The organism is Peribacillus sp. NPDC097295, from assembly GCF_044761665.1.
In the GTDB taxonomy this organism is placed as follows: Bacteria; Bacillota; Bacilli; order Bacillales; family DSM-1321; genus Peribacillus.
The window spans coordinates 1-57,171 of the sequence record NZ_JBIWCW010000007.1 but is presented as its reverse complement, the minus strand read 5'-3'; the positions used below and the strand labels follow the sequence as shown (position 1 = coordinate 57,171).

60 protein-coding genes and 1 pseudogene (1 of these 61 only partly in view) are annotated in these 57,171 nt (G+C 39.4%); 18 read left to right on the top strand and 43 right to left on the bottom strand.

Features of this window, described 5'->3' with window-relative positions; translation table 11 throughout:
* On the bottom strand, positions 1-257 hold the 5' portion of the coding sequence (locus tag ACIQXN_RS13685; RefSeq protein WP_402967272.1) for a hypothetical protein. 121 nt of this gene lie to the left of the window's left edge; only the first 257 of its 378 coding nucleotides appear in the window; the start codon lies at positions 255-257; its stop codon lies beyond the left edge, outside the window.
* Between the two features lie 272 nt (positions 258-529).
* On the opposite strand from ACIQXN_RS13685, the gene ACIQXN_RS13680 reads away from it, so the two are divergent.
* A complete protein-coding gene (locus ACIQXN_RS13680) occupies positions 530-1,303 on the top strand; it encodes a Cof-type HAD-IIB family hydrolase (RefSeq protein ID WP_402967269.1) in 774 nt (257 codons plus the stop codon).
* Positions 1,304-1,881: 578 nt separating this feature from the next.
* Here ACIQXN_RS13680 and ACIQXN_RS13675 read toward each other — a convergent pair.
* From ACIQXN_RS13675 to ACIQXN_RS13665, 3 genes are all read right to left on the bottom strand, one after another.
* On the bottom strand, positions 1,882-2,895 hold the full coding sequence (locus tag ACIQXN_RS13675) for an LLM class flavin-dependent oxidoreductase (protein ID WP_402967266.1): 1,014 nt from the start codon (positions 2,893-2,895) through the stop codon (positions 1,882-1,884).
* Positions 2,896-2,995: 100 nt separating this feature from the next.
* The gene (locus ACIQXN_RS13670) at positions 2,996-3,298 is read right to left on the bottom strand and encodes an ArsR/SmtB family transcription factor (protein ID WP_402967263.1); all 303 of its coding nucleotides are present in this window, start codon (positions 3,296-3,298) and stop codon (positions 2,996-2,998) included.
* Positions 3,299-3,328: 30 nt separating this feature from the next.
* On the bottom strand, positions 3,329-3,865 hold the full coding sequence (locus tag ACIQXN_RS13665) for a GrpB family protein (protein ID WP_402967260.1): 537 nt from the start codon (positions 3,863-3,865) through the stop codon (positions 3,329-3,331).
* 235 nt (positions 3,866-4,100) lie between these two features.
* Here ACIQXN_RS13665 and ACIQXN_RS13660 point away from each other — a divergent pair, with 235 nt between their 5' ends.
* Both ACIQXN_RS13660 and ACIQXN_RS13655 read left to right on the top strand, forming a co-directional pair.
* On the top strand, positions 4,101-4,802 hold the full coding sequence (locus ACIQXN_RS13660) for a hypothetical protein (protein WP_402967257.1): 702 nt from the start codon (positions 4,101-4,103) through the stop codon (positions 4,800-4,802).
* 152 nt (positions 4,803-4,954) lie between these two features.
* Positions 4,955-6,067 carry an MBL fold metallo-hydrolase gene (locus tag ACIQXN_RS13655; RefSeq protein ID WP_402967254.1) on the top strand — a complete coding sequence of 371 codons (1,113 nt, stop codon included), beginning with the start codon at positions 4,955-4,957 and terminating at the stop codon, positions 6,065-6,067.
* Between the two features lie 58 nt (positions 6,068-6,125).
* Here the strand turns inward: ACIQXN_RS13655 and ACIQXN_RS13650 are convergent, their stop codons facing one another.
* The 3 genes from ACIQXN_RS13650 to modA all read right to left on the bottom strand — a co-directional run bounded on the left by ACIQXN_RS13650 (position 6,126) and on the right by modA (position 8,055).
* Positions 6,126-6,617 carry a hypothetical protein gene (locus ACIQXN_RS13650; RefSeq protein WP_402967251.1) on the bottom strand — a complete coding sequence of 164 codons (492 nt, stop codon included), beginning with the start codon at positions 6,615-6,617 and terminating at the stop codon, positions 6,126-6,128.
* The gene (locus ACIQXN_RS13645) at positions 6,614-6,922 is read right to left on the bottom strand and encodes a hypothetical protein (protein ID WP_402967248.1); all 309 of its coding nucleotides are present in this window, start codon (positions 6,920-6,922) and stop codon (positions 6,614-6,616) included. The genes ACIQXN_RS13650 and ACIQXN_RS13645 overlap by 4 nt, the downstream gene beginning before the upstream one ends.
* 335 nt (positions 6,923-7,257) lie before the next feature.
* Positions 7,258-8,055: a molybdate ABC transporter substrate-binding protein gene (modA, locus tag ACIQXN_RS13640; protein WP_402967591.1), complete on the bottom strand. Its 798-nt coding sequence runs from the start codon at positions 8,053-8,055 to the stop codon at positions 7,258-7,260.
* A gap of 152 nt (positions 8,056-8,207) precedes the next feature.
* Here modA and ACIQXN_RS13635 point away from each other — a divergent pair, with 152 nt between their 5' ends.
* Positions 8,208-9,131 (top strand): substrate-binding domain-containing protein, encoded by a 924-nt coding sequence (locus ACIQXN_RS13635; RefSeq protein ID WP_402967245.1) that lies wholly within the window; start codon positions 8,208-8,210, stop codon positions 9,129-9,131.
* Between the two features lie 56 nt (positions 9,132-9,187).
* On the opposite strand, the gene bioB is transcribed toward ACIQXN_RS13635, so the two are convergent.
* The 6 genes from bioB to ACIQXN_RS13605 all read right to left on the bottom strand — a co-directional run bounded on the left by bioB (position 9,188) and on the right by ACIQXN_RS13605 (position 14,280).
* On the bottom strand, positions 9,188-10,210 hold the full coding sequence (bioB, locus tag ACIQXN_RS13630; protein WP_402967242.1) for a biotin synthase BioB: 1,023 nt from the start codon (positions 10,208-10,210) through the stop codon (positions 9,188-9,190).
* Between the two features lie 198 nt (positions 10,211-10,408).
* Entirely contained in the window at positions 10,409-10,759 is a 351-nt protein-coding gene (locus ACIQXN_RS13625) for a MaoC/PaaZ C-terminal domain-containing protein (protein WP_402967239.1), read from the bottom strand.
* Complete coding sequence (locus ACIQXN_RS13620; protein ID WP_402967236.1) at positions 10,746-11,153, bottom strand: FAS1-like dehydratase domain-containing protein; 408 nt, start codon at positions 11,151-11,153, stop codon at positions 10,746-10,748. The genes ACIQXN_RS13625 and ACIQXN_RS13620 overlap by 14 nt, the downstream gene beginning before the upstream one ends.
* On the bottom strand, positions 11,150-12,247 hold the full coding sequence (locus ACIQXN_RS13615) for an acetyl-CoA C-acyltransferase (RefSeq protein ID WP_402967233.1): 1,098 nt from the start codon (positions 12,245-12,247) through the stop codon (positions 11,150-11,152). Before ACIQXN_RS13615 ends, ACIQXN_RS13620 begins: the two co-directional genes overlap by 4 nt.
* Complete coding sequence (locus tag ACIQXN_RS13610) at positions 12,244-13,710, bottom strand: AMP-binding protein (protein WP_402967230.1); 1,467 nt, start codon at positions 13,708-13,710, stop codon at positions 12,244-12,246. The genes ACIQXN_RS13615 and ACIQXN_RS13610 overlap by 4 nt, the downstream gene beginning before the upstream one ends.
* 21 nt (positions 13,711-13,731) lie before the next feature.
* Entirely contained in the window at positions 13,732-14,280 is a 549-nt protein-coding gene (locus ACIQXN_RS13605; RefSeq protein WP_402967589.1) for a biotin transporter BioY, read from the bottom strand.
* 186 nt (positions 14,281-14,466) lie between these two features.
* On the opposite strand from ACIQXN_RS13605, the gene ACIQXN_RS13600 reads away from it, so the two are divergent.
* The gene (locus ACIQXN_RS13600) at positions 14,467-14,940 is read left to right on the top strand and encodes a hypothetical protein (protein ID WP_402967227.1); all 474 of its coding nucleotides are present in this window, start codon (positions 14,467-14,469) and stop codon (positions 14,938-14,940) included.
* Positions 14,941-16,583: 1,643 nt separating this feature from the next.
* Here ACIQXN_RS13600 and ACIQXN_RS13590 read toward each other — a convergent pair.
* The 3 genes from ACIQXN_RS13590 to ACIQXN_RS13580 form a co-directional block, all read right to left on the bottom strand.
* The gene (locus tag ACIQXN_RS13590) at positions 16,584-16,928 is read right to left on the bottom strand and encodes a DoxX family protein (RefSeq protein ID WP_402967224.1); all 345 of its coding nucleotides are present in this window, start codon (positions 16,926-16,928) and stop codon (positions 16,584-16,586) included.
* 14 nt (positions 16,929-16,942) lie between these two features.
* Positions 16,943-17,587 (bottom strand): NAD(P)-dependent oxidoreductase, encoded by a 645-nt coding sequence (locus ACIQXN_RS13585; protein WP_402967222.1) that lies wholly within the window; start codon positions 17,585-17,587, stop codon positions 16,943-16,945.
* Positions 17,588-17,791: 204 nt separating this feature from the next.
* Complete coding sequence (locus tag ACIQXN_RS13580; RefSeq protein ID WP_402967220.1) at positions 17,792-18,541, bottom strand: SDR family NAD(P)-dependent oxidoreductase; 750 nt, start codon at positions 18,539-18,541, stop codon at positions 17,792-17,794.
* A gap of 366 nt (positions 18,542-18,907) precedes the next feature.
* On the opposite strand from ACIQXN_RS13580, the gene ACIQXN_RS13575 reads away from it, so the two are divergent.
* Positions 18,908-19,261, top strand: coding sequence for a TetR-like C-terminal domain-containing protein (locus ACIQXN_RS13575; protein WP_402967218.1), 354 nt, complete (start codon positions 18,908-18,910; stop codon positions 19,259-19,261).
* Between the two features lie 476 nt (positions 19,262-19,737).
* Here ACIQXN_RS13575 and ACIQXN_RS13570 read toward each other — a convergent pair whose 3' ends face one another.
* The 4 genes and pseudogenes from ACIQXN_RS13570 to ACIQXN_RS13555 all read right to left on the bottom strand — a co-directional run.
* The gene (locus ACIQXN_RS13570; protein ID WP_402967216.1) at positions 19,738-20,556 is read right to left on the bottom strand and encodes a class I SAM-dependent methyltransferase; all 819 of its coding nucleotides are present in this window, start codon (positions 20,554-20,556) and stop codon (positions 19,738-19,740) included.
* Positions 20,557-20,807: 251 nt separating this feature from the next.
* The gene (locus ACIQXN_RS13565) at positions 20,808-21,278 is read right to left on the bottom strand and encodes a DinB family protein (RefSeq protein ID WP_402967214.1); all 471 of its coding nucleotides are present in this window, start codon (positions 21,276-21,278) and stop codon (positions 20,808-20,810) included.
* A 68-nt stretch (positions 21,279-21,346) separates the two neighbouring features.
* On the bottom strand, positions 21,347-21,859 hold the full coding sequence (locus ACIQXN_RS13560; RefSeq protein WP_402967212.1) for a phosphoribosylanthranilate isomerase: 513 nt from the start codon (positions 21,857-21,859) through the stop codon (positions 21,347-21,349).
* 159 nt (positions 21,860-22,018) lie between these two features.
* Positions 22,019-22,498, bottom strand: a pseudogene (locus ACIQXN_RS13555) (GyrI-like domain-containing protein); the annotation flags it as partial.
* Between the two features lie 365 nt (positions 22,499-22,863).
* On the opposite strand from ACIQXN_RS13555, the gene ACIQXN_RS13550 reads away from it, so the two are divergent.
* Positions 22,864-23,724, top strand: a complete 861-nt coding sequence (locus tag ACIQXN_RS13550; protein WP_402967210.1) for a GNAT family N-acetyltransferase — start codon at positions 22,864-22,866, stop codon at positions 23,722-23,724.
* Between the two features lie 142 nt (positions 23,725-23,866).
* On the opposite strand, the gene ACIQXN_RS13545 is transcribed toward ACIQXN_RS13550, so the two are convergent.
* The 4 genes from ACIQXN_RS13545 to ACIQXN_RS13530 form a co-directional block, all read right to left on the bottom strand.
* Entirely contained in the window at positions 23,867-24,532 is a 666-nt protein-coding gene (locus ACIQXN_RS13545; RefSeq protein WP_402967208.1) for an HAD family hydrolase, read from the bottom strand.
* On the bottom strand, positions 24,529-25,140 hold the full coding sequence (locus tag ACIQXN_RS13540; RefSeq protein WP_402967206.1) for a transglutaminase-like domain-containing protein: 612 nt from the start codon (positions 25,138-25,140) through the stop codon (positions 24,529-24,531). Before ACIQXN_RS13540 ends, ACIQXN_RS13545 begins: the two co-directional genes overlap by 4 nt.
* Before the next feature lie 210 nt (positions 25,141-25,350).
* Positions 25,351-25,518 (bottom strand): aspartyl-phosphate phosphatase Spo0E family protein, encoded by a 168-nt coding sequence (locus ACIQXN_RS13535; protein WP_402967204.1) that lies wholly within the window; start codon positions 25,516-25,518, stop codon positions 25,351-25,353.
* A gap of 409 nt (positions 25,519-25,927) precedes the next feature.
* Positions 25,928-26,824, bottom strand: coding sequence for an alpha/beta fold hydrolase (locus ACIQXN_RS13530; RefSeq protein WP_402967202.1), 897 nt, complete (start codon positions 26,822-26,824; stop codon positions 25,928-25,930).
* 145 nt (positions 26,825-26,969) lie between these two features.
* On the opposite strand from ACIQXN_RS13530, the gene ACIQXN_RS13525 reads away from it, so the two are divergent.
* On the top strand, positions 26,970-27,860 hold the full coding sequence (locus ACIQXN_RS13525; RefSeq protein ID WP_402967199.1) for a LysR family transcriptional regulator: 891 nt from the start codon (positions 26,970-26,972) through the stop codon (positions 27,858-27,860).
* A gap of 427 nt (positions 27,861-28,287) precedes the next feature.
* Here the strand turns inward: ACIQXN_RS13525 and ACIQXN_RS13520 are convergent, their stop codons facing one another.
* The 7 genes from ACIQXN_RS13520 to ACIQXN_RS13490 all read right to left on the bottom strand — a co-directional run bounded on the left by ACIQXN_RS13520 (position 28,288) and on the right by ACIQXN_RS13490 (position 32,419).
* Positions 28,288-28,692, bottom strand: a complete 405-nt coding sequence (locus tag ACIQXN_RS13520; protein WP_402967197.1) for a VOC family protein — start codon at positions 28,690-28,692, stop codon at positions 28,288-28,290.
* Between the two features lie 543 nt (positions 28,693-29,235).
* Positions 29,236-30,183: a helix-turn-helix transcriptional regulator gene (locus tag ACIQXN_RS13515; protein WP_402967195.1), complete on the bottom strand. Its 948-nt coding sequence runs from the start codon at positions 30,181-30,183 to the stop codon at positions 29,236-29,238.
* Positions 30,184-30,809: 626 nt separating this feature from the next.
* Positions 30,810-31,040 (bottom strand): DUF3953 domain-containing protein, encoded by a 231-nt coding sequence (locus ACIQXN_RS13510; protein ID WP_402967193.1) that lies wholly within the window; start codon positions 31,038-31,040, stop codon positions 30,810-30,812.
* A 123-nt stretch (positions 31,041-31,163) separates the two neighbouring features.
* Positions 31,164-31,589: a hypothetical protein gene (locus ACIQXN_RS13505; RefSeq protein ID WP_402967191.1), complete on the bottom strand. Its 426-nt coding sequence runs from the start codon at positions 31,587-31,589 to the stop codon at positions 31,164-31,166.
* 23 nt (positions 31,590-31,612) lie between these two features.
* Positions 31,613-31,801 carry a hypothetical protein gene (locus ACIQXN_RS13500; protein ID WP_402967189.1) on the bottom strand — a complete coding sequence of 63 codons (189 nt, stop codon included), beginning with the start codon at positions 31,799-31,801 and terminating at the stop codon, positions 31,613-31,615.
* Positions 31,802-31,818: 17 nt separating this feature from the next.
* Positions 31,819-32,130 carry a Type 1 glutamine amidotransferase-like domain-containing protein gene (locus ACIQXN_RS13495; protein ID WP_402967187.1) on the bottom strand — a complete coding sequence of 104 codons (312 nt, stop codon included), beginning with the start codon at positions 32,128-32,130 and terminating at the stop codon, positions 31,819-31,821.
* A 115-nt stretch (positions 32,131-32,245) separates the two neighbouring features.
* Entirely contained in the window at positions 32,246-32,419 is a 174-nt protein-coding gene (locus ACIQXN_RS13490) for a hypothetical protein (protein ID WP_402967185.1), read from the bottom strand.
* A gap of 275 nt (positions 32,420-32,694) precedes the next feature.
* Between ACIQXN_RS13490 and ACIQXN_RS13485 the strand changes: the two genes are divergently transcribed.
* Positions 32,695-32,919: a hypothetical protein gene (locus ACIQXN_RS13485; protein ID WP_402967183.1), complete on the top strand. Its 225-nt coding sequence runs from the start codon at positions 32,695-32,697 to the stop codon at positions 32,917-32,919.
* A gap of 242 nt (positions 32,920-33,161) precedes the next feature.
* The gene (locus tag ACIQXN_RS13480) at positions 33,162-34,574 is read left to right on the top strand and encodes a polysaccharide deacetylase family protein (protein ID WP_402967181.1); all 1,413 of its coding nucleotides are present in this window, start codon (positions 33,162-33,164) and stop codon (positions 34,572-34,574) included.
* Between the two features lie 768 nt (positions 34,575-35,342).
* Here ACIQXN_RS13480 and ACIQXN_RS13475 read toward each other — a convergent pair.
* The 3 genes from ACIQXN_RS13475 to ACIQXN_RS13465 form a co-directional block, all read right to left on the bottom strand.
* On the bottom strand, positions 35,343-35,915 hold the full coding sequence (locus ACIQXN_RS13475) for a hypothetical protein (RefSeq protein WP_402967179.1): 573 nt from the start codon (positions 35,913-35,915) through the stop codon (positions 35,343-35,345).
* A gap of 595 nt (positions 35,916-36,510) precedes the next feature.
* Positions 36,511-37,335 carry an MBL fold metallo-hydrolase gene (locus ACIQXN_RS13470; protein WP_402967177.1) on the bottom strand — a complete coding sequence of 275 codons (825 nt, stop codon included), beginning with the start codon at positions 37,333-37,335 and terminating at the stop codon, positions 36,511-36,513.
* Positions 37,336-37,828: 493 nt separating this feature from the next.
* Complete coding sequence (locus ACIQXN_RS13465; protein ID WP_402967175.1) at positions 37,829-38,545, bottom strand: YebC/PmpR family DNA-binding transcriptional regulator; 717 nt, start codon at positions 38,543-38,545, stop codon at positions 37,829-37,831.
* Between the two features lie 390 nt (positions 38,546-38,935).
* Between ACIQXN_RS13465 and ACIQXN_RS13460 the strand changes: the two genes are divergently transcribed.
* From ACIQXN_RS13460 to ACIQXN_RS13450, 3 genes are all read left to right on the top strand, one after another.
* The gene (locus ACIQXN_RS13460; RefSeq protein WP_402967173.1) at positions 38,936-39,649 is read left to right on the top strand and encodes an endopeptidase; all 714 of its coding nucleotides are present in this window, start codon (positions 38,936-38,938) and stop codon (positions 39,647-39,649) included.
* A gap of 883 nt (positions 39,650-40,532) precedes the next feature.
* The gene (locus ACIQXN_RS13455) at positions 40,533-41,342 is read left to right on the top strand and encodes an SDR family oxidoreductase (protein ID WP_402967171.1); all 810 of its coding nucleotides are present in this window, start codon (positions 40,533-40,535) and stop codon (positions 41,340-41,342) included.
* A gap of 427 nt (positions 41,343-41,769) precedes the next feature.
* The gene (locus tag ACIQXN_RS13450; protein WP_402967169.1) at positions 41,770-43,794 is read left to right on the top strand and encodes an acyltransferase family protein; all 2,025 of its coding nucleotides are present in this window, start codon (positions 41,770-41,772) and stop codon (positions 43,792-43,794) included.
* A gap of 139 nt (positions 43,795-43,933) precedes the next feature.
* Here ACIQXN_RS13450 and ACIQXN_RS13445 read toward each other — a convergent pair whose 3' ends face one another.
* Together ACIQXN_RS13445 and ACIQXN_RS13440 are read right to left on the bottom strand one after the other, a co-directional pair.
* Positions 43,934-44,497, bottom strand: coding sequence for a GNAT family N-acetyltransferase (locus ACIQXN_RS13445; protein ID WP_402967167.1), 564 nt, complete (start codon positions 44,495-44,497; stop codon positions 43,934-43,936).
* A 34-nt stretch (positions 44,498-44,531) separates the two neighbouring features.
* The gene (locus ACIQXN_RS13440) at positions 44,532-45,506 is read right to left on the bottom strand and encodes an alpha/beta fold hydrolase (RefSeq protein WP_402967165.1); all 975 of its coding nucleotides are present in this window, start codon (positions 45,504-45,506) and stop codon (positions 44,532-44,534) included.
* A 144-nt stretch (positions 45,507-45,650) separates the two neighbouring features.
* On the opposite strand from ACIQXN_RS13440, the gene ACIQXN_RS13435 reads away from it, so the two are divergent.
* A complete protein-coding gene (locus ACIQXN_RS13435; RefSeq protein WP_402967163.1) occupies positions 45,651-45,770 on the top strand; it encodes a DUF4023 family protein in 120 nt (39 codons plus the stop codon).
* Positions 45,771-45,836: 66 nt separating this feature from the next.
* On the opposite strand, the gene ACIQXN_RS13430 is transcribed toward ACIQXN_RS13435, so the two are convergent.
* The 4 genes from ACIQXN_RS13430 to ACIQXN_RS13415 all read right to left on the bottom strand — a co-directional run bounded on the left by ACIQXN_RS13430 (position 45,837) and on the right by ACIQXN_RS13415 (position 49,520).
* Entirely contained in the window at positions 45,837-46,136 is a 300-nt protein-coding gene (locus tag ACIQXN_RS13430; protein ID WP_402967161.1) for a spore coat protein, read from the bottom strand.
* A 73-nt stretch (positions 46,137-46,209) separates the two neighbouring features.
* A complete protein-coding gene (locus ACIQXN_RS13425) occupies positions 46,210-48,126 on the bottom strand; it encodes a vWA domain-containing protein (RefSeq protein ID WP_402967159.1) in 1,917 nt (638 codons plus the stop codon).
* A gap of 15 nt (positions 48,127-48,141) precedes the next feature.
* Positions 48,142-49,005 carry an ATP-binding protein gene (locus ACIQXN_RS13420; protein ID WP_402967583.1) on the bottom strand — a complete coding sequence of 288 codons (864 nt, stop codon included), beginning with the start codon at positions 49,003-49,005 and terminating at the stop codon, positions 48,142-48,144.
* A 101-nt stretch (positions 49,006-49,106) separates the two neighbouring features.
* Entirely contained in the window at positions 49,107-49,520 is a 414-nt protein-coding gene (locus tag ACIQXN_RS13415) for a MerR family transcriptional regulator (RefSeq protein ID WP_402967157.1), read from the bottom strand.
* 231 nt (positions 49,521-49,751) lie between these two features.
* On the opposite strand from ACIQXN_RS13415, the gene ACIQXN_RS13410 reads away from it, so the two are divergent.
* On the top strand, positions 49,752-50,792 hold the full coding sequence (locus tag ACIQXN_RS13410) for an NAD(P)-dependent alcohol dehydrogenase (RefSeq protein ID WP_402967580.1): 1,041 nt from the start codon (positions 49,752-49,754) through the stop codon (positions 50,790-50,792).
* A 216-nt stretch (positions 50,793-51,008) separates the two neighbouring features.
* Here ACIQXN_RS13410 and brnQ read toward each other — a convergent pair whose 3' ends face one another.
* A complete protein-coding gene (gene brnQ / locus ACIQXN_RS13405) occupies positions 51,009-52,340 on the bottom strand; it encodes a branched-chain amino acid transport system II carrier protein (protein ID WP_402967155.1) in 1,332 nt (443 codons plus the stop codon).
* 705 nt (positions 52,341-53,045) lie between these two features.
* Positions 53,046-53,690, bottom strand: coding sequence for an SDR family oxidoreductase (locus ACIQXN_RS13400; protein WP_402967153.1), 645 nt, complete (start codon positions 53,688-53,690; stop codon positions 53,046-53,048).
* Between the two features lie 347 nt (positions 53,691-54,037).
* Here ACIQXN_RS13400 and ACIQXN_RS13395 point away from each other — a divergent pair, with 347 nt between their 5' ends.
* Together ACIQXN_RS13395 and ACIQXN_RS13390 are read left to right on the top strand one after the other, a co-directional pair.
* On the top strand, positions 54,038-54,301 hold the full coding sequence (locus ACIQXN_RS13395; RefSeq protein ID WP_402967151.1) for a CD3324 family protein: 264 nt from the start codon (positions 54,038-54,040) through the stop codon (positions 54,299-54,301).
* Positions 54,302-54,441: 140 nt separating this feature from the next.
* Positions 54,442-55,077, top strand: a complete 636-nt coding sequence (locus ACIQXN_RS13390; protein ID WP_402967149.1) for a FusB/FusC family EF-G-binding protein — start codon at positions 54,442-54,444, stop codon at positions 55,075-55,077.
* Positions 55,078-55,120: 43 nt separating this feature from the next.
* Here ACIQXN_RS13390 and ACIQXN_RS13385 read toward each other — a convergent pair whose 3' ends face one another.
* Positions 55,121-55,546, bottom strand: a complete 426-nt coding sequence (locus tag ACIQXN_RS13385; protein WP_402967147.1) for a cytidine deaminase — start codon at positions 55,544-55,546, stop codon at positions 55,121-55,123.
* A gap of 147 nt (positions 55,547-55,693) precedes the next feature.
* Here ACIQXN_RS13385 and ACIQXN_RS13380 point away from each other — a divergent pair, with 147 nt between their 5' ends.
* On the top strand, positions 55,694-56,344 hold the full coding sequence (locus ACIQXN_RS13380) for a Type 1 glutamine amidotransferase-like domain-containing protein (protein ID WP_402967145.1): 651 nt from the start codon (positions 55,694-55,696) through the stop codon (positions 56,342-56,344).
* Positions 56,345-57,171: the final 827 nt, after the last annotated feature.

Here is a 57,171-nt window from a genome sequence, read left to right as displayed (position 1 = left end):
TTAATGGTTTTCATCCCGTTTTCCACTGATTCAGAAATAATTTGTATATCCTCATAGTTTATGTTCATATCGGTACCATTGGGTGAATTGGAAACATTTAAAGAAACTGATGTATTTGGTTCTTCATTGTAACTTATTTTCTTCTCGGTAGTAATTTTTGAATTGGAGTTGTTTTCACTTTTTAGCGTTTCATTGCTACATGCAGTAATTATTACCCCGACAACCAAAACAAGTAGAACTCTAAACGATTTTTTCATAAATCCCCCTATCCATTTAATTAGTATCTGTATAATTGATTATATAACAAAATGGAATATACTTACAATTAACATACGTATTTTTTCCAAGTATTTAATATAAGTTACTATTATTTTTGAGCTAATCTACTACGTAAGTTAAGTCACATTTTTTAAAAAATATGTCCCTGAGAGTTACCTAATATAGTATGATGTTTATATGGGTATTTTTGTATATAAAGGTATTTTATATAAAATCTTAAAATGTAAACTTCCTTACAGAGGAGATAGTTATGGACTATGAAATTGTATTTTTTGATATAGATGGAACGATTACTCATCATGAAGATGGTAGTATTTCAGCTACCACTAAAGAAGCCATACGAACTTTAAAAAACAAAGGAATAAAAGTCGTAGCAGCAACGGGAAGGCCGCTATCCATGTGCAAGGAAATAAGAGAATTGGGAATAGACACTTTCATAACAGCAAACGGTGCATATGCGAAGCATGGTCATGAAGTCATTCATAAAGTGCTACTAGATAAACATATCATCAAGGAAGTCTATGAATTCTCACACGTTGAGAACCACGCTCTCTCCTTCTTCACTGAAGATTTCAGCATGAACGGCGTGAAAGATAACAAGGTATTAAAGGCGTTGAAAGAAACTCTGTCCTTACATGATTATCCCCCAACAAGTCAGCTCATCTACGAACAGGAAGTATACCTAATGTGCCTGTATGCTTCTGACGAAAGTATCGAGAAATATATGCACAGATTCCCCCACCTCACATTTAAACGATGGCATCCATTCGTATTGAATATTTTACAAAAAGAGATATCTAAGTCTCTAGCTATACGAAAAGTTTTACAGTACTTCGCTATAGATAAATCTGCAGCTGTTGCGTTTGGTGATGGAGAGAACGATATCGATATGCTTGAATTGGTCGGACTTGGAATAGCGATGGGAAATGGACATGAAGAATTAAAAAAGGTAGCCGATTTTGTTACGAAGAAATCAAATGAAGATGGAATTGAATTTGCCTTGAAAAAGTTCGGCATATTATAAACGGCGCTTAAGGAGAACAGTCCTGCGCCATGATCCTATTTCACACTTTCTTCCGGAAAGTGGTCTTTGTGGAGCGGACAGTTTCATTCTACGCTATTGCCTTTTTTACTTCATTTTACGTTCTGTATTAGTCATGGTTATGAAACAAAAGAAACACCTCAGATGAAATCATGCATTTTTATGCATATTCATTTTTGGTTTTTGTTCTTAATAACGACCATTATTTTAAAGTGTTCGTTATTTTTACTATATTAATATAGTAAAATGCCTTTTTTAGTAATAATTACGCATTTAGGGTGGTTTTCTTGGAATATAGGACTCGTAAACAGAGATTATGTCTCATTGTTCACGGGTTTTTTTGTGATTTGGCGAGGTTATATCCTTTCATGTGTACGGTATTTATAAGCGTTGACGCTCATCGTGGCTTTTATCGGTCGATTTCGGTGTTATATCGGTCTGTTTGCTGATTATATCGGTCTACTTCAATGTTTTATCGGTCAAACCCTGCCATATATCGGTCCAACTCCACCAACAGCACATAGAAACCCCCGGTCGCTACCGCAACCGGGGTGAATTCCTTATTTGTTTTTAATGATTTCTGACATGATCTCGTATGAGCGTACACGTGCTTCGTGATCGTAAATATGTGAGCAAACCATGATTTCATCCACTTGCGTTTCGTCCAGGAACGTTTGTAGTTCATGGCTGATTTTAGTGGCATCCCCTATGAAGGTATACTCCAGCATCTGATCCACGGCGGCTTTTTCGTATGGGTTCCAGTACGCATTCATGTTATCGACAGGCGGTTTCAACAGTTCCTGCCCTCCCCTGATCACGTTTAGGAAGAATAATTTCAGCGACGTTGCCAAGCTTTCGGCATCTTCATTCGTATCGGCCGCCACCACGTTCACGCATGCAATCGAATAGGGTTCTTTTAACTGTTCAGAAGGTTGGAAAGACTCCTTATAGAGCTCTAACGCCCGCTTCAGATATGATGGAGCGAAGTGGCTCGCGAATGCATAAGGCAAGCCCATCATGCCGGCAAGTCTGGCACTAAATAGACTCGATCCAAGTATCCATATAGGGACATTCGTGCCTTCCCCAGGAAACGCGCGAACGGAACCAGATTCGTTCGTGCTTAAGTAATTTTGCAATTCCACGATATTGGAAGGGAAGTCTTCCCCGGATCCGCCAACATTCCGTCTAAGAGCCCTTGCTGTTACGGGGTCCGTTCCCGGTGCACGTCCCAAGCCTAAATCGATTCTGCCCGGATAGAGCGATTCCAGCGTCCCGAATTGTTCCGCCACCACTAGTGGTACATGGTTCGGTAGCATAATACCCCCAGAACCGACTCGGATCTTGGATGTGCCTCCCGCAATATAGCCGATTAATAGCGAAGTGGCCGAACTTGCGACGCCAGGGCTATTATGGTGTTCCGCAAGCCAATACCGCTCGTAGCCAAATTCCTCTACTTTTCTAGCTAAATCGAGGCCATTGTGAAACGAATCCGCAGGTATTTTCCCTTGTAAAACTGTCACTAGATCCAAAACGGATAAAGATAGATCTTGAAGTTGTTTAGTATCATTTTTCATGGGTGTATGATCCTTTCTTCCAAACGATTTCATTTCCTCATATCTGAATATGTAGATATGTTATAGTAAAAAAATAGGCAGAGTTTCCGTGAACGTCTACCTATAACTCTTTCTTGATGAACTCCCCTAATTCCTGAATGACTTGTTCATTACGGCGGTAGTATGTCCATTTACCAATTCGTTTGGACTCCAACAGACCCGCCTTTTGCATCATATCGAGGTAACTGGAGATGACAGATTGTGCGAGACCCGATTTTTCCTGGATACTCCCTACACAGACTCCATCATTGAACTGTCCATCATGTTGTTGATGGATAAAGTTTTCTTCAGGATTTTTTAACCACTGTAAGATTAACTGTCTTTTTTCATTAGATAATGCTTTAAAAATGAGTAAATGATCCATGCATTCATTATATCTATTTAATTAGATATGTCAATTAGACGGTCCCGCCCACTTTTTTGCCCGTTTATCTATCTCTTTTATATACTTATTCTTTCCTTCTATGTATTCAGCCATCCCATTGGGAAATACCTTCGCTAATCTTTTCTTAAGCTGATTATACTTATGAGCTTCTTTTGGATGGGCAATCATATAATCCCTGAATAGGACATGCCGGGTAATCTCCTCATTGCCTTTTTGAAAAACATGAACATGATGGGTCCTCAAGTCCCCACCTTTCACGAAAAAACGTCGCCTGGCAATTCCATAGGCTCCCATGGCTTCATATCCGATGTTCTTCATATCTTCATTCCGCTCATCCACACGATCTAGCCGCTTTACTTCCACCAACATATCAATGACCGGCTTAGCGTGGATCGTAGGAATGGCCGTACTCCCAATATGGTAGATGTTCAAAACCTCATTCTTAAATATCCCTAATAGCTTTTCACATTCATCCTGAAACATTTGCGCCCACTCTTCTTGATGAGAAACAACCTCCACTTTCCTCATACCAATCACCTTCTTCATTCCATAATGTCTCTTCAGCTTTATTTCTACCATCACCTCTTTCAATATGAAATCACTTTCCCAAATAGCCCTACATTGTATATTCTTGACCGAATGGCAAAAAACCTTTCAATATCCAATATTAGGAATTACCCGAATGAAAGTCATTCATTTCATACAGTTGGTTTATTTTACCATACGTATGATATAGTTTAATAATCAAAGACAGAAAAATAGTCTTATAGGAGGAATAATCGTGGGGAAAGAAACATCCGAGAAAGCAAAATGGTGGCGTTTTTTCTTATTGTACTTCCCTTTTTGCACCCTCTGGTTCTTTATATTCTATTGGGTCAACAGGCAGGTTCATCATACGGAAGGAATCCTTTTTTACGGAACCCCCGCTAGTTGCTATTGGGTCTATTCCATAAGTGCCGCTCTCTATGGAATTGCCACTTTTGGAATCTATTTTTCCATTAAACAAGGGATTCACAAAAAGTCTTTTCTAGAATTCAAAAAACATGCTCTAACGATTTGGAGTTTAGTAAGGTTTCCCATTCTTTTATCACTGCCCTTTCTTTATTTAGGCGTGACACATGCACTCGTGATAAGTGATGAGAAGATTCAGTTTGCACCGTTTTGGAGTTTGAAAGAGAAAGAGTATTCCTGGGAAGAGGATGTACAAGGCGTTGTCATCGACTATTCCATCACTTCTAGCACAAAGACTCCTCACCAACGCCATTTTAACAATAAGTACATCCTCCATTTTAAAGATGGAAAGAAAATCGATATGTGGGAAGGAGTTTTGGAAGGAAATCTTCCTACAATCAAGAAAATCGATGCCATCATTCAAAAGAAGCAGATCCCTTTTACGGTTCGACAAGTGCCGTCGGAAGAAAACGTGGAGGAGTTCTTTAACACAAAAGACGGTGAATTCATCCGTGACCTTTATTCCAGGTAATACCTCTCAAAAACGGCTGGATCGTAATCGATTCAGCCGTTTTTATATAGGACCATTCAGTTAGCACATTCATTAGTTTGCTAGGTCGATAGAACGGGAAATATTATTTATAGACGTTCAACAAATACATTCTACTCGGGAGGGTCATATATATGAGGTGGAAACTATCGTTGTTTATCATCCTTGGATTCTTTGCCTGGCAGCTAGGAAGTACAGCTTCAACCGTTGAGGCAAAACCCATGGATAGCGATAAGAAGCAAATGATTGAAGCACGTGAAAAGTTCTTTGGCAAGGAGCATGTAAACCACAAGACCGGGGCGATCCGTAAAGATAAGGTCATCCTCTCCTGGTTTGGCGTTTCCAACTTCGCCGCAGCGATAAACGGGCATGTTGTCCTGCTGGATTCCTGGGTTCCACGGGGTACGTATACGGGATATGTCCCTACCTCTCCAGATGAGCTGGCCCAGCTGAAACCGGAAGCCATTTTCATCGGCCACGCTCATTTTGATCATGCGGCAGATGCTGCCGAGATCATTTCAAAGTCTGGTGCCAAGCTTGTCGGAACGCCTGAACATTGTGCCTATATAAAAGGACAGGTAGAAGAGGATGTGGATGTATCCTGTATACATGCCGTTCCTGAAGATGCGGAAATCGGTACGACTTCAAAGCTTTCCTTTTTAAAAGGTGTAGAGATCAAGGCAGTCAAACATGTTCACTCCGATCTGTTGCCGAATGACCTAAGTGATCCTAGCAAGCCGCTCCTGACCGTCACTGATTTAAGCTATGCCGTGGAGCACCCAGCTAAACCAAAGGAATTCAGAAAGCTCCTAAGTAGTGCGCTGACAGACGAAGAAGGCGGCTCATTGCTTTATCAGTTTAAGGTCGGCAAATTCAACCTTACCTGGAACGATTCAGCAGGACCAATAAAAGAAGAAGCCCCGGAACTGACAAACGTACTCGGTGCCCTTTCCAAACCGGATGTACAGGTCGGAGCCATCATGGGATTCAACCAGTTCACCAACGGGTTACGGGACCCAAGGATGTATATCGAGGCTCTTCAACCAAAAGTGTTCGTGCCCACCCATCACGATAATTGGGCACCACCGATCACGACAAAAGGAACCAATTATCAAGAAGCCCTCGAGACTGAACTCGAAAGGCTGCCAAAATCAAAACGGCCTAAACTACGCTTCATCTCGGATCCAGAAGATTATGTAAAACCGGAAAAATTGACGTTTTCGATTAACGATCGCAAGTGGAAATAAGGGTACAGGAAAGGGGCTTCCGATTAAGGAAGTCCCTTCTTTACTTCGTGAACGATCGTCACTTATAATCACGTGACCAATTGATTAAAGGATCATGAACACTCGGTTCATAATAAGTTCCTGTGTACTCCTTCTCTTTCCCCGTGATTCTATTGGTTCGCGTCACCGTATATTCTCCTTTATCATAATGCTTCGTGCGATAAAATACTCGAATCTTAAACCCTTCGTCCGGTCCGGTCAGTGTACTTCTCCCTCCGTACTCCTGAGGCTCACTTAAGCTTTCGGCCACGACGCTTTCAATATGGCGAGGTGCACCTTCGATCTTTATATCCGTATGATACACATCTTTTACTTTCTTCACTTCCCCCAAAGGCACGGATGCCACTTCAACCGTTTCGTCCGATTTTTCCGTAAAGGACTTGGTGACGTTATATGTATATAGAACATTTAGGGGACTGTTCTTCACTTTATTCACTAATCCTGGCGTCACATATATCGTAATGCCGATGACTGCAAGCAGCGTCAGCACGATGCCCATTTTTCTTTTCATAGTTTCACCTTCTGCATACTCCATGATTTTTTAAAATAGGTCCCTAATAAAATGATAAGGAACAGATAACAGCTTATATTGCTCTGATTATCCGTAAGGAACGTTTGCGGGATAATATTCAAGACATAGGCCGATAAAAATCCTGCGTACGCGACGCAGCGTACATAGTGAACATATCGCACTCTTTTTTGTAACGGTTCGTTCTTTTTCCTCATGCGAAGTACTTGTTGAATTTGTAGAGCAAATCCAAATGTGAATCCGATAATTAAAATTCCGACGATAAGATAACCTATACTATCATCCATTATGCTCCTCCTTTACGTGCGCTCCTTGTCGAAGTTATTTTTCAAAAAACGAGTCACGCATGTGTACGATGTCACGTAAATCAACGATTTAATTAGATTATCGATCCAATGAGCTTCATGCTCTGCTCTATATTCTAAAAAAATAGTGCTAGAAAAGATGATGATGAAAAATAGGATGAACCTCACATAAGCATTTTCTCTAATAAACGCCATTCAATTTCCCTCTATTCCGACTAGCTACTTCCATCAGTATACATGATACACCCTTGTAAAAGTTCCTTAAATAGGAATTATAAGGAAAAATAAAAAGACTGCCAAATCGGCAGCCCCTTTCATTATTTCAAATCGGTAAATCCGTACTTTTTAAAAATCTTCATTGCTTCTTCTGTTTGGAGATAGTCATAAAATAACTGTGCTTCTTTTGGGTGTGAACTATCTTTGATCACACCTGCTGGATAGATAATTGGGTCGTGTAAATCATCCCCTGCGGTTGTCACAATATCCACTTTCGATGAAGTCAACGCATCCGTCTTATACACCATGCCTGCATCCACGTTCTCCGTTTCCACATATGTAAGTACTTGGCGAACATCTTTGGCATAGATTACGTTCTCTTCTACCTCTTTCCAAAGGCCACTGTTCTCCAACGTTTGTAACGCATACTGACCTGCCGGAACGGATTCAGGCGTGCCAATTGAAATCTTTTTAGCTTTCGTGATGTCATCCAACGTGTTGATTTTTTTATCCGATTCCTTTGAAACAACCAACACAAGGTCATTACCGACTAGATCCGTTCCTTGTTTTTCATCGATAAGGCCCTCATCGACTAATGTATCGAATTTATCTTCTGCCGCTGAGAAAAATAAATCGACAGGTGCTCCTTTGGAAATTTGTTGTTGCAAGGCTCCTGAAGCTCCAAAATTAAAGTTCACGTTCACATCTGGTGTTTCTTTTTCGAAACTTGTTTTTATGTCGTTCAAGGCATCCTGCAAGCTTGCGGCTGCCGAAATCGTTAAATCGACTTTCTCCGTTGCTTCCTGTTTTTTCGTGTCTGCATTTTTTTCATCTGATGAACAACCTGCCCCGATTACAACGAGTAACATAATCGAGATAATAAGATATAATTTCTTCAACATTCTTCTTCCCTTCTTTCTAGTTATATTTAGTTATAACTAGTTATATGTAATTATAATAAGAAAATACTAAAAAAGAAATACTTAATATTTTCCTCTGTGAATTTACTTTCGTTCGACCACTACGATACAATAAAGTTGGAGGGATGCACATGTCAAAAGAGCTATCCTATACAATTGAAGAAGTATCACAGCTATTGAAGGTATCCAAGCTAACGATTTATGATCTTGTGAAAAAGGGTGAACTCCCTGTATTCAGGGTCGGCAGGCAGATGAGAATGGATGCAAAAGACTTGGACAACTATATTCAAGGCCATAAATCCACTTCCTCCCCTGCACCGATTATCGAAAAGCAACAAGTTCAATCGAAGGAATCCCATCACCTTGTCATAAGTGGACAAGACATGGTCCTAGATATCCTTGGTCAATACATAGAAAGAGATTCATCCTATAAAACATTACGTTCCAACACAGGCAGTCTGAACGGGCTGATCTCGATGTATAACGGAGAAGCGGATATCGCCAGCGTCCATATGTTTGATGGAGATACAGGGGAATATAACCTTCCTTATATTAAGAAAATTTTAGTCGGGTATCCTTATATGTTAATCAACCTCGTTTCAAGGAAAGCAGGCTTTTACGTCCAAAAGGGAAACCCGCTCCATCTCGCCAATTGGTCTGATCTGAATCAGGATATGACAATCATTAATCGGGAAAGAGGATCGGGCGCACGTATCCTGCTTGATGAGCAGCTTAGGATTCATCAGATTTCAGCCCGGCACCTAAAGGGCTATGAAAAGGAAGAGACCAATCATTTGAGCGTGGCTTCAGCTGTTTCAGCGGGGTTAGCGGATGTAGGGGTAGGAATTGAAAAGGCGGCGAAAATCGTCGGGGTGGATTTCGTTCCACTAATAACCGAACGGTATGATTTAGTGATACTGAAAACTCCTAAAAACGAGCAACTGCTACAGATCATGAAGGGAATTTTAACATCCACTTCCTTTCAGTCCGAAATCAATAGCTTGGGTGACTACGACACGTCCAAGACCGGTTCGGTCATTTGTGAAACATTTTAAAAGGGAAGGCCTCTGATTAGAAGCCTTCCCTTTTACCTATAGAGCATTCATTTCTTCTAAAGAGCACATTCTTCAATTTCAAAACCAAGGTCTTCGATGATGCCCCAATCCGCAGTTGGTTCTTGTCCAGCTGTTGTTAAATAATCCCCGACAAAGATGGAGTTTGCTGCATAAAGCGCCATAGGCTGCATGGAACGAAGGTTTACTTCACGACCGCCGGCAAGTCGGATTTCCTTAGATGGATTAACAAAGCGCATCATCGAAATTAACTTCAAGCATTTAGTCGGAGTCAATTCGGCGGTTCCCTCAAGAGGTGTCCCGTCAATCGCATTCAAAAAATTGCATGGAATAGAATCCGCATCAAGGTTACGTAGGGATAGCGCAATTTCTACCGCTTCTACGTCAGTCTCATTCATGCCAAAAATGGCGCCTGAGCACGGAGACATTCCAGCTTCTTTTACAGTTTCGACCGTATCTACACGATCCTCGTATGTATGCGTGGTGGTAATGTTTGTATAATTATCTGCAGAAGTATTAAGGTTATGATTGTACCGATGAACACCAGCTTCAGCTAGTTTGCTGGCATGGTTTTCATTTAAGAATCCAAGACAGCAGCATATTTTCAAATCCGTTGTCTCACGGATCTCTTTGACGGCTTCGATAACATGATCAATTTCCCTATTCGTTGGGCGCCGGCCAGAAGCAACAATACAGTATGTACCCGCTTTACGACGAATCGATTCTTGTGCACCTTCGACGATTTTCTCTTTAGTCAGCCAAGCATATTTATCGATAGGCGCTTCTGATACGATGGACTGTGAGCAATATCCGCAATCCTCAGGACACAACCCCGACTTCGTATTAATGATCATGTTCAGCTTCACCTTCTTTCCGTAGTAATGCTGACGAATTAGGAAAGCAGCACTCAAAATTTCCAAAACCTCGTTATCAGGCGCTTGAATAATGTCTAGAGCTTCTTCCTCTGTTACTTTATATCCTTTGATCACGTTCTCCGCTAGCATTTTCCAATCTTTCTTCACCGATATTTCCAAAACTAACCCCTCGTTTCTTATAGTCATTTAAATTAAGAGAATTTCGTTGAATCTATTGCCATAACTAATAAACATGGAAACTATAATCTCGAATCTCCCATTCACTAGTCGTTAGATATCATCCACGATAAATGTTAACCATATTTAAAATAAGTTAACATTTAAGATGCGATTACACGTTTCCCATCAATCGTGATGCTATTTAGCATTACCTCAATTAATCAATTAAAGTGTCCCCACTATAATCGTTCCTCTCACCACTGTTTTATTTTCAGCTGAACCCGTAAAGCGGATTTTATTTTCTTGTTGAAGAATATGAAGCGTAACTTGATCTCCTGCATAAACAGGATGTAAGAATGAAAGGCTGTACTTCCTTAGTATTGATTGTGGTTTCAGTAATTCGGTTGAAATAATGCCCCAGATTTTGGTCATAGTTAACATGCCATGAACGACTTTCTTTGAAAAGCCTTGTTGTTGTGCATATTTTGGATTGAAGTGTATGGGATTGAAGTCACCAGAAACGTTCGCATATTCTACGACATCATTTTCCGTTACTCGAAAGTTAACCGTTATCACTACCATTTCCCCCCATTAACTGAGATGTTCCTGTAAAACAAAGGGTCCCTTTCTCGTCATAGATTTGAAGGACTTGATCGACAAACGTATAGCCACGGTGCTGGGATTGATCTGTTAATGAAAGGATACAGTCATATGGCTGATCGATATACATGACTTGGTGGTACTCGCATCGCTGTTTCCTATGGATGATGGGATCCCCCAACATCCAAGGATTATCGTCGAAGAGCTTATAGGCAATCATAGGCATGGTAGGCGGTATTGGAATCGTTTTGTAGCCAAAGGATTTTGCTACCCTTTCAATCCGGTAAATGGAATCCATCATTCCTGCTAGTTGAATAAATTGCCGAACTTCTGCATCTTTAATTAGAAGAGTTTGATTCTCTATTCTCATTGTGCCACCTCAAATAACAAAGCTACCCCTATTCCACCTGCGCTACCGATCGCAGCCAAAACAAACTTCACATGCTTTCTTCGTTGAGTCTCATAGAACAATCTTGTAACCAAGATACTCCCGGATGCTCCATATGGATGTCCAATGGTTAGAGCTCCTCCATGCACATTCAGTTTCTCGTATGAAATCCCTAGTTCTTGTGCACATGCAACGATTTTAGAGGAAAAAGCTTCGTTTATTTCAATTAAATCAATATCATCAATTTCCAAATCATTTCTTTGTAATAATTCCCTGATAGCTTTAACGGGGGCAATACCTGGGTAAAAGGGATGGACACCTGAAACCTGGCTGTCTTTAAAGCGTAAAACAGGCTGCAATCCAAGCTCATTTGCCACATTTTCCTCCATAACCAAAACAGCACAGCCACCATCATGTATACCGCAGCTATTTGCAGCTGTAACGGTCCCCTTCTCCTTTATAAATGTAGGAGTCGCCCGTTTTAGCAATTTTTCCATTTTACGTTCCCGGAGCAATTCTTCATCTCTTGTAAACTGCCCAAATGGGAGAATCTCTTGTTCGTAGATTCCTTCATCATACGCCTTTCTGCTGCGTTGATAGCTTAATAGCGCATATTCATCTTGTCTCTCTCTATTGATTTGATATTTCTGGGCCACGTATTCTGCTGCAACTCCCATGTCCGGATCACCTATACGGACAGTGGAGAATTTTGCCCTACTTGGATAAGGAGATGTACTCGCACTTTCTACACCGCCGGCTATATAAAACTTCCCAGCCCCTGCTTGAACAAAATGACAAGCCAGTCGAATCGACTCTATTCCTGAACTGCATTGCCGATCAAGTGTCATGCCTGGCACCGAAAGAGGCAGACCTGCTTCTAAAACAGATAGGCGGGCGACGTTTCCTCCTGGACCTACAACATTACCGAGAATCACATCATCAATTTTATCCTCGATACCGTGGGCTAGATATTTCAGGAGAGGTGCTGCTAATTCATGCGGGTGAAGTGTTCGCAGAATCCCGTCCTTCTTTCCGATTGCCGTTCTTTTAGCTTCGACGATGACTGCATGTTTCATAGGCTAATGACCTTTTTTTCTATCATTTGTTTGATTTGCGCACGAGCAATTTTCCCACTTGCCGTGAGCGGCATATCCTCTATGAAAAACCACTTCCGTGGAACCTTATACGATGCCAGTTTTGTCTTACAAAATCTCTTAAGCTCCATTTTAGTAGCGTCCCCCTTTATAACGGCTGTTGTAACATGGCCCCAATATGGGTCGGATATTCCTACAACTGCGACCAACTCCACATATGGATGTGTGGATAGTACAGCCTCTATTTCCTCTGGAAAAATATTGATTCCACCATATAAAATCAGATTGTTTTCACGTCCAGAAATATATAAGTATCCTTCTTCATCTAGATAGCCCAAATCATGAACTGTCATCCAGCCATTTACATCTACAATAGACTCGATCTCTTGATGATTTGCATTCAAGTAGCCAATAAACGCCATCCTGCTTTTCACATAAATTTTCCCGATTTCAAAGGGTCTTGCTAATTCCTGGTTGGCCTTGCGTATCTGTATGTCTACATTAAAACAGGGTTTTCCCACAGATTCCGGCCTTTGTTTGTTTTGCTCGTCATTTAGTACGCTTACAAAGCTCAATTCACTCGATCCATATAATTCATACACGGAGAGGTTAAGGAACATTTCTTGCAAACGTCGTTTCGAGTCTTTCTCCCACTTAGCTCCAGATGAAATGATTTTCATGAACTCCCGGATGGTAGCTGTTTCTTTCAGCATCGCTTCGACCATCGTAGGCACCATATATATTACGGAAATCGGATATCTATGTATCCATGATAACGTCTGAGAAGGCATGAATTTTTCTAGTATGTATACGGTTCCCCCTAAAAATAATAAGCTGATCGCTCCATATAAAAAATGTGAATGGATGAGGGACCCAGGGATGATTACGTGATCATTCTCGTTCAGATCAAGCTCTGCACGGGTACAACGAAAGCTCTCAATCCAGGAATTATGTGAACGAACGAATGCCTTTGGCTCACCCGTGGACCCAGAGGTAAAGCCCATATAAAAGGGGGCATTCCCAAGTTCCTTTACACTTAGACTAATAGGACCCTGATTGATTTCCTCTAAACAATCTTCCCAAATCAAGGCGTTTGGATAGAGAACGTTGATTTTTGGATAGAAATCTTTTGTAGTGATCAACACAGAAGGCTCAGAGAGGGCAAGTCGTTTCTGTAATTCCACTTCCTTCCATTTCAAGTCCATTGGAACGGCCGTCCAACCGGCAGTTGAAGCTCCTACAAAGATTTGTAGAAATGATATTCCGTTTGGCATATAAATACCGACTTTTTTATTTCCTTGGCCTAGACAATCAAACCAGTTGGCAGTCTTACGAACCAACTCATACCATTCAAGATAATTAATTTTCTGGTCTGCAGTCCTAATCGCCCATTTAGTCGGGAAATGATTCGCATGCTCTGCATAAGGTGAAGTAATACCATTCATCTGAATTCTCCTTTCAATACGCTAAGACGCTTTAACCGCTTTCGACAAATTTCGATTAAATACTGGATACTTTCGAAGCTTAAAAATTAATAACGATGCTAAAATAGCTTTCAAAACATCCCCAGGGATATAAATCAGACTTACCTTTATCGTTTCTAGAAGCGGCAGACTCAGGACGAATGCTTGAACAGGTATCCCGAATAGGTAATTAATGAAGATTCCAAATGTAAGATTCGTAAGTAAAATATGTTTAAATTCTAATCTACGAAAACGTGATAACACATATCCTACACAAAAAGCCGTACAAACATATCCAACCAAAAAACCTGCACTTGGTCCTACAAAAACACCGATTCCACCACGCCCCCCTGATAATACCGGCATACCTGCTGCTACAATGAACAAGAATACAATAAGGCTCTGCGCTCCAAGCCTTGCCCCCAGAATTCCCCCAGCAAGCAAGACTCCCAACGTTTGAAGAGTGATAGGGACAGGAGTAAAAGTTAACATGATTGGTGGAATCAGCCCCAATACCCCCATCACAGCCGCAAATAAAGCGATGTACGTCATTTCCTTAATTTTTACGAGAACCACTCCTAACAATTGATAAACCTAAAACGATACTATAACTTTATAATCACCTGAATATATATGTCAACTAAAAATAAAATGAGTTAACATATAATTTACTAGAATTCCCACCTCAGAATGGTTAAAAACACGAAAAGCATTAGCCCCATGAATTTCGGAGATCACGTGAAAATCATAGCTAGAAACCTTGCAGAATTTATAGATGTCGTCCTCACCTTGAAAGATGCATCGATGATCGAGAACCTACTAAATTATTCAAAAAAGAAGGACTATGATAAGTTTTTAAAGTGGGTGGCCAAAGAAGCAGAGGCGGACCCTGAGCACTCTGAGCAAAGTACCTATGTCTGTAGCAGGATTCAACAGGAACTTAACCGAAAACCCATTGATGATCTATATGAATATGTCGAAGTGATAGTACCTGAGCAAAGAAAAAAAATGGCCCCCATCCCTACTTTTGATACCTTAGGGGTCGTAAGTACTCATGCAGTTGCCACTCATGAGACGTTTTCCATGAATCGTGATTCAACAATCAATCTAAAAGACTTGGAGCATTTTTCAAGAGAAATGACGAGGCAACCAAATTGGCGACTATTCGAAACTTGCAATTTTTCTACCTCATACAGGACGATGATGAATTGAAGGAATATGTGAAAGCAGAAATGCAGAAGATGGGTTTGACGGACGAAGTGTATAGGATGGAATAGCAAATGGTACTATAATAACAAATCTATTAAGAAAAAATTAAAAGGACAGAGTCCGATACAATATCGAACTCTGTCCCAACAGACTGCCTAGCGAAATAACCATGTCTAAATTTTAGGGGTCACTTCAATTGTTGGAATTTTCTTTCTTTAAGTTAACATAATCTAATCTTGGAAACTGGCCTTGTGCCGCCTTTTTAACGTGAATAAAGAAAAATAATTGGATATTCATGTTAAAGTATATAAGATTATTACTGGAGGTGAATGATAATAGAAACTATAATGACCATCTTAATTGGGGTTTTTATTATGTTTATAGGTTTTTTAGTACTCAAGAAAAAAGCCCTCTTCTTAGTGAATCTCATTTTGTGGAATGGAGTTTCAGGTGACGAAAACTTATTATCTCGAATTTTTGGTACGCTCTTATTAGTGGCTGGATTTATAGTTATCCTATTGCCCCTTTTAATACCCTAATTCAACAAACAAGACCTTTAATATAGTCATTATCTGTGTTCACAAAGTTTATTATTATAGTTTAGCTTCTAACCAATTTTTAAAATGCTGTCGTTCATCCTTATCTCTAAGCATTTTCCTAACTTTTTTCTCGATGAAATATAATCCTTAAGCTCTCTATCTCCTTCTATCCCCTTGTTGATTGCTAGCTTATTCACCAACAATTTTTGATACCAATATTTTTCTTGTATTAAATTTAAATTGAAGGCAAACTTTCTTTCTTTTGAAAGGAAGATGTACTGAAGTTCTAAATTAAGCTAACGGGGGCGTTTGCACCCTAAGAAGACCGCCAATTGGCGGTCTTCTAAATGTATGATTTTCAGTATAATCATAAATTCAAATTGAAGAAAAAAGATTACTTATATACAACAGATCAATAATATGAAATTCTTTGATTACCAGTATATCTGACAATATGAGGATAGAACTTTTTTTAGAAGAGGAGTGAATAAATGAAAACAAACGATGAAGCATTATGGGAAATTATCAAAGATATTAATATTTATATTAGATAATTCAGGCGGCACTTCCCACCCTCTTTTATCACCAGGCACATGAATATCTAAGTCTTGAGCATCCTAACTCTTTCCTGTAATAACTTCTAAACCAACGGAACCCACTAACAATGGAATAATTTCAATATCGTTTAGTTTTTTTGCAATTTCAATAAACTCATCATACTTGTGATTATCCATTTGCCTCTCCACTTTCTTCTTTATTTCACTATAACTATGTTCAAAAATTGCCCCTTTAGTTCCGATAAAGCCTTAAAAGCCAACACTGAACTTCATCTAATTATTATCTATTCGTCTCAGTAGTAATAATCCCTTTTTGTAACGTGTTTTTTATAAAACTATTCTGCTCCTTTGTACATTAAGGGTAGTTTCTCCCTTGAATATGAACGTATGATTATATTAAGCCTCGTACATTCAAAAAGTCTGCCAAGTGGCAGCCCTTTTCTTTTTTAGTTAATATAAGATCTGATGTAGGAAGCTGGTCTTATGCAGTCTAATGGCAGAGATCTATCATTGTGATTTATTAAGAAGTGTTGACACGATGTACACTTACTTAAACTAAGATTAGTAGTAAAATAAGTGCTAAAACACCTAATACTAAAATCGTTACTGTTGCTTTCATTGAATCCTTCACACGAACGTGTGTAATGACACCGCCAATTCCTACTGCTACTAAAATCGCTGCACCAATAATGGCAGCTGTATTGTTCCAGAAACCAATAATAAGAAGAATTGCAGCCCCTAATTCAACAATTCCAGTGACAACACGGAACCATTGTGGCAGTTGCCATTGTTTAAACGCTTCAATATGCATTTTCGAACCAAACGTCTTTCCCATACCTGCACCTATCATCATTAAGGCTAAAAGTCCTTGTAAAATCCACGTTAAAATTGGCATATTCATTTCCTCCTTTATTTGTTATAAACAATCGGCATTTTGCCAATCCATTCATCTTTTCGTAATGCTTCAACCATGCAAATTGCTACGTTTTTACGTGAGATTGACATTTTCCCAGCTGTATCCCCAAGTGTGAACGTATATCCTTTACCATCATTTTTAATATTTGGATTAATGATTCGTACAACCGTCCAATCCACTTTGCTCTTTTGAATGAGCTGTTCAATCGCCTTCATTTCTGCATAACCAGTTGGGTAAAGAATTTTCGCCATGATATTAGGCATCACTGTAACCACTTGTTTTATGTCATCTGCTGATTTTATTGTTGGCGTAGCAAGAGTAATCAAACGTTTAACACCTTGTTCTTCCATTACACGTAAAATCATGTCATGAGCCTTTGTAATCGGTAACGCAAAAACTTTTCGACTCATTGATAAACTCGGACCTAGTGTACTGACAACAGCATCTTGCCCAGCGATTATATGTGTCATCTGTTCATGATTGTTATAATCTACAACGATTGTTTCTAAGTTCGGATGTGTCATATCTAATGCACCTTCACGACGGACGATGGCTTTCACAATATCGCCATTTTGCAGAGCGAATGTGATGAAATGGCGTCCAATTTGACCATTTGCTCCAAAGACTGTAATATTCAAGTCACTCACCTCCAACATATTTTGTATATCCAACACTTGTTGTATAAATAGTATAGAATGAAAAGTAGAATTCGACCACCAACAAAAATGATGCAAATATCGTATATACGACATAAATTTTGCAAAGTTTTAATTTGAATATAAAAAAGACTGAACCAATATGGGGTCCAGTCATCTAATATAAACATAATTCAGCTATACTTATTAGCCCATTATCATACCACCATCTACAGGTATATGTACCGCATTAACATAGTCTGCATAATCACTTGCTAAGAAAAGGGATGCCTTTGCTATATCTTCAGGTTTCCCTATTCTTCCACTATGTCTTGTTACTGCTTCCATTATAACAGGGTCCTCTAACTGCTTTGCTGTCATTGGTGTTTCTATAAATCCAGGGCATATTATATTAGCACGAATGCCTTGGGATTTATAAGCTGTCGCCAACTGTCTAGTAAAACCGATGGCAGCGTGTTTTGATGCTGTATATGCAATTCCTCCGCCACTTCCACTCAAACCTGCTACTGATGCTACGTTTACAAAAACACCTTTTCCTTTTTCAATCATATATGGCAATACTGCTTTTGTAATGTAGAAAAGTCCTTTTGTATTTACACTCATCACTTTATCCCAAAGGTCTTCAGAAGTTTCCAGTAACGGAACGTGGTTGTCAAATAACCCTGCAGTATTACACACAATATCAATTTGACCAAATTTCTCTATTGTTTGGCTAACCAAATTATCAACTTCATTCTTGTCAGTGATATTTACCTTTACTGCAAGAGCCCTATCTCCATCTGGTGATAATTCTTCACTTAGTTTAGTAATGCTATCCAGATTAAGATCTGCAAGCACTACCTTTGCCCCTTCTTGAATAAATAGAATGGATTGTGCTCGTCCCATTCCTGACCCTGCACCTGTAATAATCACTACCTTACCCTCTAATAAACCCATAATCTAATCGCTCCTTTTAACAAAGAATTCTTTGTGTTTTTAATCAACACGTGTACGTTAATATTATAATAATATGCGTCAATTCACAACAAACAATAGATATCTAAATGTAGTTTAACCAACACTATATTAAAACATGTAGAATAATTTTAAGGGTGGAGGAGGATAAGATGAATACAAATGATTTACGTGTGATTAAAACAAAGAGCCTGCTTCATAAACATTTTGTGGATTTATTTTTTTAAAAAAACATTTGGTGATATTTCGGTTGTTGAAGTTTGCAAACTAGCAAACATTAACCGATCTACATTTTATGCACATTATATGAATATAGACGATTTATTTATGGAGCATTTCACGAATTTAATGGAGGAGTTAAAAGTAGAGTCTCAACTTGTATTAGAAAATCTTGATAACCCTAATAACCAAAGTGTGACTCCTTTATTCCAACATATTATAAAGCATCGGGATTTTTATGATGTACTTCTATCTGAAAATGCACCTATTAAATATTTGATTAAATTTACTAATTGTTTATTGGACTTGCATTACGAAGTAATTGCTCGTAATGTCACTAAAGGAACAGATTTCGAACTGTATCTCTCGTTTTCTTCTAGTGCCACAATGGGTATGATATATCATTGGAAAAAAACAAGATATGAAAAAAGCGCTGAGGAAATGGCTTACCAATTAACTAAATTTTTCTCAAAAGATTATTGAATGGTTTGGAAGGGGTGAAATAAAAGCTGCTTGAAACGTTTATTCAGAGTTTAAAGCAGCTAAATAAATGGCCTTGATATGTTGTAGTTGTGTCAGAGCAGAAATATTTGTATCGATATAGTTAATATCCTCCAAAAGAACAAGTTTTCTACTGAATATACCGAAAGAATTTATCATCGAAAGTATTTTTTTCTCAGAAATCTTATTTAGTTGAATGGAGTTGTCTTCATTAGCTTGCGCAATAATGACGTTTATATAGATGGAGATAGCACTTCTTGTCTCATTATATTGTGGATATTTAGACTAAAAATTATTAAGTCCTTCTTCAACTAAACTGCCCCGATAGTTGAACAAGAGTATTTTTTTATTTGAATTTGAATGTATGATTATACTAAGAATCGTACATTAAGAAGGCCGCCAATCGGCGGCCTTCTTATGGAGCTAAGTGCACCATTTTGATACGTTTTAAGATTAATTTAATTTTTTTCTTTCCTCCCTATATAAAGAATATGGGATGATACGCCTAAAATATTTGGGTCAGACGCTGTTTTTATTAACAACTCAATTAGTTGTCCAAACTCAGTATCTCCTTTATCTTGCCAATATGCCCACTGCTCTTTTGATAGAAGAGTTCCTATATTCGATGATCCAATTAGATTTATTGTCTCGAACCCATGAGACTCCATAAAGGGTTGAATGTCTTCAATGTTAAAGTAATAAGCTCCTGTAAACCGTCCTTTATCACTATGATTAAACTCACCCCTATTCATAAAATCTAGTATAGATTCCATGTTATCATTTGGTTTCCAATTTTCTGGGGATAACAACGATGATAGTACATGTCTTATTCTCGGCATGAAAGCTACAAATACAATACCTTCTTTTTTTGTCACTCGGTATAATTCTTGAATTGCTTTATTGCGATCTTGTTCTAATTGTAAGTGATACATTGGACCAAGGGCGAGAGCAGCATCGAAATGATTTTCTTGTAAAGCTGAAAGATCTCTTGCATCCGCAACATGAAATCCTCCAAATTGTTCTGAAACCCCCATTTCCTTAGCCTTTTCTTGTGCGATCTCAACAAGCCTTGGCACAAGATCGGTCAAAGTTACTTGGTATCCTTGCTGAGCTAATCTCATTGCATATCTCCCTGGTCCAGCACCATTATCCAGTACCTTACCTATTTGAGGTAAATATTTTCGAATGTAATGCCAATTGACCTGAAATTCTAATGGTTCACGATCAAGTCGCCCCCATTCATCAAACTGTGTGTAATAGTCAATAATAGTCCCCATAGATAATTCCCCTAACTCAAATGTAATTTATTTCTTTGTTATTCGAGATAGCAAATTATTTATCCTTCTTAGTTGAAGTAGTATTATTTTCTATTATCAAGAGGAGTATTTTAGTTGAATTAGAATGTATGATTATATTAAGAATCGTACATTGAAAGAGGTTGGCCTAAAAGTCGCTTTTACTGACTTTTGACCCTTCAAACGACCGCCAATTGGGAGCTTTTTTTGGCTAACACCTCCCGTTAAAAACTTTAATAATTGTTCTTGTTTATATGTATCTCAATTTGTATTTTATGTTTCAGATCATGGTCTATCATTCCTACCAAATATTCGCTAAGAGTTATATGTTCTTTGCCTTGAAGAGGTTGAAAAAATCTTTCTTCAGGGATTTTACCTATTAGGTTAACCAGCTCTTCACAAACAAAAATAAATTGATTTAAAAGGTCTTCTTTAGTTATTCCTGCTCTGGCGTATTCAGCAGCCTCTTTATTCATAGCCTCAACATCTATATTTATTATAGGAATGCATTCATTTCTTAGGATATATGTAATCCTATTTTCCATCATAAATTTGTCCCAATACATTAAATGAGATATTACTTCTGAGGTACCCCAACTGCCACTATAGAATGGTTTCACCCATAATTCATTGGAAATATCCTTTAAAGAACGCGACCATTCCACTAAATTCCTTTTTTCTTGTATGATACTTTTTTTATTCATGTAAATCATCCTTTAGATAACGTTTTCATAAACAGACTACTTGATCTATTAATCTAATCCTATTTCCGCTAACGTATCCGTGAATTATTTATTATACTTTTTAAGAAATCTATTTTTCTAAGATCTTTATGATTGTTTTTGTCTGCCCGGTAACTATCCTTAGAAGAAGACTCGTAAACACATAAATATTGCTCAGGATTTAGTAAATAATACTTCACGTTCCTCTTTTGATGTATTTCTAAATCCTCTAATTGTACTCCTGCGAAATTTGGTAAAGTGTCAATAATCCCGAACTCTACTGATACCCCCTCTTTATAGAACTCATGTTCATGCAAATCTATTAGGCTATATTCCATTGAATTCATGATGTTCACGATATCAATCCAGTTATGTATAGATAATTCAGGCGGCACTTCCCACCCTCTTTTATCACCAGGCACATGAATATCTAAGTCTTGAGCATCCCAACTCTTTCCCGTAACAGCTTCTAAACCAACGGAACCCATTAACAATGGAATAATATCCAAATCGTTTAGTTTTCTTGCAATTTCAATAAACTCATCATACTTGTGACTAACCATTTGCCTCCCTACTTTCTATCTTCATTCTATGTTCAAAGAATGGACCTTTACATGAAGGATAGATTCTCCCTTGTATGGAACGTGTGATTCTAGAAAGTCCACCAGTTGGCGGTCTTCTCATGGCAGTTACCACACCGGATTCGATAAGGACCCTACTATTTATTTAGGGATGACAGGGACCCAAAGTTCGTTTCTAGGTCTATGCTTTGGTGGATAAAAACATTCAATACAAGGTATATCAGCAAGTGTATATCCTGAGGTTGGAACCCATTCTGTGTATAATCGCTTCCAAGCATTCGTTATACCTGGAAAAACGGCCCAGGTCCTATGGGGAATAAAGAGCGTTTCCATATCACTTGGAACCTCTCTATCATATCGGACGCCCATAAAGTATGTAAATTCTTCATCCGTAATGGCTGCCTCTTTTCCACAAACGCCCAAAAGAGTTTCAAGTGTACATTTTGGATCTTCCCAGGACATAACAATCAATCGTTGCATAAATCCATCTTTTTTGGCACTACTCCAAAGCGTAGGAATTGTTTTAGAGGCTCTACTTGTTTTAACTACCTTCCCTTTTCCAATAACTTTTAAATCAAAATCAAGATTTTCGATTCGATACTCCATTTCCGTAGCCCCTTTTTTGCCGACATTCTATGCAGAAATATGTCGCATATTTCTCTTACCACTATATATTCCATTACTTTTGTAAAATTTCCTTCTTATGCCAAATATAGAGTAAATAAATGCCTAATAACAACACCAAGCTTAAAAGTTATAGTGGATATTTTCCTTCTGGGAAAATGAAGGAAGAATGCTCACGATGGGATATTTTAAATGCTGATCAGTCAAGTACCTATGCATCCATTGAGGTTGAATTAACTGAAGAAGTCTAAAGATCCAGGGATTAGAAAAAGATATATAATCAGTTTTAAAAGAAAGTTTAATAACCTATTCATACATATGTGGTTTAATATGGTATAAAAACTACGGAGGAGGATTTAAAAATGAATAATGATAATATACATTTCACTAGTAGAATGTTAAGAATCATGAGGAATGCAGAAAATGAAGCAGCTATATTTTCGAATCTTAAAGTGTTAGAACCCAGGCACTTATTTATAGCTTGTTTAAATGAAAAAACAGGAGTGCTTGGTGAAATATCTTTAAAATGTACTATAGACATAACTTCTCTGAGAGCGATGAATAAGAATATAGATAATCCTTCAAATCTAAATATAACAAACAGTACTTTTTTCAACATCAGTGTAACCGAAGATGTACGAAAGGTTTTCGAAGTTGCAATTAGTTATATGAAAAAATATAACCAAACCTATGTAAACGAAGGTCATTTACTTAAAGCTTTAATAACAACTAATGTTACGGACAGTTTCTTATCAGATGATGACAGGGAAAGAATTTTAACCCTCGGAACTACTTCACGAGATATGATCACTCATCTTGGCCATTACATATTACCGAAAACAAATTCTCACATCATACGTAAAGTGAATGATAACGATGCAACCGACCTTGTTCTCTTTGTTGATAAAAATTTTTCAAAAGAATGGTCAGAAACTATAAGAGAAGCATTTTCATTAAGCGAACCCTCGATATATATCGCTTTAGATAATAAAGATGAAATAGTCGGTTTTGCAGGTTTTGATATATATAAGAATAAGAAATGTTATTTTGGTCCTATGGGCGTATCGTTATCAAATAGAAGTAGTGGAGTTGGCTATTCGTTACTCCATCATTGTTTAAGGGATATGAGTAATATTGGTTATGAGTATGCAATCATTGGAGCTGCCGGACCAATAGAATTTTATGAAAAAGCATGTAATGCTGTTGTAATTCCTTATGCATAGCCTGAAGTTCTGAATTAAGCTAACGGGGGCGTTTGCACCCTGAGAACAATTGGCGGTTTTTTATAAAAAACATTCCTTATCAGATACATAACATAACTATATGATGGCGCCTCCATTTGAAATGAAATTTCGTTCAAGCTCTTTAGTTGAATCGACTACCCATTAAAATATCCTTTAACTGGCTTACGCTTTCAACAATATGAGTTGGGTTGGAATGACTAAGTTCATCGAATGTACCATATCCATAAGTTACTCCAATAGAGTCGATTCCAGTGTTATTTGCACCAATAATATCGTGTTTCCTGTCGCCAATCATTATAAAGTTACTCAGCGTATATTCCTTGTACTTATCTAGTATATATTGAATGATTTCAGTTTTTGACGCTCTTGTTCCATCAAGGTTACTTCCTACAATACGTTCAAAATATTGGTCAATATGAAAGTACTTTAGTATTTGTTCAGCGAATACAGTCGGCTTTGAAGTTGCTACAACTAAACTAAATTGTCGTTCAGTTAACGTTTGCAATAACGAGGCAATATTTGAATATAAAACATTCTCGTACATTCCCTTTTCCTTAAACCTCTCCCTATATAATCCAATCGCCTTTTGTGTGTTTTTCTCGTCAAAATTGTAATATTCCACAAAAGAAACCTGTAGTGGTGGGCCAATAAAACATTGAAGCTTATTAAGATCAGGCTCAACAATATTCATTTTTTGTAATGCATATTGAACCGATTTAGTTATTCCTACCTTCGGGTCAGAGAGTGTTCCATCTAAATCAAATAAAATGACTTTGTATTTATTCATAATAAACTCTCTGGTAAATGATATTTATACATCTCGATTGCATTTGTATATTCTTCTAATACAGCTACGGTTTTTGGATGTGGCTTTACATAAATAACAGGATAATCTTTCTCGCCACATTCCTCTTGGGTAGTGAACGCTAACTTTTCTTCATCCAACGAAAATAGCGCATGAATTCCCTTGTTATTTCCACGAGCATCAAGCCTTATCCATTTATTAATAGATTGAAAGAAAACAGCATTCAAGGCATGAATACAATGCCCTTTCTCTGGAGTATCAAATAACATCAATCGTTGATAACAGAAACCTGTTGGTATCCCTTGCGAACGTAATAAAGCTGCCAATAGATTCGATTTTGCGTAGCAAATACCCTCCTTAAAGGCTAATACATCCGATGCGTTACATGTAACCCGTGTCCCTTGGATATCCCACGAATGAGCTATTTCATCTCGAACGAATTCATATGCTACTTTTGCTTTTTCCATGTCTGTATGAGTTGGATCAAAGAGTTCATTCACTTTTAACTCTACGATCTGACTAGAATAATTAACCTCGTTTAATTCAAGTAGATAATCCTTCATATTCTTAGACTCACAAACTAATTTCATAGACCACACTCCCCGCACCAAGGATAAATTGTTATTTTATGTATTATCATACAATAGAAAGCTCATTTTATTGTATATCTATTAAAATGAGCTTTATTTTTTGAACGTGCTTGCTCAAGCTCACCACGAAAGTCCAAACGCAAACAATCCGCGACATTGTATATCGCGGATTGTATTGATAAGGTCTATGCCGTCCTGATTACCTAGTATCTATTGCTTAGTGATTTGAAACTGTTTTAAGATCAATTGGTCCAGTCTTTGGCTACATGTCAGTGTTTCCTTATGGTTTAGACCTTTTTGGACCCCTGTTTCTATAAGGATATTCCTAAGATGTTTAATTTTCAGTTCTAATTCTCTATATAATTTAATTTCGCACAAAGTAAGTGGCTCCTTTTAGAGAAATTCTTTCTAATTAAAGAATTATATTACATTTTTAGAATCATATAAACTGGTAAAAAAAGGAGTTTACTTAACTATGAATTATCTTTGATATATACGGCATATTCTTTTGGAAAAGAAACGCCCCGTTATTTTCCTATCAAACGGGGCGTTTCTAGTAAAAGATGAAGAAGATTTACTTCCTGTTTTACTATGAAATGTATAAGTGGGGCATCAAGTATCTCAAAAAGGTAGAAGAGCTGAGTAGGATCTACTCTTGGCTAATACCTTAATCAAAAACTCAGCTGCCTTAGCATAGGAACCTTTGAGATAGGCCTTCGATGTTTCTTTGCTAGCCAAGTCTCTATAGAACAGTTCCAAATCTCATGAACAATACCATTTATAAAATTTAGCTCTTGGACATAATTTGGCTCTTACCTTGATTTGTTATAAATATTTTTTTTAGAAATTGGTGAATTAACTCACTAATCTCTTTAGCATGTGTTTCGACAGCAAAATGCCCAGTATCAAGTAAATGGACTTCCGCAGATGGAATATCACGCTTATAAGCTTCAGCTCCAGCTGGGAGGAAAGCAGGATCATTTTTACCCCATACCGCTAACAGTTTAGGTTGATACTTTCGGAAATAAGCCTGAAAGTCAGGATAAAGATCAACATTTGTTCTATAATCAAGAATCAAGTCCAGTTGGATTTCTTCAGCTTCCGGGCGCGACATGTAAGCAATATCCAAGGAATAGCCGTCTGGTGATACAAGGCTAGCATCAGCTCCATGTAGATACTGAAAGTTGCGAATGGTCTCAGGGCTCAAGGAGTCGCGGCATGCCTCACGATTTTCAGGTGTTGGAGAGTGCCAATACGTCTCCCAAGATCCCCATGCGTCACTAAATCCCTCAGTATAAGCGTTGCCATTCTGACTAATAATTGCTTGAACTCTTTGTGGGTGAGCCATAGCCAAACGATAACCAACAGGTGCACCGTAATCAAACACATAAAGCACATACTGGTTTAGACCTAATGCTTCAGTAAAACCTTCAACAACTTGGTACAGGCTGTCAAATGTGAAGTTAAATTGACTGCGCGTAGGAGTTATTGTATGACCGAATCCAGCGAGATCTGGGGCAATAACACGGTATTGTTCTGCCAGTTTGGGAATTAGGTCGCGAAACATATGACTTGAAGATGGAAACCCGTGTAATAATAAAATAACTGGACCGTCCATAGGGCCGGCTTCACGATAAAAAACTTCGACATCTCCAACTTTTTGCTGATGATAACTAGTCTTCATTTTTTTCATCTCCTTCTGAATCTATTGATGGTATGGAAGTAATTGGTTTCGAACTAAGGTTATCGTATAATAAATATATAAATTTGACTAACGAATAAATCGAATGTCTGCTATTTCAAATTGGAATAGAGAAAGGTGGAACGATGTGATAGGTTCATTAGAAGGACGGTTTTTTCTGGCGTTTATTGCCTTACATGAAGAGAAAAGTTTCAGTCGAGCAGCGGATCGCTTAGGTTATGTTCAGTCCACAGTAACCACTCATATCCAACAGTTGGAGAAAATTTGCGGACAAAAACTGTTTCATCGATATCCACGAGGGATTGAACTTACGGAAGCGGGGAAGATCTTTTCAAAATTTGCTTATCAGTATGTTCACTTAAGTCAATCCCTTAAAGAAAGTATGAATGAACTGAATCAGCCATGCGGAACGATACGTATTAGAACACAGGAATCTTTTTTTCTTACCCGAATGCTACCCTTTGTTCAGGAATACACGAGAAATTCTCCAAGCGTAAATTTGCGTATTGAACATGGATCGTATCAAGACATCTTAAATGGCGTGCTGGATTATGAGCTGGATTTTGGAATTGTTCCTCAAAATCCGAATCGCCATGAAATTCTGTTCTATCCATATATGGAAGAGACGATCGTTTTTGCTGCATCCGAGGATATAACTCAGAAAGTAAGAAATGAGGGAGTCCAGATTCTAAACGACGAATTATTTATCAGTAACGGCACATCTTGTTTGTATCATACGACTGCTGTAGATGTTTTAAAAGATGCCGGGATTATAGTAAAAGATGCGTTAGAGCTACCTAGTCTTGAGATGATAAAACAATATGTAAGCTGTGGAAAAGGTTTTGCTTTACTCCCTGAAATAGCTATCAACAACGAACTAAAGACTGGTACACTAAAGCTACTTCCTTTTAATTCCAAAATGATTTTTTCGCATGGTCTAATTATTCATAAAAATCGTGAGCTTAGTTTTACTGCAAAAAGTTTTCAATCTGAACTCCTCCGTTTTTTTAATAAATGAGCATTCTGCATAGTTCCGTTTTACCTTGTAGCGGAAAGAAATTCGTTGTTCAACTGCTTGTAAATCATAGAGATCAATCGTTCTAATTTCATAAGTTTCCTCATAAGTATCCCTCTGTTACACATCCATGGCGTGGAGCATGTCGGCAACCATACGTTACGGAAAGCGTTTGGCTACTGGTTTTACAAAGCCACGAAGGACATTGTATTGAAATCATTCAGTGTCTTTCACTAAAACTCCGATTTCATTCCGATTGATCATAACAAATGAACAGGACCACTTTTTTGGTCCTTTAAGATGTCTCCTTGTTCAATGCACCCGTTAGTCCATAAAGGAAAAACCGCTGTCTTAAAGGCAGCTCAGACCTGGAAGACGATGTTATCGGCACATTCGGCCAAAATGGCCATATATTTTCCACTCCCCAAATTTAACCCCTACCGCTGAACCGTATGATTGCTTCCTCAGTCACCGTCTCGAAGAGGTTAATGAGGTTTCCGTCGGGATCACGGAACGACATAGCACGGTTCCCCCACGGCATCATGGTCGGTTCCTTTACCCACTCGTTGACAAACGGCTTCAAGCGCTCGTATTCGGCATCGACATCGAGGACGCGGAACTCGATGATGACAGAGTGATTGTCCGCCGCCACTGCGGAACCTGCGCCGAACAGTGGCACCGTCTGGGAGTGGCCAATCGCCAGGGTGCACGATGGCACAACGAGTTCGGCAAAGACAGGCGCGGGGCGTTCCGCCGAAACACCCATGACTTTCTCATAGAACTTGACAAGACGATCCACGTCGTCGGTAATGATGCGTATAGAAGCAAAATTCATAAGATACCATCCTTCCTATAATAAATGATACAATATCGTATCCTATCAATTTGGGCTAGAACCAGCGAAGCTTCAGTTAGAAGCAAAGTAGTTATAAAAAATAGGTCACAAAAGTTCCAAGGACAATCATTGTCGGAACAATTCACTTAATGCTTTAAGATAAAGAAAGACTTTTAAACCACCCTTTTCCATCTTGATTTTCAGAACTTTTCCTTTCCTCAAACATCAATCAGCCCATTTGAAGGCTTGGTTTTTCCATTTCTAAGTAACCTACTTTGCGGGTTAACCGACGTTCACTGATTCTTACCCATGTTGTATATTTTTCGTAAAGGCATGATTTAATCAGAAACTGAAACATTTGGTGCTACGACCATCCTTCCATGCCTGGCTGCTGCTTAATTGACCCATAGTGAAATGAATGAATTCCTGTGGATGTTGATTGGTGGTGTCCCCTAACCGATGCAAGACATACTTCGTATTTATCTCTCACCCCTTTATGTTTACTTACTCCGATTATAAACTAACGCTACTGACAACTGTATGTCAGTAGCGTTTTAACATATTTTTGGTTTCCTCACGAATCCGATTTCGGAATGATTCTGGCTCTAATACAATCACACCCGCTCCCCAGCCAAGCACCCATTGCAACAATTGGTCCAGTTGATGAACGCGTAAGACCACATGCAATCCATCTTGAAGCTCTTCCATATCCTCCATGTAATGATAGTTCGATTCCTTCACCTTATCCGCGATGTCATGGTTAAATCGAAGGCGAACTCGCAAGTGCCTATCATCCGGTGGGGTATACTCCCATAAATCAAAATGCGCCGGTAGTTCGAATCGTTCTTCCAGATTGATAAGTTCCGTCATTCGGGACAAACGGAAATGGCGAATTTCTTGGCGCAGATCACACCTGGCCACAAGCATCCACGATCCTTGAACGAGCACCAATCCATAGGGAGCAACCGTACGAACACTATGGCGATTCCCTTCGGAATCTGCAAGTCTTTTTGCATAATGAAAGCTGATCTTTTGCACGTCTAATATCGCTCGACGAATCTTTTCTAGATATTCCTTTTCTTTTGACTGCCTGACCTGTTTATCAGAAATGAGCAAACGCATAGCCTTGCGTACACGAGATGTTTCATTGCGAATGCTCTCCGGTAGAATGGCCTCAATTTTGCCGCGGGCTGCTTGAGCCCTGACACGATAATCATCATCAAATCGTTGTTCGATAAAGTCCGTTCCAATCAGCAAGCTCACGGCTTCTGGTACCGTGAAACCGATCGGCGGGAGGAAATATCCATCCATCAGGGAATATCCTGTCCCAGGGGCTCCTATGATTGGCACGCCCGCTTCACTCAGCGCCTGAATGTCGCGGTAGGTGGTCCGCACGCTAGTTTCAAATAGGGTCGCCAAATCTTCGGCCCGTACAACTTCTTTACGTTGCAGCTCCAGCACGATGGCTAACAAACGGTCTGTTTTGTTCATTGGTTGTGCCCCCCTTTAATGTTTAGTGCAAAATAAAATAGTATCTAGTTAACATAAATCCCTATTATCGGTATAAAAAAAGATGGAGATTAGTTCTCCTTCTAACTCTAGGACAATAATATTTAGATAATTAATGAATCGCACCCGTAATCGATTTACCATCCAAGAAAGCTATCTTTACTTCTTGTCCTTTTCTAAACTTGTATGGCTTCTCCCGTGTAGAAGTAAACTTGAACGTTCACTGTGTTTGTTGAGTCGTTCAACCCCACCTTCTTAATTATCTAGATTATCAAATCCAAATAGACATTTACAAATAAATCCTTTTTAGTTTACGAGGATTACTTAAACGTACTTATCGGTATATCAGAATGGGAGGCGATTTTTCAATGAATGAAAAAGAAGAACAAGAATTAAATGAAAGATGAAATTGAGCAGCAGCATGAAATTCTCTTTAAAGTACAAGGAGAAGAATAATATGGAGGATAAGTCAAAGGATGAACGGTACAAACGATAAACAAGCTATGAACTTCTGAGTTTCAACAAAAAAAGAGCATGTTTTGAAAAAGATTGATCAAAACATGCCCTTATACAATTCAGTGCTCTTCCCTTCATGAACTGCCTACCTGTCAGTTCATGAAGAAACTCTGGATGGAAACTAAGAAAACAAAGAAAGCAATACCAATGCTCAAATATCCTTTAAAGCCTTTTCTGTCTTTCTGAAGTTCACCTAATCCGGTTACCAATACAAGTGCACCTAAGAAAAACATATAATACGGCAATAAGTCGGCATCCGTAATAAGACTATAACTTGCTAGAATAATAACAATGATTGCTAAGATAACTTTAACTATTTTCAAGAAACTTTTCCCCCTACTACGTTCTGTACCATTTCTTATTAATCATACCATTTATCATCTTTTCATTTATGAGGACAATGAACGTTTATTAGAAACAAAGAACTGTTCAAAAAAAAGGCTGCCTCAGCAACCTTCTTTGTCATCTCTTATATAACCTAAAAAATTGATAATGAGTATGTAAATTGGATAGACAATCAATGCCCCTATTATCAGTAATCCTGTACCGGGATTAGGTACGTCCCCTCCATCGATCATCGGAAACAGAGAGGCCAACGCCACAACAAAAAGAACGAGATAGGGAGCCCAAAGGATAACTGTCCAGAACTGCGCTTTTCGGAAGCCCATCCACTTTTTTGTTAAGAAAAAGATCAGGATGGTCCCGGATATCAACGTAACGACAGTCGTCCAACCGATGAAGATATTCACATTCCCTATATCCCATGTTGTCAGTCTGCTAATTCTATAAGCATTTAACATTAGCTCAAGAGGAATAAATAGTATAAGGGCATAGAGAATACTGACCACATTTACTTTCAAGAAGAATTTCAATCCATATCCCCCTCGGCACTCATTTAGTATTCTCCAATAATCTGTTTCGTTTCTTTTCTAAAAAGCGAAACATTATGAATTGGTGTAACTACGTCGTGATCCCAAAATATTGCACCGCCATTTGGGATGGCGTATATATCCCTATCATTTGATAAAGGGAGTAATTCTTCATCATTGGCGCCATCATAGTGAACTTCTACACTAAAATCCACTAAATCCACCCCCCTTATTATCTGTGTTTCGGGCTTTCCATTAACTTCTCCGGTCTTCCGCCAGAAAAATAAAGAACATCATGGTCTTTTATTTCATTTTTCATTTCTTGATTTGTCAGTTGATAATCGAGTAGTTTAATAGGCTCTATCCCTATATCCCCAAATGATTTCTTTGCAGAGTTAAACCATTTATCAATTTTTGAATCTTCCGTTGCAAAAGGAATGATTAAGACTTTACTTCCCCCTTCATCATGATGATTTAAATAATTCATCACATCATCCAGTTCCTCAGCTGAAGGGTTTCCTCCGCCAATAAAACAAAGCCTCATCATTGCACCCCCTTTTTTAGCATATTATACCATTATTGGAACGGGTGAAATTACGTTTAATCGAACAATTTACCAGCTTTGTAAAATGATTAAACTCCATTCATTCCAGGGCAACTTAAAAGAACAAACGAATGGGCGGTGGATAGCCAGCTTCCGGTAAAAAATAAGCAACGAACGTGAAAAAGATGATCAATATCGAAAAAAGAATGATAAATAACGAGATGGCAAAGTATAATTTTTTTGCCAGTAAATAAACGCTGATAAACAAACTGCCCAACCCAATCATCAAGCATGTAGCCGCACCTATATAGTCGTGCAGCTTAGCAAGAATTCCTGAGAAAAAAACGAATAAAAAGATCAGTTCAGCATAATGGCCATCCCAAGTAATCCTTTTCCTTTTCGCTCTGCTGTTCCTGTAGGTTTTATTTTAACCTCCCCCTTCCCTTTTACAATCCAGCCTGTTCAATTTTATTTAACATTCATTGTAAAAAAATCCCCTAAATACAACCACAGTCGTATAATATAAAGAAGAAATAAAGTCCTAATTACCAAGGGGGAAAAAGTATGGTAGCCACCGTAACCGTTATTATGATCTTCTCTATTCCTATTGTTGCAATCGTGACAGACCATTTTCAACAACAAACCAAAACCAAACACAACATGCTTAAAGACGAAATCGAACTAGAAAAACTCAAACATGAAAACTATCTGATAGAAACAGAGAAATTAAGGCTCGAACTTGATCTAATGAAGGTTAACTCCCCTAGCGGTGAATCAAAAATTCTCTAACCTTTGTTCGCTTAGAAACAAAGCTCAACATGGACGTTGAATTCTTCCTCCAAGAACGCTTTTATCATTCGACGATCGATCCCTTTTTGATAATAAATACCACTTCTATAGGACCAAGGAACGTCATATCCTAGTTAGAAATCACCTAGGAAAAATCCCCCTAAAAAAAATGAATTTTTTAACAAACTTTTAAGGCTTTTGTATCTACATTATAGTAGAATTATCATGAGGTGGGGTACATCATGAGTAAATCAAATTATAAAAAAGTCTTTATTTCTCTTTTATGTCTGACAGTGGTTTTGGGATTATCAGGATTGGCTATTAAACTTATGAAAAATAAACATACGGTGTCAGCCTATTCCATAGATAAAAATTATCCGGACGCCGATATTCAAACGGACGTCAACGATTATACGAAGGGTGGATATTCAGTAAGCAGGCCGGTATTCCACCAAGAATCAATCGATGAGGAACTAGAAGCCTATATTCATAAAGAAATAAAGGATTATCAAAAGAAATGGAAGGATGTCGATGGGAAAGCTTCTTCTGAGTTGAACATCACGTATGAAATCCTTCATTTCAGCAAGCAAACCGTCACAATTTCCTTCGATAAATATCAACAAATTGCAGGTAAAAAACAATCGGAATATAACATTTTCACCTATGATATTCCCTCACAAGAAATCCTCTCTTTAGATGAAATTTTTTACTCTGATACGGATTTTTTATCGGTTTTATCCGATATCGCTTTTGAAGAATTAAGTGAAAAGAAAGACAAACACCTTTCCGAAGACCTGATCAAGAAAATAACAGATCCGAAAATGGCCAATTTTGATTCTTTTTCGGTGCTGAAAAATACGTTAGTTTTCTACATGAAACCAGAAAAAGAAGGCGACTCATCCACCATCCATACCGTAGCTATCAAAAAAGATCTGTTCAAAGATAGTTTGCTAGATACATATCTGAGTAAGGAATTGAATGAAGACCGCGTGAAGGAAAGGCAGCCTAAGCACATCGTCGCCAAGCTTCCTCCAAAGAATGATTGGATCGACCCATCGCAAAAGGTCATCGCTCTTACATTCGATGATGGACCACATCCAAAGAACACCACGGCCATCCTTAAGTCTTTGAAGAAACATCACTCTCATGCGACATTCTTTGTCTTAGGAAGCCGGGTGGATCATTATCCGGACGTTCTGCAAAAGATGCTTGCACAAGGAAATGAAATAGGGAACCATTCCTGGGATCATCCGCAGCTAACACGTTTAAGCAAGAAAAAGATCAGAAGTCAAATCAATAAAACTCAACTGGCAGTCCAAAAAGCGAGTGGCTACGAACCTACCCTTATCCGTCCACCATATGGCGCGATCAACGATGAGGTCCGCAAGCATATAGGAGACATGGAAGTGACCCTCTGGGAAATCGACCCTGAAGACTGGAAGCTCCTTAACAAAAAGAAAGTGGTCCGTAAAGTCATGAACAAAGCGGAGGATGGTAAGATCATCCTCATGCACGATATTTACAAAACCAGCGCTGAAGCCGCGGATGAAATCATCAAGAAGCTGGATCAGCAAGGCTACCAGCTCGTTACCCTATCCGAATTGGAAAAAGTGAAGCAAGACCGCAAACGTTATGGAATTAAAGTAAAAGAATAAATGCGAAAAAGCCTGTTTTGTTTATCAAAGCAGGCTTTTTTCTGTAAAAAGGGGCTAAACCGAAAGTGCTTCATACGATACTCGAACAGAAACCGCTTTATGTAGAATTCAACAGAGCCTGGGACACGCCGTTCCCAAGACCACAATGAGCTATATCAAGAAGGTCCTGGCCCGCAAAAACTACGCGTCGCATGCCTGGAGCGACTCTTCCCTGTTAAAAGAATGTCGCTAAAAGCAGAATGTATGCCTGCCTGGGAATAAAAAATGTAGGAGAGATAATCCCCACTTCTTGTTGTTTTTTCTATAGTTTTACGAATCAATTGAAATGTCTTATGGCTGTTGGTTAAATTGAGATCTTTGAGAAAGAATAGATTTTCCCAGTATAGGCGCCTTTTCTTTCTCTAATATTTTTAAGGTTGCCTTAACCCGTACCTTGCCCTTCTCTAAAAAAATACCTATAGAAGAAACACTTTTTCTAAGTGTCCAATCTATAGGTATCCGTTTAGGTAAGCTAGATTCTCTTTTTACTTTTGATAAGTAGGTTTATTTATAGCGATTAAAATCCAAAAAACCATAATAATAGGGATAAAGAATAGGTTTACATTAATTCTTTCATGTACCACTAGAGAAAATACATCATTAATGATTAAACTGATTAAACTTAATAGAACACATATAAGTAATGAATGTGTAGCTAATTTTAATTTTTTCACCCTCGAAAATTCAGGTACGTTAAACATAAAAGTTCACCCCTTAGTCTCGATCATTTTACCAGTATCCTAGAGTTTTACAGGCACTTTTAACCTTAGGTCGATTGTTTCCCCATTTATGGCAAGCTTTATTGGCACCCAACTTGTACATATCTTGAACAATAGTAGTTGCTATTGTCATACCAACAATTGTTCCAAAAATAACTTTAAGCGTTTTTTCAAGTGCAGTTGGTGGAGCAGCATGGCGTCCCTTGGCCTCAGCTGTAAGTTCCTCAATTTGTATTATATCATCTTGTTTATGAATTTCTTTTTCAAGAAACTTTGACTCATTTGTAATCCCATTTAACTCTTCAACAGAAATATCTGCTAGTGCTAGTTTAAGATTATCAATTTCAGTGCTAGATAATCCATTAATTTTAGCATAATCTAAGTCTAATAGTATTTTATTATCCTCTTCTTGTATCCCATTTTGTATAATCTCTAAAACTGATAGGATTTTTCCCTTTTCAACTTCTGTTGGTAATTCATCAGCATATGCAGAGCTCTTTGTTTTAATAGATATCGGTGATAGTACGATACCAAAAAGTAATACTAGTGAAATAACAAAAATTATACCTTTTTTAAATTTCATTGTACAAAAACAACTCCAAACCCTATTTTTACTATTTTTCTAAAATAACATAATAACCCTGTCAAATATAGAGGCATAAAATACTAATATATTAAAACAACTTATTACCCATATATATTTCCTATACTAAAAAGGCACTTAATCAATTGATTTAAATTTGTATGTAATTACGTATTTTAGCAAATTTTTATCTCCTTTGTAGGTAAATCCGGCCGGTTATTCCCCGTATAGTTCCTTCCGGTCGAAGCCGTGTAGAATGAATAGGCTATCTGTGTTTGTCCGTTCATCTTTCACATAATAACTTCTCTCAGGACTTTTTGTACTTTCTTTGGTTTCTTCCTTATCAAATTTTATCCAGTGGAAAAAAAGGTTTCTTTCCATTTTGAAACAAAAAAACTGTAGGGGCTGTCTAATAAGTCCCTACAGTTTCAGACCATTGTAAATGAAGAAGATCATGAACTGTCTGTTATAGTTTTCCGTAGTGATCTTTGGATTGCTCATAAAAAAAAGCTCTGCCCTAAAAGTCATTTTCCTGACTTCTGGGACAGCCCCTTTTTTCTTATGAAACATCCTCCAATCTATAATACGAAAAACTTTATGTAGTAAACAACGTTCCATTTAATGCCTCCACATACCTGATGGCCGAGTTTTGAACGCAACGATTTGCATCTTCTTTAACGATGCGATGAAAAGCATCATATAATCGATTGAACGTTAACCCCTTACTTTGAATGGCGATTTTTTGAACAGTTGACTGTGGTAACGGAATGAAATTGGGATAACTGTACATGAAACTTACCCATTGACGGTCGTCCACTACGCGAAGAATATCCCCAGTTAGTAATATCCCTTTTTTATTGTTCCCATTTTTCCATTCTAAAACAGTGCCACCTTTAAAATGTCCTCCAAAACGGTGAAGAACGACGCCTTCATGTAATATAAGGGACTCTCCAGACCAGAAAATAATCTTATCACTTTGCCTCATAACCCATTCTCTATCATCCTCATGAATATAAAGCGGGACATCAAACGTTTCAGCCCACTCTACCTGAGTTGAATAATAATGGGGATGAGATAATGCAATGGCATGAATTCCGCCTAATTCTTCCAATCGATTAATAGTCTCTTTATCAATATATGTAATGCAATCCCACAGTAAATTAAATCCTTCATCTTGTAAAAAATATGCCGTTTGCCCAATTCCAAAACCCGGAGTAGTATTTAAACTGTATAGTCCTTCCTCATCCTTTTTGATCGTATTCCTATACTTTCCTTCTGTAATCATACGGTCCAATGTAGTCCATGTTTGTCCACTTGGATTCACAAATTGCCTTTCTTCATTACAAATTACACATTGTTCAGGTGCCTCCATTGAACGTTCATATTGTACTCCACAAGTTTCGCATATGAAATTCTTCATTCTATCACCATTTCCCATAATTTGTATTTTATAATATTATATATGAAAATTATGGGAATGTATCTATAAATATAGTACTAATAGAACTGTCTCAAAAAAAAAAGACCTGTGAAACTATCTCACAGGCCCGCAAATATTTGATCTTCGACTTTATTCCAGCTGACTGAGGTCTATTAGGCTAATTCTTTTTGTCTTTCCTTCTTTTAATAGCTACCATTATACAAACAAAAGCACCCATGAAACTAGTGAAAATGGCCACAAAGACTTCATTACTCATTTAATAACGACCCCCAATCAAACACAAACACCCAAATTGGGCATTTTAGTGTCTGCCAATGCTTCTCTTTACCAAAAGCAAATATGACACTTGCTTTGTGCGGCCAGATGAGTAAAGGTTCGATGATGAACATAAGGGCATTATGTTTTTTCTATGGCTACATTTTTCTTCTAAAAAAGACCTGTGAAACTATCTCAAAGGCCCGCTATTATTGAATCAACCCAGGTCCACATTGTGGTAGACTTGTTGAACGTCTTCTAAGTCCTCTATTGCGTCGATCATTTTTTCGAATTGTTCTTGCGCATCTGCAGGAAGGGTTACGTCATTTTGTGCAAGCATCGTAAGCTCGGCAACCGTGAATTCCGTAATGCCCGCTTCCTTGAATGCTTGTTGCACTGCATGGTATTGATCCGGTTCCGCATACACGATAACCGACTCTTCTTCATCGATGATGTCACGAACATCTACGTCCGCTTCCATCAATAATTCAAGCACTTCTTCAGAATTTTTACCCTCTATACCGAAAACAGCTGTGGCATCGAACATATAGGCAACCGATCCGCTGACTCCCATGTTCCCGCCATTTTTACCGAAAGCAGCACGTACATCCGATGCAGTACGATTGACGTTGTTTGTCAACGCGTCTACAATCACCATCGCACCATTAGGACCGAAGCCTTCATAACGAAGTTCATCATAGTTCTCCTCAGAACCGCCTTTTGCCTTCTCGATCGCACGGTCAATGATCGCTCTCGGTACATTGTACGTTTTCGCACGTTCCAATACAACGCGTAGTGCCTGATTCGATTCAGGATCTGGTTCACCTTGTTTGGCTACCACATAAATTTCACGTCCGAATTTCGCATAAATACGGCTAGTATTCGCATCTTTGGACGCTTTTTTTTCCTTGATATTATTCCATTTACGACCCATTATATTCCACTCTCTTTCATCATTGAATAACAAAAATCAATTAATATGGCAAAATCCTTTACCATTTTTTTATAGAACCTTGAGGAAATCTACAAAATATATTCCAGTACAGATATCACATACAATCACTCGCTTATATTATACATCAATTGTATTAATTTGAAAAAGTCCAACACACTATGAATGATGACAATAAGCATACATTCATAGAAAGGTGAATATCGTCTATCTTCAGTTCCTTTTCCCCACAGAAATCATCGCAAAAATCAGGAAGACGATACTTAAGCAAGCGCCGACTCACATGGAATATGTAGCCCCTTCCCACTATTATACAATAAGACAAACCCACAGAAGACGTAGTATAGTTAAAAAAGAAAGTCGAGGTGTATCATGACGGAAATTATTATTGGAATACCTGGTAAATGGAAGGATCGTACGGAATTGATTACGGCGGTGGCTACAAAAAGTGAAGGCTACCTGTTGGCTGGACGCATCTTGCACAACCGGGAGAAGGACATGACCTTCCATGTTGAAGTGTATGACTATGAACCGCATTTAAAAGAGGCCTTCGATTATGCCAGTAAAGGGGCATTCCCTGAAAGTCTGTTGACCGAAATCGACCAGCATACCTTCACAGTCTACATCATTGCGGAAGTATCGGACTTTCAAGCGGTAGTCGACGTGATCGATGCTGGATCCGCCCTTCTTAAAGCTGGTGGCCTGGCTGTAAAAATCGAAACATCAGGCATGGCCCACACGAAGGAAGCCTGGAACAATTTGCAGCAAAACCCGGATGTCATCCCGGTTTATGCCCATTTCGTCACCATCATCGGGGAGGACGACCACTATGGTTCATTTGGCATGAAGGCTTTTGGTCTCCCAGATGCAATCACGCCAAATACGATGAGCCCAAAAGATGCCGTAACCTTACTGAGTACCTTTAATTTTTACAACCTAGGGGAAAGGCCCACCTTCACAAATGGCCAAGACTTCCGTATCAAATCGGACGCCCCGACCTATGCATTGACTAGCCGACAAGACTTCAGGTACGAGGAAGCGCATCCTTTTTATAACCCCTACGGATTATGGAGCTTAGAGAAATAAAGAGACAGGAGCCAACTCATACCAGAGTTGGCTTCAGTTGATCGACAAAAAGCATCGCCTATTTTTTTAAAAGTCCCTTAAAGTAATCCACCCCATACTCTTTTGCCCGCGAAACATACTCAATCGTTATTTTATGCTTCGAATCTATAGATTTTACTTGCTGATCATGCAAAGTGGATTGGAACGGAAGGTACGAGACTCCTGCGGGAAATGCGCGTCTAGGGGGAGACACCACAGGCAAAGCCGAGGAGGCACCCCGACCGCCCGCGGAAAGCGAGTGCCTGAAGTGAAAATCAACGTTCACATTGTACAAGCCATAAATATAAACCAACACATTTTTCATCGAGTTTAGCTACAGTCTAGAGCAAACTCATACCAGAGTTGGCTTCAGTTTATCGACAAAAGAGCATCGCCTATTTTTTTAAAAGTCCTTTAAAGTAATCCACCCCATACTCTTTTGCCCGCGAAACATACTCAATCGTTATTTTACGCTTCGAATATATAGATTTTACTTGCTGATCATGCAAAGTGGATTGGAACGGAAGGTACGAGACTCCTGCGGGAAATGCGCGTCTAGGGGGAGACACCACAGGCGAAGCCGAGGAGGCTCCCCGACCGCCCGCGGAAAGCGAGTGCCTGAAGTGGAAATCAACGTTCACATTGTACAAGCCATAAATATAAACAAACACATTTTTCATCGAGTTTAGCTACAGTCTAGAGCAAACTCATACCAGAGTTGGCTTTTCCTTATCCATTCCGCTTTTTGGAGGATGCCCTTTTACACCTACAAGTTTTCCTACTTTTCATTTGCATTGGCCTAGTACTTTTGTGTAGGCTTGATTTGAAAATAACATAAAATTACATATAAGGAAGAAGGGATATCATGTCGAATGTCCATGTAATCACAGGCGGTACAGGTGGTATGGGAAAAGCGATTGCTGAATTGGTCGGCAAAACAGGAACGGTGCTCTTGGCGGATGTGAATGAAGATCGCTTAATCCAAACTAAAGAAGAATTAGTAACAAAAGGCATGGAGAATGTCCATATCCAAACGGTAGATATTACTGATGCGGAAAATGTTAGAGCTTTAGCGAATAAAGCGAAGTCATTAGGTACGTTAAAGTCCATTATCAATACGGCCGGATTATCTCCTACAATGGGAGATTCAAAACGCATAACGGAAGTGAATTTAATAGGTACAGGCATTATATTAGATGAATTCCTGAAAATAGCCCGACCCGGGACGGTTGCAGTCTGCATTTCATCCATGAGTGGCCATATGGTACCTAAAGATGGCCCATATGTAGAAGTGCTAAAAAACCCCTTGGCCCCAAATTTCATAGAGACTATGGAAAAGATGTCACAAGGGAACCCTGGTGCTGCGTATAGCTTATCCAAATTGGGCGTTCTATTGATTGTGGAACACCAAGCGTGGGCATGGGGGCAAAAAGGTGCGCGCATCGTCTCCCTTTCTCCAGGTACGATCAATACTCCAATGGGACGGCAGGAAGCCTCCCAACAAGAACAAATGAAAGTCATGCTGGATCATACGCCGCTTCTCCGTGAAGGTGAACCGAAGGAGATTGCCACGGTGGTTGAATTCTTGATCAGCGAAGGTGCATCCTATATCACCGGGACTGATATCCGTGTCGATGGTGGTACAATTGCCAATATAGACAAAGTACCACGATAACTATATAAAACATAATCAAGCCACTTGTGGAGAATAGGTGGCTTGTATTCTTTGCACTCTATTGAAATGCTAGTAACTAATAAACCCCCTTCCAAATCTATCCCCTGCCACAATCGCCCTTGATCCATTTCCTACCCATTTCGGCGTAGAATTACCTTTTCCGAATTCGATTGTTTCCTAGAGTTTCTCAGTTAATGTCTCTTACAAGTCGTTGTAAAAGTATGCCTGGCTATAAGATGGGTTTAACTCACTATTCATCATTACTTTATTTTATAGAGTAAGAACTGAAAGGACATATCCTCCAATGTTTATACAAGCAACTATTCTACAATTGACAGAAACTTAAATTATAGTGAAATATTTTAAATTTATATGTATTATTGTATAAGTGAGTAAAAAGCAAGTAAAAAGTATAGGAGATTATTAAATGAACCAACCATTATTAAAACAACAACAAAATCAACCTTCAAGTAAACCTTTAATTAATATTGAGAGGAAATTCAGACCTGAAATCGAAGGGTTACGCGTGATCGCTGCCTTACTAGTAGCTGTGTATCATATATGGTTTAATCGTGTTTCCGGTGGAGTTGATGTATTCTTTGTCATTTCCGGTTTCCTTATTACTACTTCCATTATCTCCACAATTAATCGAACAGGGAAATTGAGTTTTAGAGCATATTTTACAAAGTTAGCGAAAAGGTTGCTTCCTTCTGTATTTTGCATTCTCGGGATTGTCCTGATTTTAAGTTGGTTTTTATTACCTGACTCAATTTTAAGTAAGACGATACGTGAAGTATTTGCTTCCATGTTTTTTTATCAAAATTGGCAGCTCGCTTTTTCGAGCACCGATTATTTAGATGCCAGCCAAATGAAGTCACCGGTTGAACACTTTTGGGCTTTGTCTATACAAGGACAGTTTTATATCATTTGGTTTTTAGTATTTAGTATAATTTTATTTATAATAAAAAAATATCAATTAACTAAAGTTAAAACATTAATTAATACTGTTTTGGGAGTACTATTTATATCTTCCTTTATCTACTCCATCTATTTAACCGCTGTCGACCAACCCTGGGCTTATTTCATAACAATGACACGTGTATGGGAATTTGCTTTAGGTAGCTTGCTCTGTATCAATTTATCATCGATTAAGATAAATAAATATATTGCTACAGTAATAGGTTGGCTAGGATTAATCGGCTTAATCTTAACCGGAATAGTTTTCAATGTATCCGAAATGTTTCCAGGGTATGTTGCCTTATGGCCAATGACTTGCGCATTATTCATTGTCTTGTCAGGTACACGTGATACAAAATATGGTATCAAAAGATTTTTAGGTTCCCCTTTAATGGCCAAAATAGGTGGAATATCTTTTGGAATCTATTTATGGCATTGGGTAATATTAGAGTTTTATCGCTATAATGTCGAGGAAACTCCAGGAATCATTGCTGGACTTCTAATTATTATTTGTTCAGTCATCCTTTCGTATTTAATGACACGTTATATAGAAGCACCCATTCGAAGCTCGGCTAGCAATAAATTTTCATATTCGAGACTTGCGATACTTGGTTGTGTAAATATACTCTTACTTGGTTCTCTTGTAACCGACATATATATCGACCAATCCAAGCCAAAAAAAGTAATGAGCGCAAAAAATTATCCAGGAGCATTAGCTGTGAAAAATCCTGATGATATCCCTGATGTAGAACCATTGCCGGCCCTATCCGATGTCTTTAATGATTTACCGAAAGCTCATTTGGATGGAAGTAACCAAGGGTTAAAGGATAGTGATTTAAAAGTTGGGGAATATGGTGAAACTGAAAATTACGATGCTACAATCGCTCTAGTTGGTAGTTCCCATTCTGAACACTGGTTAGGTGGACTATTGAAAGCAACAAAAAATGAGAAGTATCGTATATTAAACATCACTCGTTCAGGTACACGTTTTTCAACGGGATATTCGGATGATGATATGAAGGGTATCTGGGTCAAACATGCTCTAGAATATCTAAAGAATGAAGATGTAGACCTTATCCTTGCTCAATCCACAGCTGCTGATACGTCTAGCAAGAAAATTCAACAACAAATGATTGATCAGCTGCAGTTTGTGAAAGATGAATATGACATTGAAGTATTGGCTATTCGTGATAGTCCAAGATATAACTTTAATGTGTTGGAATCATTAGAAACAAGTGGACAGAAAGAAACCGCAAAAAAAATGAATGAAACAGATAATCAAAAGGACGAAAGTTTTTGGAAACAATTCGAAAAAGAGAATAAATCATTGCATAAAATCGATTTAACAGAGTACTTTAAAATAAATGGTGAATTCCAACCTATCATTGGAAATATAGTCATTCATCGAGATGATAGGCATTTAACGAATTCTTATTCTGAAAGTTTTGCGCCTATATTTAAAGAAAAAATCAACGAGATACTCAAAGATAAATAATTGAAAAGGAATAGGGACAAAAAACTGGTATTTCTAGTTTTTTTGTCCCTATTCCTTTTTTAAAACAGTCAATAAAAATCCCCATTACTGTACCGGGGTATCGTTCCGGATAGGTGGCTTCTTTTTCTTTGTTAAAATCCTAGTAACGTTCCTCGAAATCTTGCTTCAATAACGAATACATATATAAATCGTCAAATTTACCACAAGTGAACTCATACTTCCTTAATAACCCCTCACGTATAAAGCCATGCTTTTCCGCTAACTTTTGAGAAGAGGTATTGGGTGTTTCAATCAACGCTTCTATCCTTTGGAGCTGAAGTGTTTCAAAACCATACTGGATGACCGCTTCAAACGCCTCACTTGCAATGCCTTGCCCCCAATGATCCTTGCTTAATTCGGTACCAATTTCAGCACGGTAATGTTGGGTAGCCCTGTTAAGGAAACCGCAGCTACCAATGACATCTCCTTGTTCTTTCAGAGTTATCCCCCATCTAATCCCTGTTCCTTTTTCAAAAATCGTTTGATACCAAGAAATTTCCTCTAGCGCCTCTTCAATAGTGGTAAATGGCTCTAATCCGATGTGCCTCATTACCTCTGGATCAGATAGATATTTCAAGACACTACCGGCATCTTCTTCCGTGACTTTTCTTAAACGTAATCGATCTGTTTCAAGGATAGGAAAGGTACCGTCTCTATTTCGCATCAAAACCCTCCCCTCCTGTACTAGATTCGGCCGTTCATTGATGCTCTATCTGTTCGGTGAAAGCGCGGACGTGTTCACTTATTTCCTTGGATTGAGTCCAATGGAGATAATGATGACCATCTAAAACGACCATTTCATTTAACGGGTTGTTTCCTACTTGCGTTTCATAAAAAGTCAAATTGGATTTACCATCTTCGGTTACCTTATCTCTTTTGGCAGCGAAGACCATGATCGGCAGGTTTGAAGGGAAGGACATCTCCTTCGTCTTTTCCACATTCTTCTCTATTTCATTTGCTTCATCGACAATATTTCGGTTGTACAATTTCTTAGCAGAAATGATTTTCGTCATGTGTAGATTTTCTTCCGAATACGTTCCCTCATCCGCAATGGGAAGGACATCTTCAGGGCTGATATACGAAACCAGTCTTGCTATCCCCGTTGGTGCAACAGCCTTCAAATAGGCAGGCATGGTAGGCGCAGGTTCGTCAAAGTATTCCAATGCCTGCGGTAACGTGATATCTATCCCGATGATCGCCTTTACTTCGTCTGGATATTCATGGGCGTAATACATGCTGTAGATTCCGGCAAGGGAATGGGGCATCAATATGTAGGGACCTTCTATGTTCGATTTCTTCAGGGCCGTCCTTATTTCCTCCACAATGTTTTCCACGGTCCGTTCCTTATCGGTCAGCTCACTCCAACCATAGCCGAATGGCTCCACTACGACGACTTTATGATCCTCTGCCATCTCGTCCATCAATGGCTCGTAATCCAAGGCAGGTGCCGCCGTGCCTAAACCGCTTAATAAGACAATCGTTTCTTTTCCCTCACCTTTGGCATACACATGCATACGTTTACCATCCACTTCCACCATTTTTCCCGATGCCGGGTATTTCTTTTGTTCATAGGTCTTCATGATCGTATGGAAGGCAACCCAAACCAAAGTTAGCGCCAAAACAAACACTATGATATTTCGTATGACTCTCCAAACGCTACCCCTCTTTTTCATTCATCCCCAGGCTCCCAACTTTACTGTATTTTCTCTTCCCTATATAAGACGTTCTTGGTTTTTAAAAGGTTTCATGAAAATTTCTCATGAACCACAGTGGTTCTGGATATAGTAAAAAAGAATATAGCTGAGGAGGTTTTATGCATGGAAGGTTCAAAGGAATTTGTAGAGAGAATCAAAGAACAGCAGAAAAAAGAAGCCGATAATAAACGCCGTCAAGGGAACGGTCACCCAGAGAAAAGGTTGCCGAACAAACAGCATTAATCAATGATTCAAACAAAAAGAGCCAGAGGAAATCTTACGTAGATTTCCTCTGGCTCTTTTCTTGTTTCAATATTGCTGATATCCGCCGACTTGGCCCATGCCGCCATGCATGGGGTATGGATGGAAGGCTCCTCCATGTCCGCCCATGCCACCTGGCATCTGCATGGGAAAACTATGTTGTCCGCCATATCCAGGTTGCATCGGGAAGCCTCCTGGAAAGCCCATGTTGACATTCCCACCCATGCCTCCAAACATCGGATAGCCCACAGGTTGCCCGAAGCCACCACCGACGGCACCGTAATTACCTAGCCCTGGGAAACCCCCGTAATTACCATATCCACCAAAGTTCTGTCTTGTATAATACATATCTGTCACTCCTCATCTAGGTTACAGTCTAGAATATGATGACTAAACAGAAGCGTGATGAAAAAATTTGGCGTCAAATGGTCTTCAATAACAGTTTTTTCAATAGCGGGGTGAAGTGTTCTGGCAGTTCAGCTACACTCGGAATCATCAGCCTTTCTTTGCCGTAGATGTTTTTCATCGTCAGCTCTTCGCTTTCCTCGATTCCTCCATCCGCTAAAAACATGCCGATGACTTCGATCCCCTTTTTACGTGCTTCGGATACGGCAAGATGCGTGTCGACGATTCCGTTCTGGTCATAATGTGTCGCTGCTGGTTCGCCATCAGAGAATACGAGCAGAAAGCGGTTCTTCTCCCGGCGTCTTTCCAATTCCTTAGTGGCGACGCGGATGCTGTAGCCGTCCCGGTTATCCTCTTCAGGTTCAAGCTGCATGATTTTCGCACCGGCATTCTGGTAAAGCGAATCCGAATGGGAGTGAATCACGTGGAAATAGTTCGGCTGGTACCCTTCTTTCACATCATTGGCGTCTTCCCAAAATCCGACGATTGAATGAGGGATTTTCAATTTCTTCAACACTTCATGAAACAGGACGATGCCACGCTTCGTTTCATCCATCTTGTTGTGCATCGAGGCCGAGCAATCAATGAGAAGCGTGAACACGGCATCGATTTCCTTGGATTCCTGGTTCTTTTTATAAAAGATTCGCGGATTTTCTTCCAGCACGAGCGGAAGCAACTTCTTCGATAACCTTCCGAACGCCAAATCTCTTCTTGGCGCATTCTTCTTATTTTCCAGCGTTTTTACGATGGTGCTGGAAAGCTTCCGCTTGAATGGTTCGATATCAGCCACGAACTCACGGTAGCGTTTTTCCTCATCGATCGTGGATGGCCTCGCCTCTTTGGTTATCAAGACGGCATCCTTATTGTCCTCGCCAAACGGGTAATCACCGTTTTTCCCGACGGTTGTCTGCTTTTTCTCGAGTGTTTCCTGTTGCTTGTAGTCCTTTTCTTTACTTTCTCCGGAAGAGCCCTGAATCGAGGCCAGCGCCTGGTCGGCATCTTCCGCTTCCCGTGCACCGCCACCCAACATGCTCGTTTTCGTCCCCTGCTCCAGTTCAAACTGAAGGAAAGTGGAAGGGTTCTCCCCATTTTTATTCTCCCGGTGCCATGTCGAGAATTTTTCGTCGATGAACTCGCTATTCTCTTCATCCACATCTTCTGTATCATCGTTCGACAACTCATCGTTTCGCGTCAGTTCATCGAAAAGCGTATTGGCCGTATAGTGCTCGACATTCGCAACCGGATAGATGAAATATTCATTCATGCAGTCCTGATACTCCTCGTTCAAGCGGAAGACGATCTGCTCACAGATTCCCGTGATATCACTCGTCTTGCTTGCTTCAAAAACCATATAAATCAACGGTTTGATATTTTCCAAATTCTCTAGTTGCCGTTGATTGGCTCGTGGAAAAATCGGATCAGGCCGATCGGATTGAAGCAGCATATAAATCAGGCAGAACAGTTCATCGAGTGCAAAACTCCTCGTGACGTTTGCCCCCATTTGCGTTTCAAAGTATTGTTTCAGATACGCCTCGCGTACGGAAAACCACTTTTTCGTTCCCGGCCTTTCTTTTTTGATGAGTTCCTCAAGCCGTAAATCCTCGAATAGGGTAAATAATTGCGCCGCAAACTTCGGAAGCCCGCTTTCCTCGATGACTTCTTGATAATCCTGTAAATCCTTAACACTCGAATGGTGCAGGGTCCCGATTGTCCTAAGCAGCACATCCGTTTTCAATCCCGCGACCTTTACCTCTTGATTGCCATTTTCCCAGAAATGGCTCGCCGTGACTTTTCTATGCACAGAATCGAGGATCGATCCGTAATTGTATTCGAATTCCAGTTCGGGTATACCGGATAAAACCGTCGATAAATCCTGCAACTGCAGAAAAAGAGCCGTATCAATTATTGAATCATTGAATCGAATATACTTCATGCGGCATTCTCCTAGTTAGAATAATGTGTCGGCCAAGTTCTTCACGAACTCCCGCTCCCGTTCCTCATCAAGCTTATCCACGATGGAACGGAGAATCGCCCGCTTCGCCGGAATCAGCACACTAAGATCACATGCATCAAGCAGTGCCCGGATCGATGCCGCGTCTTCCGCTACCTTTCCTTGATTCACGGCATGAATCAGATCACCCGAAAGCTTGACGAATAGGTCAATCATTTTAGTGTCCTTCAGCTTCGTATTGGTTTGAATCAATTGCTTGAGCTGCTCCCCTTCGATATAGGGAACCTCGATCACGATGAACCGGTTTTTCAGCGCTTCATTCAAGGGCACCGTACCTACATACCCTTCATTGATGGCCGCAATCACATTGAAGTCCTCCTTTGCCGTGATGACTTCATTCGTAAATGGGTTCGTGATCGTCCTTCTATAATCAAGCACCCCGTTGATCAGCGGCAGTGTTTCGGGTTTTGCCATGTTGATTTCATCAATATAAAGAAAAGTTCCGTGATTCATGGCATTTGTCACAGGTCCCGGAACGAATTCGATCACCTGTTTTTCCTCTTTATAAGATAACGTCTTGAACCCCAACAAGCTCTCGGCATCGAGGTCGACTGAACAATTGACGCTGAACATCGGTTGGTTGAACAAATGTGAAAGCGTCTCCGCAAACTTCGTCTTCCCTGCCCCTGTCGGACCTTTCAACAGAATGTTCTTCCCCATGCTCAATGCTGAAATCGCATCGATCATCAAATCCATTTCTGGTGGTACATATCCACCTTCAGAGATCAGCTCCTGAAATTGAGCGGGATCTTTCTTTTTAGTATGTAAAATATTCATGATTTCTTCTGGTAATGTATTCATCACGAGCTCATTCCACCCCTTTTTCCTCATTCTAGAGTTCTTTTCCTATAAAAACAAACATCTGCTTTTATCAGTCAGCTGTGTCGATTTTCATGATTATTTTAAGTGTTAGAATTGATTTCAATCTTTTCCCTATGAATGTCTTCCGTTCCGGCATCCAATGCAGTTTTATAATATAAACATTTGTGGTCGATGACTTCCATTGTTTTTTTAAGCTCTTCCATTTGTGCTTCCACAATCGCTTTCCGCTCTAAAAACATGTTTGATCTTTGTTGCAATGTAGAATCCCCTTCAGAACACCAATCAATGAATTGTTTAATTTCCTTAATGGGCATTCCCGTTGCTTTTAAGCATTCAATGATCCTCAAGGCGTCGATATCAGATTCTTTAAATATTCTAATTCCGCTAGGCGTACGTTCTAAAAAAGGCAGGAGCCCTTCTTTGTCGTAGTATCGTAACGTATATACGGTGAGATTCAGTTCGGTTGCAGCTTCACTAATAGAATAAGTCTTCATCATCAGTCTCCTTTTTCCATTAGACTTCGAGTTAACTATAGGTATTGTCACCACCTTATCAAGGTAAAGCCTTCATGTCAAAGGCAAAGTTCATCTAGAAAAATGGAACGATGCTAATCACTTGACCTATAGTTAACTATAGGATTTAAGATTAGGAGGTATAGGAAATGGGTGGGAAAAGATAATGCCCATTTTCTTGATTACTATAAAATGTACAGGAGGCTACTATTCATGATAACTGCTAAAGCGCGAGCTGTTGACGGTCCGCACAAACCTTTTAGAGAGGCTGAAATTCAACGGCGTGATCTGGATTCACATGATATTCTGATTGAAATTAAATATGCTGGCATATGTCATTCCGACATCCATACCGCTCATGGTGAGTGGGGTCCAGTCAACTACCCACTCGTCCCAGGGCATGAGATTGCGGGGATAGTCACTGATATTGGTGCAGAGGTCTCAAAGTATAAGGTTGGTGACCGGGTAGGAGTCGGATGTATGGTGGACTCTTGCGGTGAATGCGAGAACTGCAAAAAAGGAGAAGAACAATACTGTCACAAAGGAAATATCCCAACCTACGCTGGTGTTGATAAATACGGCGAAACTACACAAGGTGGGTATTCAACACACATCGTTGTGCAAGAAGATTTCGTATTGAGTATTCCTGAAAACATCAAGCTGGAGGATGCAGCTCCATTACTTTGTGCAGGGATTACGACATATTCTCCTCTAAATCACTGGGGAGCGGGCCCGGGTAAAAAAGTAGCGGTTGTCGGCCTGGGTGGTCTCGGTCATATGGCCGTTAAAATTGCCTCCGCAATGGGTGCAGAGGTCACCGTGCTTTCTCAGACATTGAGGAAAAAAGAAGATGGTCTGAAATTCGGTGCCAAAAGTTACTATGCAACTAGCGAGCCGGAAACATTCGAGAAACTTGCCGGAACGTTCGATTTAATCATCAACACTGTAAGTGCAAAGATCAACCTCGATGCTTATCTGGGAATGCTCAACCTCGATGGCACGTTAGTGAATGTTGGTGCCCCTGCTGAACCGTTGTCACTAAGTGTCATGAACTTAATCGGTCATCGCCGATCATTTGCCGGTTCATTGATCGGAGGAATCCGCGAAACACAGGAGATGTTAGACTTCTGTGCCAAACATGACATTGCTCCTGAAATTGAGATTGTATCTGCCGATCAAATTGACGACGCATACGAACGCGTATTAGCTTCCGATGTGAAGTATCGATTCGTTATCGACATCAGCACGATGTAATTTGAGTTACTTAATCATTTCATTTAGGGGATGTTCTAAAGCATTTTTAGAACATTCCCTTTTTTACGTTGCTTCCATGTTGGGATTGAACAAAAGTTAACCGGATCAAGGCATTCTCCTGTGGCAACGGAGACAGTGAGCATTTGGATCCAAAGAAAAGGAGCCGTCAAAAGACAGCTCCCTTCGTTCATTCTATTCGTTAAATTTATCACACCATCATGACTGAGGTACTTCGTTTCCTTTCATCAGGCTTACGATATAGCCTAGTATCCCGCCAACGATTGACGGAAGGATCCAGCCTACCCCTACACTGAATAAAGGCAGGTAATCAGTCAAAAAGTCCGTAATCGGATTCTTTGAGATCCCGAAACTAATGAGTCCATCATAAATCCCAAAAATCAAGGTAAGGAAAAGACTTCCCAAGTATACCTCTGATTTCCCTTTGAAAAGGGGATGTAAAAATGTCAAGGCGATGATGACGATGGCCACTGGATAGAGCGCCGTCAATACCGGCACCGTATATTCAATTAAATTGCTTAGGCCTACATTGGCCACCGCTGCACTGAATACCGAGAAAATAACCACATAGGTTTTATACGGTACAGAAGGCCATAACTTGTTAAAGTAAGTAGAGCAAGCCGTGATCAGACCGATGCTAGTCGTTAAACACGCTGCAATCACGATCAAGCCTAATAGCACGGCACCCGCAGAACCGAAAAAGTGGTTCGATACTTGTGCAAGTACGTCCCCGCCATTGCCTAATTGGCCAAGCATTTCCACACTGGTAGCCCCAACATATGTCAATGACGTATATACGACCATTAACAGTAATGCTGCAATCAAACCGGCTTTAGTACAGAATTTCAAAATTTCCTTTTTGGAAGTGATGCCCCGATCCTTAATGGTATTAATCACAATGATTCCAAAAGCAAATGACGCGAGTGTATCCATCGTCAAATACCCTTCTTTGAACCCTTTGAAAAAAGAATTATCAGAATAGTCTGCTATAGGAGCTTGAATGTTCCCCATTGGATTTACAATTGCCACAATGATAAGGATAGCAATGAAAATTAATAATAACGGGGTTAGCACTTTCCCGACAATATCCAAAACCTTTGAGGGATTAATCGATAGTAAGCAAGCAATTCCAAAGTAAATGATCGTGAATACTAACAAAGGTAGAAATCCGGCTCCTTCAGGAAGGAAAGGCTTGATTCCTATTTCATAGGAGACGCTTCCCGTTCTTGGAAGTGCGAATAAAGGTCCAAGGGACAAATAAAGAACGATGGTGAAAATTAAACCAAACATGGGATGGGCCCTACTTACTAGCGACTGCACATCATTTTTACCCGAAATACCGAAAGCCAGTATCCCGATGAATGGCAATCCCACTCCAGTAAGGATGAACCCAAGATTAGCCGACCATAAATTGGTCCCCGAGGATTGACCAAGCATGGCAGGGAAAATTAAGTTTCCTGCACCAAAAAATAAAGCAAAAAGCATTAAACCTGTAACCAATGTAAAAGAAAGTGGTGCTTTCTGTGACATTATGAAACCTCCAATGTTCTAGATCTCTTAATCCATAGATAAGAGAATTGTCTGACTGCCTCCGATTGGAGGTCTGTGGTACATACAAACCTAAATACAACACTCCTAACTATAAAATGCACCAGAAGGTTTGTCAAAAATTATTTTAGTAATTATTCCGAAAAATTATTATATATATTACCCATTTTCTTAATATAGACAGTCTCATCCTTAACAGTAGGACTTTGGATACAAGAAGAAAGAAAGAGAAAGAGACACATAAAAAGAAAAACATTATTTCAGAAGGCTCAAATGTTTTTACTCATCGCATGATATAAGCCTCAGAAATAGAAAAACAGGGCCCATCCATTAGAGATGGCCCTGCAATTTTGTCGAAAAAAGGGCATCGCCCTTTTTTTAAAAAATTTCTTAGATTAATCATCCAACCTATACTCTTTTGCCCGCGAAATACTTCTAATATATAGATTTCACTTGATGATAACGCAAAGTTGATTGAAACGGAAGGTACGAGACTCCTGCGGGAAATGCGCGTCTAGGGGAGACACCGCAGGCGAAGCCGAGGAGGCTCCCCGACCCGCCCGCGGAAAGCGAGTGCCTGAAGTGGAAATCAACGTTCACATTGACAAACACATTTTTCATCGAGTTTGTCTACAGTCTAACAGGGCCCATCCATTAGAGATGGCCCTGCTTATAGTTCTTTCTATCTTAAATGGCTTGTAGCGCATCAGCAATCGGGGTCTCCCCTGAAATCAAATCGAAGGAACGGTTATAGGTATGTTCCTCTGTTAGCGAAGCCAAAATCGTCTCCGCCACATCCTCACGGGGGATTGAGCCTCTTTCCAACTTCTCGGCTGCCGTCACCTTACCTGTTCCCGGTTCGTTCACGAGACCGCCCGGCCGGATGATGGTATAGGTTAAATCGCTATGCAACAGTGCTCGATCGGCATAGTGCTTGGCCACATAATACGGTTTGATAGCGTCGCTCCAATTTTCCCGGTTATTAGCCTGAAACGCACTGACCATGATAAACCGCTTCACCTTTAAGCTTTCAGCGGCTTCAATCGTCTTAACCGCCCCATCAAGATCGACCAATAAGGTTTGATCTGCGCCCGTGCTACCGCCAGAACCTGCCGCAAACACGATGGCGTCGCATCCATTTGCCGCTTTCGCAATCTCTTCTACCGTACCCGTCAAACTGACGACCACCGATTCGACTCCGATATCTTCAAACACCTTCTTCTGTTCTTCTTTTCGAATCATTGCCCGTACACTATGTTCCTTGCTTTCTTTCAATAACGTAACAAGGTGCTTCCCAATCTGCCCATTTGCACCAACTACGAATACTTTCATCTTAAGTCAGCTCCCATCATTGATATTTTGGTTTTCTTTATCCAATTATTTCATGAACGGGGAACAACGGCAAACAATCCGCATACACCAAGGAAGGGAATTGGAATTCAATTGGCATTGCGCTTAAGATATTTTATAATGAAAGGTAATTCGAAAAGGAGGTGTAAGAATGGCAATGAAACGTGTTTTGCCGCCTTCTGCAGCGTCTCATGCAAAGCCTGATATGGGAGGCGATACTTTGCATGGGGTGGAAATAAGCTAACCGAAAAATCGCCCAGCTTTTATCATTTCTATTAACAGGCTTTGCCCCTTATTTCATTCAATCAAAGAATAAGGAGCTGGCAGAAATGACGTATGTAAAAGCAACAGCCGTTTTACCCGAAGCACTGATCCAGGAAATTCAGAAATACGTGCAAGGTGAAACCATCTATATTCCCAAACCTGATCAAACGCATCATAGATGGGGAACTCGTTCTGGGTCCCGGAAAGTGATCGACGAGCGAAATGCTTCTATAAAATCTGAATTCAAAAAAGGTACGGCTATCCATGAATTAGCAGAGGAACATTTTCTCTCTACCGAAACCATAAAAAAAATCATTTATTCCAAATAAATGGATTTGCAGCACTGATGATGTCAGTCAGTGCTTTTTATATGCCATTTTTATTTCCTAATCGTTTTCCCCCTTTCCTTTAAAAAGCGGATTCTGTAAAATGGAAGCACCAGGTAGGAACATGAACAGGAGTGGGGAAAATGCAACCGTTTATCAGAAATGAACAATATAATTTCATTAAATCGCAAACGCAGATTCTTATAAATGGATATGTAACGGCCAACGATCGAGACGTCGTTTCGACGGTAAAATCCGTCGCAAAAGAAAGAGTGTTGGAATTATTCACTGAACTGGATGACAGGCAAAAGCAACTTTTGGACCCAGTCGACACCATCAAGGATCCTGCCCAAGCCGAAGCCTTCCTTTTGGACCTCAGACCATATGTGATCCCTTTTAAAGAAATAACCGAACAGACTATCAAAAAGTTATTTCCTAAAGCGAAGAAATTGAAAGTCCCCAAAATGGAAACCATCGATTTAAGAGAGATTTCATACTTTGGATGGGACGATAGTGGCTCAGGAAAGAAATTCATCATCGCCACAAGAGATGATAAATTCGTTGGACTACATGGGACATTCAAACCCTCTCACAAAAAAGGGATCTGCGCGATTTGCAGTCGCTTTGAGGAAGTCGGGATGTTCATGTCTGAAACAAAAGGATCCGTTCAAGGTACATTCACCAAAAAAGGCAACTATATTTGCCAGGATAGTCTGAAATGCAACCAGAACATCACCTCACTAGACAAATTGGATGATTTCGTTGCGCGGGTCAAATAAATGATGAAGGCAACCCTCCGGTATGAAGGATTGCCTTTTATCGTTACGAACGTCTCGTATATTTCAAGGGAAGCAGCTCGCTAATTTTCGTTTTAACCGCCTCCCCGTCCACTTCTATGATCACCAAACAATCTTCTGCATAATCCGAGATCAGCTCCCGGCACATCCCACATGGACTGACAACCTTTAGGTCTCGATCGATTTCGTCGGAATAGGGATGTCTTACAGCCACGATCGTCTCAAACTCTTTTTCCCCTTCCGATATCGCCTTCCCAATTGCGATCGCCTCCGCACATACCGTGATTCGGCCGACATACGCTTCGATATGTACCGCTGTGACAATTTTACCCGTCTTTGTTTTCAACGCTGCCCCAACATGGTGCTTATCTTCTTTGTATAACGCTTTGATCTTTTCCCTTGCAGCCTCGATTAACGTATAATCCGATGCGTCTAATGGATAGGTTTTCATACAGCATTCCCCTTTTCTTACAAACGACTAGCTCTAGTATAAGATATTCAAGCACTCATTTTAAGGTAAAAATTTACTTTATATACTATAATGATAGGAAACATTGTTCACTTATTTGTTCATAGGAACAAAGAAAAGAGGCTAAAAATGCAGATATCCATTTTAACCAGTGACTTTCCTGATGGATTCACCGATGATTTCGTAAAATGCGTGAAGGAGTACGATCGTAATAATGGGGCGTTTGTTTTTATTGCCTCAGACTTTTCAGGGCATTCTAGAACCGATCGATATTGCGATGGAATTTTAAATAAGTTTAGAGATAAAGGGATTGTATTTGATCAAGTTCAAGTCATTGATGATAGATTGTCAGAACAGAAGGCCGTTCAGTGTATAGGGGAAGCGGATGTTATATGGATCTCGGGAGGGAATACACTCGAACAAATAAAATATTTGAAGCATTATAACCTACTCAAAGCCCTGCAGAGCAGCGAATGTATGGTTATCGGTATGAGTGCAGGCTCTATCAATATGGCTAAGAAAGTGGTGCTAGCAAAAGACATGACCGATCATATTCCAGCGTTATCTATTTATGACGGGATCGGACTTGTGGATATTAATATTGAACCACATTTAGGTTCTGCTAGTAAGAAGCATATAGAAGAAGATATTCACGAAGCAGCACAGGTTGCACCGATCTATGGGCTTTATGATAACTCATTCATTAAGATCGTCGGGGATAAGATGGATATATTCGGTGATTACTTCAAATACGAAAATATCAGTAAGTCTAGTGAATAAGAGAACCATAGAAAGGGCTGTCCCAAAAGTCAGGAAAATGACTTTTGGGGCAACCCCTTTTTTATATTGAATATTACACACCTGACTTATCCACACTGATCTTGACAGTTACGGCTCACAAATGGTGCGGTCTATAGAAACTCTTTAAGTGAAAGGCTTATTAGTCCTAATTCAAATCAATTATTGTCAATTCCTTGCCCGGAGTAAAACTAACGTACTCATAATTTTCTTCTCCGTTCAGCATACTTCGATATCCCACCTCGGTAGTATCATAATCGATCGACTTTTTTAAAAAATCTCCATATTTTAGGTTCGTTTTATATTTTCACTATAAGTTAACAGCCTTATAGATAAGTAGATTAAATGACCTTTTAAAACCTGTACATTAAGATTAAAGAAAAAAAACCTAAAAAAAAAGAAGTGCTAGAAACAGCACTTCTTACAGTTTATCGACAAAAGAGCATTGCCTGTTTTTTAAAAAAAGTCCCTTAAAGTAATCCAATCCATACTCTTTTGCCCGCGAAATATACTCAATCGTTTCTTTACGCTTCGAATATATAGATTTTACTTGATGATCATGAAAGTGGATTGGAACGGAAGGCACGAGACTCCTGAGGGATCTGCGCGTCTAGGGAAGACACCGCAGGCGAAGCCGAGGAGACTCCCCGAGTGCCTGAAGAGGAAATCCATGTCCACGTTGTACAACCCCATTTTTCACCCGAATTTGCCTACAATCGAGTAGAGGGAAAATAAGCTAACTTATTTTCGCCCCTCTCACAACACCGTACGTACGGTTCGCGTATACGGCGTTTCAATTTATATTGCAG

Excerpts from the sequence above, each read along its gene's own strand:
- ACIQXN_RS13605 (WP_402967589.1), bottom strand. The coding sequence starts at position 14,280 with ATGACGTACATCGCTTTATTTGCGGCTGTGATGGGGGTATTGGGGCTG.
- ACIQXN_RS13460 (WP_402967173.1), top strand. The coding sequence starts at position 38,936 with ATGACGGAAATTATTATTGGAATACCTGGTAAATGGAAGGATCGTACG.
- ACIQXN_RS13420 (WP_402967583.1), bottom strand. The coding sequence starts at position 49,005 with ATGAATACATTACCAGAAGAAATCATGAATATTTTACATACTAAAAAG.
- ACIQXN_RS13435 (WP_402967163.1), top strand. The coding sequence starts at position 45,651 with ATGGAAGGTTCAAAGGAATTTGTAGAGAGAATCAAAGAACAGCAGAAA.
- ACIQXN_RS13645 (WP_402967248.1), bottom strand. The coding sequence starts at position 6,922 with ATGGATGATAGTATAGGTTATCTTATCGTCGGAATTTTAATTATCGGA.
- ACIQXN_RS13425 (WP_402967159.1), bottom strand. The coding sequence starts at position 48,126 with ATGAAGTATATTCGATTCAATGATTCAATAATTGATACGGCTCTTTTT.
- ACIQXN_RS13390 (WP_402967149.1), top strand. The coding sequence starts at position 54,442 with ATGCAACCGTTTATCAGAAATGAACAATATAATTTCATTAAATCGCAA.
- ACIQXN_RS13550 (WP_402967210.1), top strand. The coding sequence starts at position 22,864 with ATGAATAATGATAATATACATTTCACTAGTAGAATGTTAAGAATCATG.
- ACIQXN_RS13545 (WP_402967208.1), bottom strand. The coding sequence starts at position 24,532 with ATGAATAAATACAAAGTCATTTTATTTGATTTAGATGGAACACTCTCT.
- ACIQXN_RS13400 (WP_402967153.1), bottom strand. The coding sequence starts at position 53,690 with ATGAAAGTATTCGTAGTTGGTGCAAATGGGCAGATTGGGAAGCACCTT.
- ACIQXN_RS13385 (WP_402967147.1), bottom strand. The coding sequence starts at position 55,546 with ATGAAAACCTATCCATTAGACGCATCGGATTATACGTTAATCGAGGCT.
- ACIQXN_RS13475 (WP_402967179.1), bottom strand. The coding sequence starts at position 35,915 with ATGAAATTTAAAAAAGGTATAATTTTTGTTATTTCACTAGTATTACTT.
- ACIQXN_RS13650 (WP_402967251.1), bottom strand. The coding sequence starts at position 6,617 with ATGAAAAGAAAAATGGGCATCGTGCTGACGCTGCTTGCAGTCATCGGC.
- ACIQXN_RS13465 (WP_402967175.1), bottom strand. The coding sequence starts at position 38,545 with ATGGGTCGTAAATGGAATAATATCAAGGAAAAAAAAGCGTCCAAAGAT.
- ACIQXN_RS13380 (WP_402967145.1), top strand. The coding sequence starts at position 55,694 with ATGCAGATATCCATTTTAACCAGTGACTTTCCTGATGGATTCACCGAT.
- ACIQXN_RS13575 (WP_402967218.1), top strand. The coding sequence starts at position 18,908 with ATGGAGGAGTTAAAAGTAGAGTCTCAACTTGTATTAGAAAATCTTGAT.
- ACIQXN_RS13620 (WP_402967236.1), bottom strand. The coding sequence starts at position 11,153 with ATGAGAATAGAGAATCAAACTCTTCTAATTAAAGATGCAGAAGTTCGG.
- ACIQXN_RS13515 (WP_402967195.1), bottom strand. The coding sequence starts at position 30,183 with ATGAACAAAACAGACCGTTTGTTAGCCATCGTGCTGGAGCTGCAACGT.
- ACIQXN_RS13670 (WP_402967263.1), bottom strand. The coding sequence starts at position 3,298 with ATGGATCATTTACTCATTTTTAAAGCATTATCTAATGAAAAAAGACAG.
- ACIQXN_RS13485 (WP_402967183.1), top strand. The coding sequence starts at position 32,695 with ATGGTAGCCACCGTAACCGTTATTATGATCTTCTCTATTCCTATTGTT.
- ACIQXN_RS13480 (WP_402967181.1), top strand. The coding sequence starts at position 33,162 with ATGAGTAAATCAAATTATAAAAAAGTCTTTATTTCTCTTTTATGTCTG.
- bioB (WP_402967242.1), bottom strand. The coding sequence starts at position 10,210 with ATGACTATAAGAAACGAGGGGTTAGTTTTGGAAATATCGGTGAAGAAA.
- ACIQXN_RS13395 (WP_402967151.1), top strand. The coding sequence starts at position 54,038 with ATGACGTATGTAAAAGCAACAGCCGTTTTACCCGAAGCACTGATCCAG.
- ACIQXN_RS13635 (WP_402967245.1), top strand. The coding sequence starts at position 8,208 with ATGTCAAAAGAGCTATCCTATACAATTGAAGAAGTATCACAGCTATTG.
- ACIQXN_RS13530 (WP_402967202.1), bottom strand. The coding sequence starts at position 26,824 with ATGAAGACTAGTTATCATCAGCAAAAAGTTGGAGATGTCGAAGTTTTT.
- ACIQXN_RS13680 (WP_402967269.1), top strand. The coding sequence starts at position 530 with ATGGACTATGAAATTGTATTTTTTGATATAGATGGAACGATTACTCAT.
- ACIQXN_RS13560 (WP_402967212.1), bottom strand. The coding sequence starts at position 21,859 with ATGGTTAGTCACAAGTATGATGAGTTTATTGAAATTGCAAGAAAACTA.
- ACIQXN_RS13445 (WP_402967167.1), bottom strand. The coding sequence starts at position 44,497 with ATGCGAAATAGAGACGGTACCTTTCCTATCCTTGAAACAGATCGATTA.
- ACIQXN_RS13540 (WP_402967206.1), bottom strand. The coding sequence starts at position 25,140 with ATGAAATTAGTTTGTGAGTCTAAGAATATGAAGGATTATCTACTTGAA.
- ACIQXN_RS13615 (WP_402967233.1), bottom strand. The coding sequence starts at position 12,247 with ATGAAACATGCAGTCATCGTCGAAGCTAAAAGAACGGCAATCGGAAAG.
- ACIQXN_RS13675 (WP_402967266.1), bottom strand. The coding sequence starts at position 2,895 with ATGAAAAATGATACTAAACAACTTCAAGATCTATCTTTATCCGTTTTG.
- ACIQXN_RS13495 (WP_402967187.1), bottom strand. The coding sequence starts at position 32,130 with ATGAGGCTTTGTTTTATTGGCGGAGGAAACCCTTCAGCTGAGGAACTG.
- ACIQXN_RS13590 (WP_402967224.1), bottom strand. The coding sequence starts at position 16,928 with ATGCCAATTTTAACGTGGATTTTACAAGGACTTTTAGCCTTAATGATG.
- ACIQXN_RS13455 (WP_402967171.1), top strand. The coding sequence starts at position 40,533 with ATGTCGAATGTCCATGTAATCACAGGCGGTACAGGTGGTATGGGAAAA.
- ACIQXN_RS13655 (WP_402967254.1), top strand. The coding sequence starts at position 4,955 with ATGAGGTGGAAACTATCGTTGTTTATCATCCTTGGATTCTTTGCCTGG.
- ACIQXN_RS13430 (WP_402967161.1), bottom strand. The coding sequence starts at position 46,136 with ATGTATTATACAAGACAGAACTTTGGTGGATATGGTAATTACGGGGGT.
- ACIQXN_RS13610 (WP_402967230.1), bottom strand. The coding sequence starts at position 13,710 with ATGAATGGTATTACTTCACCTTATGCAGAGCATGCGAATCATTTCCCG.
- ACIQXN_RS13665 (WP_402967260.1), bottom strand. The coding sequence starts at position 3,865 with ATGAAGAAGGTGATTGGTATGAGGAAAGTGGAGGTTGTTTCTCATCAA.
- ACIQXN_RS13470 (WP_402967177.1), bottom strand. The coding sequence starts at position 37,335 with ATGAAGAATTTCATATGCGAAACTTGTGGAGTACAATATGAACGTTCA.
- ACIQXN_RS13450 (WP_402967169.1), top strand. The coding sequence starts at position 41,770 with ATGAACCAACCATTATTAAAACAACAACAAAATCAACCTTCAAGTAAA.
- ACIQXN_RS13440 (WP_402967165.1), bottom strand. The coding sequence starts at position 45,506 with ATGAAAAAGAGGGGTAGCGTTTGGAGAGTCATACGAAATATCATAGTG.
- ACIQXN_RS13415 (WP_402967157.1), bottom strand. The coding sequence starts at position 49,520 with ATGAAGACTTATTCTATTAGTGAAGCTGCAACCGAACTGAATCTCACC.
- ACIQXN_RS13565 (WP_402967214.1), bottom strand. The coding sequence starts at position 21,278 with ATGAATAAAAAAAGTATCATACAAGAAAAAAGGAATTTAGTGGAATGG.
- ACIQXN_RS13570 (WP_402967216.1), bottom strand. The coding sequence starts at position 20,556 with ATGGGGACTATTATTGACTATTACACACAGTTTGATGAATGGGGGCGA.
- ACIQXN_RS13410 (WP_402967580.1), top strand. The coding sequence starts at position 49,752 with ATGATAACTGCTAAAGCGCGAGCTGTTGACGGTCCGCACAAACCTTTT.
- ACIQXN_RS13520 (WP_402967197.1), bottom strand. The coding sequence starts at position 28,692 with ATGAATTTTGCTTCTATACGCATCATTACCGACGACGTGGATCGTCTT.
- ACIQXN_RS13580 (WP_402967220.1), bottom strand. The coding sequence starts at position 18,541 with ATGGGTTTATTAGAGGGTAAGGTAGTGATTATTACAGGTGCAGGGTCA.
- brnQ (WP_402967155.1), bottom strand. The coding sequence starts at position 52,340 with ATGTCACAGAAAGCACCACTTTCTTTTACATTGGTTACAGGTTTAATG.